Raw genomic sequence first — 57,671 nt, 5'->3', positions numbered from 1 at the left:
CGCCACTGGGTGCCTACCGCAAGCTCGCCGGGGACCGACCCGGGACGTTCCTGCTCGAATCAGCGGAGAACGGTCGGTCCTGGTCGCGCTGGTCGTTCATCGGAGCAGGTTCGCCTGCCGCGTTGACCTCGGTGGACGGCGAAGCACAGTGGTGGGGCACCCAGCCCGCGGGCGCCCCGTCCGGCGGAGACCCGCTGGCTGCCCTGGCCGAGTCCTTGAAGATCCTCGCGACCGATCGCTTCCCCGGCCTGCCGCCGCTGACCGGTGGGTTCGTGGGTTTCCTTGCCTACGACGCGGTGCGGCGTCTCGAACGCCTCCCCGACACCACCGACAACGACCTGAAGTTGCCCGAGATGCTGATGCTCCTGGCAACCGACATCGCAGCGGTCGACCACCACGAGGGCACGATCACGCTGATCGCCAACGCCGTCAACTGGGACGGGACCGACGACCGGGCGGAGAACGCCTATGCCGATGCGGTCGCCCGGCTCGACACGATGACTGCGGCCCTCGCCGCGCCTGCGCCGTCGACGGTCTCGACGTACCGCAGTGCCGTCCCCGAGTTCGAGGCCCAGCGCACCCGCGAGGAGTACGGGACGATCGTGACGAGTCTGGTGTCGGAGATCGAGGCGGGCGAGGCGTTCCAGGTGGTGCCCTCGATGCGCTTCGAGATGAAGACCGACGCCGACCCGATCGACGTGTATCGGGTGTTGCGCACGACCAACCCCAGTCCTTACATGTATTTGCTCCGGGTTCCCGGCAATGGTGGACCGGACTTCACCATCGTGGGTTCGAGTCCGGAAGCTCTTGTGACCGTCAAGGATTCGGTGGCCACCACCCATCCCATCGCAGGTACCCGCTGGCGGGGCGCCGACGAATCCGAGGACGTCCTGCTCGAGAAAGACCTGCTCGCGGACGAGAAGGAGAACTCCGAGCACCTGATGCTCGTGGATCTCGGACGCAACGACCTCGGCAGGGTCTGCGAACCGGGCACGGTCGAGGTCCGCGACTATCGGCACATCGAGCGCTACAGCCATGTCATGCATCTTGTGTCGACGGTGACCGGCCATCTGCGGTCCGGCAAGACCGCGCTCGATGCGGTCAACGCCTGTTTCCCGGCGGGCACTCTCACCGGCGCACCCAAGGTGCGGGCCATGGAGTTGATCGACGAACACGAGAAGACCAGGCGCGGGCTGTACGGCGGCATCGTGGGGTACCTCGACTTCGCGGGCGACGCCGACACCGCGATCGCGATCCGCACCGCAGTCCTCAAGGAGGGTCGCGCGTACGTGCAGGCGGGCGGGGGAGTGGTCGCGGACAGTGAGCCGGACTACGAGTACAACGAGGCCAGCAACAAGGCAAGTGCCGTCTTGCGGGCCATCGCAGCGGCCGGGACCATGACCAGGGTGAGTGGGTCCGGCGATGAGTGAGCCCACAGACCCGACACCTGCCGGACAGGGCCCGGCGACGCCGGATCCCGCGACACCGGCAACGGCGACCGCCAGGGCCGGGCGGGGCAGGCGACTCGGAATCATCGCGTTGTTGCTCGGGCTCGCCGCCGTGGCTTTCTGGAGCGCGTCACGAATGACCTGGGCCGAGCTCATCGGAGCCGACGGTCTGGCCCCGCCCCGCACCTTCACGGTGAAGGGGTCGGACTGGACGCCGCTCCTGACACCACTCGCACTGGTGCTTCTCGCGGGGATCGCGGCGGCGGCGTCGCTGCGTGGGTGGGCGCTGCGCCTGACGGCGATCGTCGTGGCCGCCGTCGCCGTACTTGGCTTGCTGCCCGCCCTGACCCTGCTGACCGGCGACGATCACACCTCGTACGCCGCGGACGTCATCGATCTGCCCAACCGCTACCAGGCTGTTCAGGTCGACACCTCGATCCTGCCCGGGCTGATCGTCTGCCTCGGTACCGCCTTCGCGGTTCTGGGCGCAGTTGTCATGCTGCAGATCGCATCTCGTGATGCGCCCATGTCGTCGAAGTACAAGTCGCCTGCGGCTCGGCGCGCCGAACTCGAGGAGCAGGTCTTCGCCCAGCGGGCAGCCGAGAAGAAGGCCGCGACCACCGCGAACGAGGACGGCGCGAACGAATCCGGGCCGGCATCGAAGTCGGTGCCCTCTGCCGAGATGGACTCCGGAAACAACGAACGTTTGCTGTGGGATGCGCTCGATACCGGCGACGATCCGACCATCGGCCCGGCGGACCGATGAAAAGTGACGGGACTCACGTGGGCTGGTGGTACCCCGAATCCGGTCGCAGTGGGGTCGCAGCTACCCTTTGTGTACTGAAAACACGAGCAGCCGTGTCCATGACCAAGCAGGGCGCAACCTCGTCAGTCGCGTCAGAAAGGGGTTGATCATGAGCACGCAAACCGTCCTCGACTCAATACTCGCCGGTGTCAAGGCCGATGTGGCTGCCCGCGAATCAGTGATCGACTTCACTGCGATCAAGGCAGCCTCCGCAGCTGCACCGGACCCCATCGACGCCGCAGCGGCTCTGCGTGAGCCGGGCATCGGGGTCATCGCCGAGGTGAAGCGGGCAAGCCCTTCCAAAGGGGATCTCGCCGATATCGTCGATCCGGCTGCACTGGCATCGGCCTATGAGGCCGGTGGCGCCCGGATCATCAGCGTCCTGACCGAGGAGCGCCGGTTCCGCGGATCGCTCGCTGATCTGGATGCCGTTCGCGCCGCGGTCCAGATCCCGGTCCTGCGCAAGGACTTCATCGTCGGCCCTTACCAGATCCACGAGGCGCGCGCCCATGGCGCCGACGTCATCCTGCTGATCGTGGCCGCGCTGGAGCAGAACGTGCTCTCGGCCCTGCTCGATCGCACCGAGTCGCTCGGGATGACAGCGCTGGTCGAGGTGCACACCGAGGAAGAGGCGGATCGCGCCTTACAGGCCGGTGCGTCCGTCGTCGGTGTCAATGCCCGCAATCTCAAGACCCTCGAAGTCGATCGTGACAGTTTCTCCCGGATCGCTCCCGGACTGCCTTCCCAGGTGATCCGGATCGCTGAGTCCGGAGTCCGCGGTACCGCCGATCTACTGGCCTATGCCGGTGCCGGTGCCGACGCGGTCCTGGTCGGAGAAGGCCTGGTCACCTCCGGTGATCCACGTGCGGCCGTCTCCGAACTCGTCACCGCCGGAACACACCCGTCCTGCCCCAAACCAGTCCGATAGGCCCTGAGTCTCTCTTATGACGTCGTCGTCTCCCGCACCCCTTTCCGATCTACCTTCAGCCAGCGCCGGCCTTGTCAGTCGTACCTCGCTGGAACCCGACCGCGGTGGCCACTTCGGTGTCTACGGGGGACGGCACGTACCCGAAGCTCTGATGGCGGTGATCGAAGAGGTCACCGCCGCGTACGAGAAGGTCCGCTCCGATGATGAGTTCCTCGGCGAGCTCGACCGGCTCCAGCGCGATTACACCGGCAGGCCCTCGCCGTTGTACGAGGCCACCAGACTCTCCGAGCTCGCTGGTGGTGCACGGATCTTCCTCAAGCGAGAAGACCTGAACCACACCGGATCCCACAAGATCAACAACGTGCTCGGGCAGGCGCTGCTCGCGAAGAAGATGGGCAAGAACCGGGTCATTGCGGAGACCGGTGCCGGTCAGCACGGGGTCGCCACGGCGACGGCGTGCGCAATGCTCGGCCAGGAATGCATCATCTACATGGGCCGGGTGGACACCGAGCGGCAGGCGCTCAACGTCGCGCGGATGAGGTTGCTGGGCGCGTCGGTCGTGTCGGTCGAAACGGGTTCGGCAACGCTGAAGGACGCCATCAACGAGGCGATGCGTGACTGGGTCACCAACGCCCACGACACGTATTACTGCTTCGGTACCGCGGCCGGACCTCATCCCTTCCCGATGATGGTGCGCGACCTGCAACGAGTGGTCGGACTCGAAGCCCGTCAGCAGATACAGCAGGCCGCGGGCCGGTTGCCCGATGCCGTTGTGGCGTGTGTCGGCGGCGGTTCCAATGCGATCGGCATCTTCCATCCGTTCCTCGACGACACCGATGTTCGGCTGATCGGCTACGAGGCGGCCGGAGACGGTGTCGAAACGGGCAGACACGCCGCAACCTTCGCCGGCGGAACCCCCGGTGCCTTCCAGGGCGCCTACTCGTATCTCCTGCAGGACATCGACGGGCAGACCACCGAATCGCACTCGATCTCGGCGGGTCTGGACTACCCGGGCGTCGGACCGGAGCATGCCTACCTCAAGGACATCGGCAGGGCCGAATACCGGCCGATCACCGACACCGAGGCAATGGACGCCCTGGCTCTGCTCAGCCGCAAAGAGGGCATCATCCCGGCCATCGAATCGGCGCACGCCGTCGCCGGTGCCCTCAAACTGGGTCCCGAGCTCGGCGCCGACTCGATCATCGTGGTCAATCTGTCCGGGCGTGGCGACAAGGACGTCGACACCGCCGCCAAATGGTTCGGACTCTTCGAAGTGGATGGTCATGCCTGAATCCCACTCGGCCGATTCTCGGCTGGGACCGCTGTTCGCCCGGTGTCGTGACGAAAAACGAAGCGCCCTCATCGGTTACCTGCCGGTCGGGTACCCCGACCTGCCGGGCTCGCTCGACGCGATGCGCACGATGGTCGAGGCCGGCTGCGACATCATCGAGGTCGGCGTCCCGTACTCCGACCCGGTGATGGACGGGCCCACCATCCAGGAAGCCGCCGAACAGGCACTGCGCCAAGGGATTCGTGTCAAGGACGTCTTCAAGGCCGTCGAGGCGATCTCCGAAGCCGGTGGCAGCGCGGTGGTCATGACCTACTGGAACCCGGTGCTGGCGTACGGCATCGATGCGTTTGCCCGCGATCTCGCCGGGGCCGGAGGACTCGGTTTGATCACCCCCAACCTGATCCCTGAAGAGGCCGACCAGTGGATCGCCGCCTCGCACGAGCATGACCTCGACCGGATTTTTCTCGTCGCCCCGTCGTCGACGGAGGAGCGGCTCGCGATGACACTCGAGGCGAGCAGTGGATTCGTCTATGCGGCCTCCACCATGGGTGTCACCGGCGCCCGCGACAGCGTGTCGACGATGGCCCCCGAGCTCTGTGCCCGGGTCCGGCTGCACTCCGACATACCGATCGGTGTGGGTCTCGGCGTTCGGAACAAGAAGCAGGCCGCGGAGATCGCGGGTTACGCCGATGGCGTGATCGTCGGCTCCGCATTGGTCAGCGCCGTCTCCGAGAGTTCCGAGGCGCTCCGAGCGCTCACCGCCGAATTGGCAGAAGGTGTCCGGGCCGGCCACACCGAAGGCGCCGAGGTTCATTCGTGAGCACCGAGGTCCTGGCCTACATCCCCAGTCCGTCGCAGGGAGTGTGGAACATCGGGCCGTTTCCACTACGGGCCTACGCGCTGTGCATCATCGTCGGGATCATCGTTGCCATCTTCTGGGGCAACCGACGCTGGGTGGCCCGCGGTGGACGCGACGGTGAAGTTCTCGATGTCGCGATCTGGGCGGTGCCCTTCGGCCTGATCGGTGGGCGGATCTACCACGTCTTGACCGACTGGAACACCTACTTCGGGGACGGACCGAAGAGCCCGATCGACGCCCTCAAGATCTGGGATGGTGGGCTCGGTATCTGGGGTGCGGTGGCCTTCGGTGCACTCGGAGCCTGGATCGGTGCCCGCCGGGCCGGAATCAAACTGCCTCCGTTCGGTGACGCCATCGCGCCCGGAATTCTGCTGGCGCAGGCGATCGGCCGACTCGGAAACTACTTCAACCAAGAGTTGTACGGCGATCGCACCGACCTGCCGTGGGGCCTGGAGATCTTCGAACGCTCCGACTCGTCAGGCTTCACCAGCCCTGGTTTGATCGACGGTAAATCCACGGGTGTGGTCTACGCGGTCGTGCAGCCGACGTTCCTCTATGAGCTGCTGTGGAACGTGCTGGTCGTGTTGGCGCTCGTCTTCATCGACCGTCGGTTCCGGATCGGACACGGGCGGTTGTTCGCCCTGTACGTGGCCGGTTACTGCCTGGGGCGTTTTGTCATCGAGACGCTGCGCACCGACGCCGCCACCGAACTCTGGGGCATTCGCATCAATCTGTTCACCGCGGCCATCGTGTTCGCATGTGCGGCCATCTACGTGGTGCTCGCGCCCAAAGGCCGCGAGACCCCGGCCGAGGTCTACCACCCGGGCAGTGGTCCGGATCCCGAGCTCAGCGAGGATCCGGTGGACGGCTTCGTCGAGGATGACGCTCCTGTCGCGACAAAGACCGGACCGGTCGCCACCAAGACCAAGACTGCTGAGCCCGAGACCAAGACCAAGACTGCCGAGCCGGAGTCCAAGACTGCCGAGCCCAAGACTGCCGAGCCCGAGACCAAAACTGCTGAGCCTGCAAAGCTCGAGACCGAGCCTGTCGAGACCGCGCCGAAGCCCCCTGCGTACCCCGAGGACGCCGATCCCGCCGATCCCGCCGACTCCAAATTGGACTCGGCGGCGCAGCCGTACCGGAAGGCCAACCCGGACACCGCAACCGGTGACGGCGACGAGTCCGCTTAGGGTCGGCTCACCCGATACTTGCCTGATATCATCGGCATTCGCTCACTTGTGATTTTCGCAGGTGCGCATATTCACCCCACGGGCCAGTGACGTCCTGAGGATTACTGGCTGGTTCCTCGCGATGTCGAGGGCCTAGGCGTGGAGGTCGGATTTGCTGTTCTCTCAGCTCCCGGAAGCCCAGGGTCTGTACGACCCCGACTTGGAAGTCGATTCGTGCGGTGTCGCGATGGTCGCGGACATCCACGGCCGACGCAGTCACGAGATCGTCGCCGACGGGTTGCTGGCTCTCGAGAACCTAGATCACCGTGGTGCCGCCGGAGCCGAGACCAACAGCGGCGACGGCGCGGGCATCTTGATGCAGGTCCCACACGCGTTCCTGCGTGAGGTCGTCGACTTCGACCTGCCCCCGGTGAACCTGAACGGCGAGAACACCTTCGCCGTCGGCAACTGTTTCCTGCCCGCGGATCCGGCGGCCAGGGAGCGAGCGGTCGCGCGGGTCGAGGAGATCGCTGCCGAGGAGAACATCACGATTCTCGGGTGGCGCGAACTCCCGGTCGAGGTGGATGCCGCCGACATAGGTCACACCGCCCGGGGTTGTATGCCGTACATGAGTCAGCTGTTCGTCAGCGGACCGCTGAACGCCGACGGCACCGCGCCGTCGGGACTCGACCTCGACCGCCTGGTCTTTCCGCTGCGCAAGCGTTCCGAACGCGTCACCCCGGAGTTGGAGGCCGACGGCAGCGGGCTGTATTTCGCCTCGTTGTCGAGCCGCACCATCGTCTACAAGGGCATGCTCACCACGATGCAGCTGCCGCTGTTCTACACCGATCTGCGCGACGATCGCACCGAGAGCGCGATCGCGATCGTGCACTCCCGGTTCTCGACCAATACCTTCCCGTCCTGGCCGCTGGCCCACCCGTTCCGGTTCGTCGCCCACAACGGTGAGATCAACACGGTCCGCGGCAACCGCAACCGTATGCGTGCCCGCGAGGCGCTGCTCGAGACCGACCTGATCCCCGGCGACCTGACCCGGTTGTTCCCCATCTGTACCCCCGAAGCGTCCGACTCCGCGTCCCTCGACGAGGTTCTCGAACTGCTGCACCTCGGTGGTCGCAGCGTCCCGCACTGCGTGATGATGATGGTCCCCGAGGCGTGGGAGAACGTCCCCGACATGGACCCACGCCGTCGTGCCTTCCTGCAGTTCCATTCGTCGTTGATGGAGGCGTGGGACGGGCCGGCGTGTGTCACCTTCACCGACGGCACGCTCGTCGGGGCCGTTCTCGACCGCAACGGCCTGCGTCCCGGGCGCTGGTGGCAGACCCGTGACGGCAAGGTGGTGCTCGCGTCCGAAGCCGGTGTCCTCGACATCAAGAGCGAAGACATCGTCGCCAAGGGCCGGCTGGAACCGGGCAAGATGTTCCTGATCGACACCGCTGCCGGACGAAGGATCCCGGATGCCGAGATCAAGGGTCAACTGATCGACGAACGACCGTACGAGGAGTGGCTGCATGCCGGCCTGCTCGAACTGGCTCGGCTGCCGCAACGCCCGCGGTTCATCCCGACCCACGACTCGGTGGTGCGGCGGCAGGTCTCTTTCGGGTACACCGAGGAAGATTTGCGGGTGCTGATCGCACCCATGGCCGCCTCGGGTTACGAAGCTCTGGGTTCCATGGGCACCGACACCCCGATCGCTGTGCTCTCGCAGCGTTCGAGGTTGCTCTACGACTATTTCGTCGAGCTGTTCGCGCAGGTGACCAACCCGCCGCTCGACGCGATCCGGGAAGAGATCGTCACCTCGATGGCCCGCGTCATGGGGCCTGAACAGAACCTGCTGGAGCCGACTGCGGCGTCGTGTAGGCAGATCCTGCTGCCGTGGCCGGTCCTGGACAACGACGAGCTCGCCAAGATCGTGCACATCAACGACGAGGGCAACCACCGTGGACTGTCCGCGAAGGTGTTGCGGGCGCACTACCCGGTCGCCGAAGGTGGACCAGGACTCGAACGCGCGCTGGCGGACCTGCGGACGCGGGCCAGCGAGGCCATTGCGAGCGGCTTCCACACCCTGGTCATCAGCGACCGGGAAACCGATCGCGACAACGCTCCCATCCCGTCTCTGTTGGCCACCTCGGCCGTACACCACCATCTGGTGCGGACAAAAGAGCGGACGCGGGTGGCGCTCGTCGTGGAGAGCGCCGATGCGCGTGAGGTCCACCACGTGGCGCTGCTGATCGGTTTCGGCGCGGCAGCGGTGAACCCTTACCTGGCGTTCGAGACCATCGAGGATCTCGTCCGGGAGGGCGAGCTCACCGGTGTGGCGGCATCGAAGGCGGTGCGGAACTACCTGCAGGGGCTGGGCAAAGGTGTGCTCAAGGTGATGAGCAAGATGGGTATCTCGACTGTCGGGTCGTACACGGCGGCACAGTGTTTCGAAGCTGTCGGGCTCTCAGGCGATCTCGTCCGGGAGTACTTCACCCGCACCGTGTCGCGGATCGGTGGTGTGGGTCTCGACGAGATCGCGGAGGAGGTACGCCTGCGCCACCACCGGGCGTACCCGCCCAATCCCACCGAGCAGGTCTATCGACGTCTCGAGATCGGCGGCGAATACCAGTACCGGCGTGAAGGCGAACTCCACCTGTTCAGCCCCGAGACGGTCTTCCTCCTGCAGCATGCCTCGAAGTCGGGAAGAACCGACGTGTATCGCAAGTACACCGACGAGGTGAACCGGCTCTCGCGCGAGGGCGGAACGTTGCGCGGATTGTTCGAGTTCGACACGCAGGGAAGAGAACCCGTACCCCTCGAGGAGGTCGAGTCGGTCGAATCGATCATGAAGCGGTTCAACACCGGTGCGATGAGCTACGGCTCGATCTCGGCCGAAGCCCACGAGACGATCGCGATCGCGATGAACACCATCGGGGGCCGGTCGAACTCGGGAGAGGGAGGGGAGGACACCGACCGGCTCTACGACCCGATGCGGCGCAGCGCGGTCAAACAGGTCGCCTCCGGGCGGTTCGGCGTGACCAGCGACTACCTCATCAACGGGACCGACATCCAGATCAAGATGGCCCAGGGTGCCAAACCTGGTGAGGGCGGCCAACTCCCGGCCTACAAGGTGTATCCGTGGATCGCCAAGACCAGGCACTCCACGCCCGGAGTCGCGCTGATCTCGCCGCCGCCGCATCACGACATCTACTCCATCGAGGATCTGGCCCAGTTGATCCACGACCTCAAGAATGCCAACTCACAGGCGCGGATCCACGTGAAGCTGGTCAGCGCGATGGGTGTGGGCACGGTGGCGACAGGCGTGTCGAAGGCGCACGCCGACGTGGTACTCATCTCCGGGCACGACGGCGGCACCGGTGCGTCGCCGCTGACCTCGCTCAAGCATGCCGGTACACCGTGGGAGATCGGGCTGGCCGACGCGCAACAGACCTTGATGCTCAACGGTTTACGCGATCGCATCACGGTGCAGTGCGACGGTGCCTTGCGCACCGGACGCGACGTGATGGTGGCAGCGCTGCTCGGTGCGGAGGAGTACGGATTCTCCACCGCACCGTTGATCGTCGCCGGGTGCATCATGATGCGTGTCTGCCATCTCGACACCTGCCCGGTCGGCGTCGCGACCCAGAATCCGAAGTTGCGCGCGCGGTTCACAGGCCAGGCCGAGCACATCGTGAACTTCTTCAAGTTCATCGCCGAAGACGTGCGGGAGCATCTCGCGATGCTCGGCTTCCGCACCCTGGACGAGGCGATCGGGCGCTCCGACGCGCTGCACACCGCCCCCGGGGTGGCGCACTGGAAGTCGAAGGGACTGGACCTGTCTCCGATTTTCCAGATGCCGGTGAGCGACTCACCGCGTCGCCGGATGCGGGGACAGGATCACGCCCTGGACAAGGCGCTCGATCAGACCCTGATCCAGTTGTCCGAGGGAGCACTCGAGGACGCACACCCGGTGCACCTCGATCTCCCGGTGCGCAACGTCAACCGCACGGTGGGGACTCTGCTCGGCTCTGAGGTCACCCGCAGATACGGTGCCGATGGATTGGCCGAGGACACGATCACGGTGTCGCTGACCGGTTCTGCCGGTCAGTCGCTCGGCGCGTTCTTGCCGCCCGGGGTCACGCTGTCGCTCACCGGTGACGCCAACGACTACGTAGGAAAAGGTCTGTGCGGCGGCAAGATCGTGGTCAAACCGCATGCCGACGCCACGTTCGTCGCCGAGGATCAGGTGATCGCCGGCAACACCATCCTCTACGGCGCCACCAGCGGTCAGGTGTATCTACGGGGACGGGTGGGGGAGCGATTCTCCGTCCGCAACTCAGGCGCCGTCGCCGTGGTCGAAGGTGTCGGCGACCACGCGTGCGAGTACATGACCGGCGGCCGCGTGATCATCCTCGGGCCCACGGGCCGCAACCTCGCTGCCGGTATGTCCGGTGGGATCGCGTTCGTCTACCACCTGGATTCGTCGAAGGTGAATCAGGCGATGGTGGATTTGCAGAGCCCTGACCCTGACGATCTGCTCTTCCTGCACGATCAGGTGAGTCGGCATGTGGAGCTGACGGGATCGGCGGTGGGGGCCTCGATGCTCGCCGACTGGCCCCGGCGCAGCCGGAAGTTCACCAAGGTGATGCCCACCGATTATCAGCGTGTGCTCGACGCCGCGCGTATGGCCGAAGCGGAAGGACGAGACGTGGATTCAGCGATCATGGAGGCGGCTCGTGGCTGACCCGCGCGGATTTCTCGAGGTCGGCAAGGCCGAAGCGGTCACCCGGCCGGTGTACGAGCGGGTCAACGACTGGCGGGATGTGTACGCCGACAACGACCCCCTCAAAGAAAACGAGAACGTTGCCGAACAAGCGCGTCGTTGTATGGACTGCGGGATCCCGTTCTGTCATTCCGGGACGGCGGGTTGCCCGCTCGGGAACCTGATCCCGGAATGGAACGACCTGGTGCGCCGTGGCCGGTGGGACGCCGCCAGCGATCGTCTGCATGCGACGAACAACTTCCCGGAGTTCACCGGAAAGATCTGCCCGGCCCCGTGCGAGTCCGCGTGCGTGCTGTCGATCTCGCAGGCGACCACGGGCGGCAGTGTCACCATCAAGCGAATCGAGAAGACGATCGCCGAAGAGGCCTGGCGCGAGGGCCTGGTCGGTCCGCAGACATCGATGATGCATTCGGGGAAGACCGTCGCCGTGGTCGGTTCAGGTCCGGCCGGGCTCGCCGCTGCGCAACAGCTCACCCGCGCCGGCCACACCGTGACCGTCTTCGAGCGTGACGATCGGCTCGGTGGCTTGCTGCGATACGGCATCCCCGAATACAAGCTGCAGAAATCGGACGTCGATCGTCGGCTGGGGCAGATGCGGGCCGAGGGCACCGAGTTCGTCACCGGGTGCAACGTAGGCGTCGATCTGACCGTCGATGACCTCCGGGAGCGATTCGACGCGGTCGTGCTCGCGGTGGGCGCACTGGCGGCCCGGGACAACACCGGGGTGCCCGGGAGAGACCTCCGCGGCGTTCATCTGGCCATGGAGCATCTGGTGCCCGCCAATCGGGAGTGTGAGGGCGACGGACCGTCGCCGATCACCGCGAAGGGCAAGCACGTCGTGATCATCGGCGGCGGTGACACCGGTGCCGACTGTCTCGGGACCGCGCATCGTCAGGGCGCGGCGTCGGTCACCCAACTCGACTACAACCCGGAACTGCCGTCGGACCGCGACGACGACAGATCGCCGTGGCCGACCTGGCCGCTCGTCCTGCGTAGTTCGTCCGCGCACGCCGAGGGCGGCTCCCGTCGCTATGAGGTCGCGGTGCAGCGCTTCGTCGGCGACGAGGACGGCAACGTCATCGCGATGGTGCTGGCAGAGGTGACGGTCCAGCGCGACGACCACGGGAACCGTACCGTCGTCCCTATCGGTGACGAGTTCGAATTGCCCTGCGGCCTGGCGCTTTTCGCGATCGGTTTCGAGGGTGTGGAACGCACCGAACTGCTGTCAGAGCTCGACTTGGCCCCGAACGGTCGCGGTGCGCTTGCCTGTGGCAGCGACTGGCAGACCGACGTTCCGGGCGTCTTCGTATGCGGCGACGCGCACCGGGGTGCCTCGCTGGTGGTCTGGGCGATCGCAGAGGGTCGCGCCGCCGCGCGAGGCGTGGACGAGTTCCTGATGGGCGAATCGGACCTGCCCTCACCGGTGCACCCGGCGGCGCTGCCGCTGTCAGTCCGCTGAGAACGTATTTCCGCAGGAAGCCCATCTGCTTAACACAGCGAATTATGGGTGACGTCTTGGCTACTTACCTGGAGAGGATCGTCTGTGCGGACTAGGCTCGGCGAGGTGAATCGACGTACCAAAATCGTGTGCACCCTCGGACCGGCCACCGCAACCGACGATCGGGTGCGTGAACTGGTCGAGAGTGGAATGGACGTGGCGCGGCTGAACTTCAGCCACGGCAAACACCAAGACCACAAGGAGATGTACGACCGGGTCAGAAAAGCGTCCGACGTGACGGGACACGCGGTCGGCATCCTCGCCGATCTGCAGGGCCCGAAGATCCGACTCGGGACCTTTGCCGACGGTCCGGTTCAGTGGACCGCGGGCGACGAGGTCAGGATCACCGTCGACGACTGCGCAGGCAGCGCCACCCGCGTCTCCACCACCTACAAAGAACTGGCCAATGACGCACAACCCGGTGACCGGCTGCTCGTCGACGACGGCAAGGTCGGGCTGACCGTCGTCGAGGTCGACAAGAACGACGTGATCTGCACCGTCACCGAAGGCGGCCCGGTCAGCAACAACAAGGGTGTCTCCCTTCCCGGCATGAACGTCTCGGTGCCGGCCATGTCGGAGAAGGACATCGCAGACCTCGAGTTCGCGCTTGCCCTCGGTGTCGACCTGATCGCGCTGTCGTTTGTCCGTTCACCCGCAGACATCGAACTGGTCCACGAGATCATGGATCGGGTCGGCCGACGGGTGCCCGTCATCGCCAAACTGGAGAAGCCGGAGGCCATCGACAACCTGGAAGCCGTCGTCCTGGCTTTCGACGCCGTCATGGTCGCCCGCGGCGATCTCGGCGTCGAGTTGCCGCTCGAAGAGGTCCCACTCGTCCAGAAACGCGCCATCCAGATGGCTCGCGAGAACGCCAAACCGGTCATCGTCGCGACCCAGATGCTCGAATCGATGATCGAGAACTCACGGCCCACCCGTGCCGAGGCCTCCGACGTCGCCAACGCCGTCCTCGATGGTGCCGACGCCGTGATGCTCTCCGGAGAGACCTCTGTCGGCAAGTACGTGATGGAGACCGTCCAGACCATGGCCCGGATCGTCAAGGCCGTGGAGAACGGGACCCGCGACGTGCCGCCGCTCAGTCACGTCCCGCGCACCAAGCGCGGAATCATCTCCTACGCTGCCCGCGACATCGGCGAGCGTCTCGACGCGAAGGCCCTGGTGGCGTTCACCCAGTCCGGAGACACCGTGCGCCGCCTGGCCCGTCTCCACACGCGGCTACCGCTGCTGGCGTTCACGCCGTTGCCGGAGGTGCGCAGTCAGCTTGCCATGAGCTGGGGAACCGAGACGTTCATTGTTCCGCGCGTCGAATCCACCGACGAGATGATCAAGCAGGTCGACGCCTCGCTCCTCGAGATCGGTCGCCTCAAGGTCGGCGACCAGGTCGTCATCGTCGCCGGTGCACCTCCCGGAACCGTCGGAACGACCAACCTGATCCACGTCCACAGGATCGGTGAGGACGACCATTGATTTTTGCTCGCTCCGCTCGCTTTGTCGGTGTGGCCATCAGGCGGTAGTTCTTCCCTTCTCCTCACCTCGCTAGCGCTCGCTCGTCGGCAGTCCAGAACCACCGCGGCCACACCTCCGCCGTGTGTCCGTTGAGCGTGCCGTTCCAGCCGTCGAGCGGGCCGTTACTGCCGTCGAGCGGGCCGATAACGCCGCCGACCGTGCCGTTACTGCCGTCGAGTGGGCCGTTGCTGCCGTCGAGCGGGCCTTTCGGTCAACGCCCGGGTATGTGGGCGTGCGCTTCGGCGGCGGTCCTCTAGAGTCTTGCTGTGACTGAAGCCCCCGGTACGACGTCTGATCTGAGCAAGTTGCTCGCGCTCTTCGATCTGGAGGAGCCCGAACCCGACCTCTTCATCGGGCTACACCCGACCGAGGTCGGGGCTCGAACCTTCGGTGGGCAACTGCTGAGCCAGGGAGTGGTGGCTGCCGGACGCAGTGTGCCCCGCCCTACGCCCGTACACGCGCTCAATGCTCACTTCATCCGCGGCGGTGACGTCAGCAAACCGATCGAGTACCACGTCACCCGGCTGCGCGACGGCAAGCCGTTCGCCAATCGTCTCGTGACCGCCATGCAGGACGGCGAAGACATCTTCTCCATGCTCGTCGCGTTCCAGGACAACAAGGCGGGCCTGGAGCATTCGGTGCAGAGCCCGGACGTTGCCTACCCCGAAGATCTGCCACCGCTCGGTGAGCACTTCAAAGGCTTCGAGGATCGCATCGCACTGTTCGTCAATGCCATGCACCCGATCGACATTCGATTCGCCAACGACCCCACGTGGAAAGCGCGCGAAAGCGGGGAGCGGCTCGAGCACAACAGGGTCTGGATGCGGACCGACGGCCAGATGCCCGATGATCCGCTTCTGCACATCGCCGCCCTCTGCTACGCCTCCGACACCACGGTCCTTGACTCGATCATCACAACGCACGGCTTGTCCTGGGGTATCGACCGCCTGTTCGCCGCGACCGTGAACCACTCGATGTGGTTCCACCGCGACTTCAGATTCGACGACTGGTTGCTGTACGCGACGGAGTCACCCGTCGCCGCGGGGTCGCGGGGACTGGGCACCGGCCGGTTCTTCACCCGTGACGGTCTGCTGGCAACGACGGTCGTGCAAGAAGCGCTGATCAAATACTTCCCGCCGAAGAAGTGACCGGATAAGGCAGACTCAGGCTCATGCAGCCCGTCCAGCAGACGCCGCAGTACTGGCTTGATCCCGGCCCCGATCTGCCTGCGCGGACATGGCAACGCCGGACCCGCAAGCCGATCATCGTGATCAGTTCGATCGCCGCGACCGTCCTCGCGGTGATCGCGCTCGGTGCCCTGGTCCTCGGTGTGCAGGAACGCGACTTCACAGCCGACGGCTCCGTCGTCCTCACCGACCAGCAGTACGAGGTGTCCGCCACCGACATCTGCGGCGGCATCGGCGAGTTCGAAGACGTCAGGCAAGGCACCCGGGTGCGGGTGCTGGACGAGGACTTGTCGATCCTCGGGCAATCCGAGCTGTCTGCACCTGAACTGTCGGACAACCGATGTGTCCTGCCGTTTTCGATATCCGGGATTCCCGAGGGCCGGGCCGACTACGTGGTCGAAGTCGGCACGACCCTGCGCTATGAAGCCAGTGAGTCCAAACTGGCGGGCGGGATCACGATCGAACCCTGAGGTTCAGATTCAGATTCAGGTTCAGATCTCGCGATCCCGGAACACCGGTGTGGAGCGAGTCATGCCCGCCTTGCGCGCGATCGCATGGTTCTTGGTGCGCAGCAGCCTGAGCTGTAGAACCTGCTCGACGGGGAATGAGAATCGCGGGGACCGCGACCACGTCTTCTCGAACAGCTTCTTGGTCGACGCCACCGAGTCCGGTGAGCGGGCAGCGATCTTCTCGATCAACGCCAGCGCCTCGACATGCGGGTCGTCGGCGACACCGGTCACCACACCGATCTCTTTGGCGTAGTCGGCCGAGAACATCTCGCCGGTCATCGTCAGACGCTTCGCAGTGTCGATTCCGGTGAGCTGCGACAGCGCCGCCGACGCCGACATGTCAGGTATCAGGCCCCACTTCGCCTCGAGGATGGAGAAGTCGGCGTCCGGGGTGGCGAACCGGAAGTCGGCGCCGAGGGCGATCTGCAGGCCGCCGCCGTAGCAATGGCCGTGGACGACAGCGATCACCGGCACGGGCACCCGGCGCCAGTGCCAGGCAGGATTCTGGAAACCGTTGGAGCCCTGCAGCAGGTTCGGCACGAACGTACGCAGGACGCTTTTCTGCTTGCCCGCCAGACTGCCGAAATCGAGCCCGGCGCTGAATGATCGGCCGGCACCACTGATGATCACCGCGCGCAACGTACGGTCTTTCGCAGCCTGTTTCGCCGCCTGGGTGAGACCCGCCAACAGGGGCAGGGTGAGGGCGTTGTGCTTGTCGGGTCGATTGAGCTGGACATGTGCGATCGGTCCGGCAGACGTGTGCTCCACGCGGTACGTCACCGAGTCGTCGGCGGCGGGGCTGCCGTCCGGATCAGCGGCGAGCGTCAGCGGTGCAGGTGCGGATACGCCATCGGTCGCTGGCATGTTGGGGCTCCTTCAGGTGGGAATCTTCGGTCCTACGGTACGCGGGCCGGCACCGTATTGATCCGCGGCGGGCACCGATTCTGTTATCTTCAGATCACACGTGTGGTCAGAAATGGGCCGGAGAAGCGATGGTCTCAGAAGTTGCTGTCGCACAGTCAGTTTGATCCACCCCGAGCAATCGATGGAGAAGTTCGATGTCAGTCGTAACCGAGATCGCCTTTCCGCACGCATCCGGAGTCGGGGTGCGCACGCTGCCCGAGGGTTTCACGCACACCGCCCGTATGCGTCCTGACGCCATCGCGTTGCGCACGCCGGGTGGCACGGTCGAGATCACCTGGGCCGAGTATGCGCGGCGGGTCGAGCGCATCGCAGCCGGGTTGTCGGCGTTGGGCGTTCGCCGCGGCGAACCCGTGGCACTGATGCTCGGCAACCGTCCGGAGTTCCACTTGGTCGACACCGCACTCCTGCATCTGGGTGCCATCCCGTTCTCCATCTACAACACGAGTGCTCCCGAGCAGATCGACTACTTGTTCACCGACGCCGGCAATTCGGTGGTCATCACCGAGCAGGCCTTTCTTGCGGCGATCGAAGGTGCCGGGACGGCGCTCGATCACGTGGTCAGTGTCGACAGCGGCGGCACCATCACGCTCGCAGAGGTCGAGGACACCGACCTCGGCGACTTCGATCTGCAGGCGGCGGCCGATGCGGTCCAGCCTTCCGATATCGCGACCCTGATCTATACCTCGGGCACCACGGGCCCGCCGAAAGGTGTCGAGATCACCCATGCGAACATCGTTGCCGAGTTGTCTGCGCTGGCAGAGCACCTGACCATCGGTTTCGGCGATCGCATCATCTCGTATCTGCCCGCGGCGCACATCGCCGATCGGGTGTCCGCGCACGCGGCGAGCCTGGTGCGCGGCATCCAGATCACGTCGGTATCGGACCCTCGCGAGATCGCCGCCGCGCTCGCCGAGGTGCATCCGTCCGTGTTCTTCGGGGTGCCCCGGGTCTGGCAGAAGATCAAGGCGGGGATCGAAGGAAAACTCGAGGCGGAAACCAATCCGGTGAAGTCGAAGCTGGCGGCGTGGGCCCTCGGTGTCGGATCCGCGGCGGCCCGCGCCGATCTCGCCGGTACGAGCCGCGGACGCATCCTCGAGACCCAGTACATGATTGCGGACAAGCTGATCCTCTCCGCCGTACGTGGTGCGCTAGGTCTGGACAACATCAAGTTGGCGGCCTCGGGCGCGGCGTCGATCCCCGCGGAGGTCCTCGAGTTCTTCGCCGGTCTCGGCATCCCGGTCGTAGAGGTGTGGGGCATGTCCGAGACCACGGCGGTCTCGACAATGACCACCGCCGACGATCTCAGGATCGGCACCGTCGGTAAACCGCTGACCGGGGTCGAGATCAAACTCGCCGACGACGGGGAGTTGCTGGTTCGTGGCCCGATGGTCATGCGTGGCTATCGCAACCAGCCGGAGAAGACCGCAGACACCATCGACTCCGACGGCTGGCTGGCCAGCGGTGACATCGCAACCGTCGACGCCGACGGTAACTACAAGATCGTCGATCGCAAAAAAGAACTGCTCATCAACGAATCGGGGAAGAATCTCTCGCCGACCAACATCGAGAATGCGCTCAAGGCGTCGTCATCGTTGATCAGCCAGGTCGTCGCCCTCGGCGACGGTAAACCATATGTGAGCGCGCTCGTGGTCCTGGACCCCGATGTCGCCGCGGCACGCGCCGGCGCACTCGGACTCGACGCTGCCGATCTCGCCGCACTGGCCGAGCACCCCGACATCAGGGAGGAGGTCCGGTCGGCGGTCACGACGGGCAACGGCAAGCTGTCGCGGGTGGAGCAGATCAAGCGGTTCGTGATCCTGCCGCACGCGTGGGAGCCCGGCGGGGACGAACTCACGCCGACGATGAAACTGCGGCGCACACCGATCTCGACGAAGTACGCGGAGCTGATCGTCGACCTCTACGCGACTGATCCCGGTGGCGCGGTGATCGACCTACGGTGAGTCGGCCTCATGCTCTGCTCGGCGCTGGTCGACGACGAAGAACACAAGCGTGACGGCGAGGAGGCCTGCGGCCAGCCAGACTGCGTGGGCGTCGAACAGCTGCGTCGCGACGGCACCGATGAGCGCACCCGCGGCGAAGGTTCCGGCGACCTTGGCGTAGGTCGAAAAGGCCGACAAGGCCTCCGCGCGCTTGTCGATCGAAGCGGCGTAACCGTACTCGATCATGTGCATCAGATTGCCGGTCGTCGCGACGGCAAAGTATCCGAGGTCACCGATGCTGCGAAACATCGTGATCGTCATGGCCGTACAGAAGGCGATGGGCACGGTCACGTAGGTGTGGGGGACCGAGGTGGGCACGAAGCCGACGGCTGCGAGTACGAGAGCCTGGAATCCGACGGTCCAGCGGATCGGATGATTCAGCAGATGGTCGACTCGGCCGGACTTGATGTGGACGGCCAAGGTCACCCCGAGCAGGAATGCCAGGATCGGCCACAGATGCAGCAGTGCCGCAGACCAGTGGCGGTCGGACAACCCGATCCCCATCAGGATCACATTGGCGGTCTGGACGTTGGCAAACACCCCTCCGCGGACAAGAAACGTATACGAGTCGAGGAAGCCGCTGGCCAAGGTGATGAGCAGGGCGAACCGAAGTGTCGAGCTCGTACTCTGCACAGGGCCACTTTCGACGGAAATCGTTGGTCTGAAAGATATCAGGACCCACCGAGCAACCCCGTCGAATCTGCTCCGCGAGGGGCGTCCTCGGGGATAGGTTCTCGGGTACCGGCATGTCCGATTTCTCGTCGCCGGGCGTGCCCTATCGAGACTTGTCGCCATCATTCGTCAGGAGTCCACCGATGAGCCCGAATACCGCAGACACCGTCTTTCACCACGCTTCCGGAGCAGCTGTCCACACCACGGCAGAAGCGTTCCAGCACACCGCGAAGATGCATCCGGATCGCGTCGCGTTGCGGACCCCAGGAGGCATTCAGGAGATCACCTGGCGCGAGTACGCCACACGAGTGGAGTCGATTGCGCTGGGGCTGGTCACCCTGGGCGTGAAACGCGGCGACACCGTCGGCCTGATGTTGACGAACCGGCCCGAGTTCCACCTTGTCGACACCGCGATCGTGCATCTGGGCGCCATCCCGTTCTCGGTGTACAACACCAGTGCACCGGAGCAGCTCGCGTATCTCTTCGGTGACGCCGCCAACCGGGTCGTGGTGACCGAACAGGTCTTCATGCCCGCGATCAGGAAATCCGGTGCCGCTCTCGAGCACATCGTCACCGTGGACGGTCCCGCCGAGGGCGCCATCGAATTACGTGACGTCGAGGCCGATCCAGACACCGAGTTCGACTTCCAGGCCTCGTGGCGGGCAGTGGAACCCGACGACCTCGTCACCCTGATCTACACGTCCGGGACAACGGGGCCGCCCAAAGGGGTGGAGATCACCCACCGCAACGTGATCGCAGCTGCCGAGTCGGTGTCCGCCGAACTCGACACCGGCTTCGACGATCGGATCATCTCCTATCTCCCCGCCGCACACATCGCGGACCGGGTGTCCTCGCACGGCGCAAATCAATTGCGGGGCATACAGATCACGTCGGTTGCCGATCCTCGAGAGTTCGCCGCGGCCCTGCCCGACGTGCGTCCGACGGTGTTCTTCGGCGTTCCCAGGGTGTGGCAGAAGATCAAGTCCGGCATCGAGGCGAAGGTCGGCGAGGAGACGAGCCCGGTCAAGTCGAAGCTCGCAGCGTGGGCGCTCGACGTGGCCGCGCGTGCTGCACGGGCAGACCTGTCGGGCCGGCCACGGGGCCGGGCTCTGCAGGTGCAGTATCAGTTGGCGGACTCGCTCGTGCTGTCGAAGGTGCGTGCCGCGCTGGGCCTCGACGAGCTGAAGCTGGCGATCTCGGGCGCCGCGTCGATTCCGTCGGAGGTGATCGAGTTCTTTGTCGGACTCGGCATTCCGGTCATCGAGGTGTGGGGCCTGAGTGAGACCACGGGCGCGGCGACGAAGACCACGGTGGACAACCTGAAGGTGGGCACGGTCGGCAAACCCGTGGACGGCGTCGAGATCAAGCTGGCCGAGGACGGGGAAGTGCTTGTGCGGGCGCCGATCATCATGCGCGGATACCGCAACAAACCGGAGAAGACTGCCGAGGCGATTGATTCCGAGGGCTGGTTTGCGACCGGCGACGTCGGCACCATCGATGCCGAGGGCAACCTGACGATCGTTGATCGGAAGAAAGAGCTGATCATCAACGAGTCGGGAAAGAACATGGCCCCGAGCACCATCGAGAACGCGATGAAGGCGAACTCGTCGCTGGTCAATCAGGTGGTGGCGATCGGTGACGACAAGCCGTACATCACCGCGCTGATCGTGCTCGACCCCGACGTCGCCGCGCTTCGCGCCAAGACGCTTGGTGTCCCGGAGGCCCAGATCGCCGACCTCGCACGTAACCCGGCGATCGTCGACGAGGTGACGCAGTCTGTGAAGGCGGGCAACGCGAAGCTGTCCCGGGTCGAGCAGGTCAAGCGATTCGTCATCGTGCCGGCAGCGTGGGACCCCGGAGGTGACGAGTTGACCCCGACGATGAAGCTGCGACGCAAGCCGATCGCGAACAAGTACGAGCAGACCATCGTCGATCTGTATTCGAGGCCGGCAGGCCCGGGTGTCGTCGATCTCGCACCATGACCGCCCGGCAGGCGACGTCGAGCCCGCGCGGGAGATGATGGCAGGGTGATTGAAGCACTGGTTTTCGACATGGATGGCGTGCTGGTCGATTCGGAGCCGATCTGGGAAGAGGTGCGACGCGGCGTCGTCGCCGAATACGGCGGCACGTGGCTGCCGCAGGCGCAGACGGCGCTGATGGGGATGAGCACCCCCGAGTGGGCGGCTTATCTGAGTGACGACCTCGGCGTCGGGAGGGCTCCGGAGGAGGTCGCGACCATCGTCATCGATCAGATGGTGGCTCGTTACCGAGGACACCTACCGGTGCTGCCGGGTGCGGATGACGCCGTACGGCGCTGCGCAGCGCAATGGCCACTCGGCCTCGCCAGTTCGTCGCCGCGCAGACTCATCGACGCGGTACTCGACGCGGCCGGCTGGACCGACCTGTTCGAGGTCACCGTCTCGACCGAAGAACTCGACCGCGGCAAACCCGCACCGGACGTGTATGAGCAGGCCGTACGGCAACTGGGCCGGGAACCAGCCGCATGCGCGGCCATCGAGGATTCGTCGAACGGCATGCGATCGGCGACGGCGGCAGGTTTGATTCTCATCGCGGCGCCGCGGCCCGACTACCCGCCTGCTGAAGATGCCCTCGCGCGGGCGGCCCTGGTGATCGACGGAATCGACGCGCTGACCACGGACGCGATCGAGTCGCTGGGCGAAGATCAGGCAAGCACGCGGTAGGTGACTGTGGCGGTCTGACCGCGCTGACCGTTGTCGACTGATATGAGATCGGCGAAGTCTTCGCCCCGTTCCTCCGCCGCGTCGGCCGCGACGTTCTCGAAGTAGAACAGGCGCTCGTGCTCGGAGCGCCACAGATCTCGTGTCGACGGGACCTGGTGAACGATCGTCCGGTTACGCATTGATGGGCGGTCCTTTCGCTTGCAGTACCCCGTCGCCCGGCAACGACGCCGTGGTTCGCCCGAGGTGCGTGTCGAGGTGTGCGGCGATCCGCGCTGCGGCGTGCACCCGGGCGCCCTCGAAGGTGAGTGGGTCGTGTCCCGTGAGATCTGCGACCTTGAGTAATCGGTAAGCAATCGTGTTGCGATGCAGGTGCAGGGCCCGTGCTGCCGCCTGCGCATTGCAGGAGTGATCGAGAAATGTCCACAACGTCGCTCGGAGCAGGTCATGACCATCGAGGGCTGCACAGATCTGCCGGTACCGGTCGTGTACCTCTGCAGAGGTGGTCGCGACGCTGTAGGCGAAGACGACGTCGTCGAGGCACGCCAGTGAATGCGTTGATTCACCGATCTGATTGAGGGTGCAGATGAGGTGTGCGTGCTCGACGGCTGACGGGATCTCCGCATGTGAGGCCGCGGAGAAGGCACCGCCGGCATACGCGGGAGGGGAGCCGAGCAGTCCACCACCCGCTTCGTCGAGCAGTTGCCGCACCGATTCGAGTGTGTGTCGGCCGTCGTTGTCGGTGGTCTGTTGGGGGACCAGCGCGGTCCAACTGCTGCGTTCCGGCGCGACGAGCGCTCCCGAGATGTCCACCAGGCGTTCGTAAAGACCTCGGGTCGCGCCCGAATCACCGTCCAGCGGGCAGATGGTGATCACCAGATATCGGGAGGCGAGTGGAGGAAGATGCGCCAGCGACCAACTCTGCGGAGCCTGACCGCGCAGGAGGGCCACTGCCACCGTGCGCGCGGTGTCGTTCCTGTCGGGGAGGTCGCTCGCCGGTGCCTGGGTGCAGGCCACGGCGATCCGCGCCGTGATCCGGGTCATGTAGCGCATGAGTTGACCTGCACCCGCGATCAGGATCTCCTGCTCGTCCGGGGTCGAGCCCTCGGACAGTCGGGACCAGATCAGTGAGGCTGCGGAACGATATGCGTCGAGAATGCTCTCGAGTGGTACCCCGTCGTGATGGCGCGTGAGCGCGAGCGCCACCACGGGTTCGAGCTCGGTATCGCTGGGCTCGACGCCGGTGACCATCGACCTGATGAAGAGATCGATGTTTCGGTGGACACCGAGGACGAAGTCCCCTTCGACCAACGCTGCAGGCGTCTGTTGGTACGGCGGCAGTTGTTCAGAGAACCCGGTTATCACCCCGACGGCCCGCCGGTGCAGATTCTCGAGCGCCGCCTTGCGGTTCGCGGTCATCTCCGTTGACAAAGCATTCTGGTATAGATCCCCCTGGCGAGAGTGGTGTGTCGTGGTAAGGACACCTCACTCAAGTGTGGACCCGCCATGACTGAAAGAGAGAATTTCGAAGCAAATTTTTGTGCATTCGCACAAGGTTTCGTCACCCACCAGGGAAGTTCTCCGGAAGGGGAGCGAGGTCCGCCATGAATTTGGGTCCCGGTGGGAGTCCGCGCAGGATGGCCGTGGTCCACGCCACGGCGGGCGGCCATCCGACCACAGCATTGACGACGTGTTCAGGTAGTGGCATCGAGTAGAAGCGCATGTCTGCGCCGCGATCCCAATACGACTGCACGGTGGGCAGCACCACGTCCGCAGGCGGGATGAGTTCGTCCCACACGCCGTGCCACCAGAAGATCGGGGTGTCCGGGATGTGTTTGCCGAGGCTGTTGTCTTCGAGCACTTCTGCGATCGCCGGCTCGGTGGCCAGCGACTTGCCGGGCTGAAAGTAGGAGCTGATCGGGCGGTAGAAACCACCCAGGGCAAGTGTGGCGTAGCAACGACGGTGTGCGTCTGCGACCAGTTGTTGACCTTCTGCATCGAGGAGGTCTGCCGGTTTGAACTGGTCGGGATAGTTTCGCGACAGTGCGGCCCAGCCCAGCCACATCGTGAAATTGCTCAGTCCGGTGAGCCCCGGTTGTGGTTCGCTCGCGTACTCGACCTGCGCCGCGAGGTCCGCCGGGAAGCCACCGAACGCGCTACCGAGCAGATGGACATCCGGCGCATAGGATTCTCGCAATTCGGCGGCGCGAATCGATCCGGATCCCCCGCCCGAGTATCCGTAGAGGGCGATACCCGAGTTGCTGAGGCCTTGCGTCTTGTCGTTCTTGACGGCGCGCAGGCTGTCGAGCACCATCTTTCCTTCGTCGTACGTGTTGAATGTGTTGAACTTTCCATCGAAGTCGGGGATGTTGATCGCGAAACCCTGCCCGAGCCAATAGATCAGGAGTGCCGACTCCTTCATCGTTCCGGTCTGCAGGGTGTGCGATGGATTGCAGGACGAGTCGGTGGAGTCGATGGCCTCCTGGAACGACAGCACCGGTCGGGGGCTGCCCTCCCACGGTATGCCGGGCACGATCAGCGACGTGGCAGTGACGATCGGCCGGTCGTGCACGTCGTTCGACCGAAAGAGTAGTTGCTTGGTGTACACGGGAAACGGGATGCCGAGAATCCGCGTCTGGACTTCCCGGCTGCGTACGATCTGCCCCGCAGCATACGAAGCGAGGTCCGCTGGATCGGCGTACCAGGGGTCGTCCTCCGGAGTGGGGATCGGTAGCTGATCGTAGATGTCAGGTTCGGCAGGCAACTGCGGCAACTGGTTCTGGTCCGACGGGAAAGCGGGCGGGAATGACGGATCGGCCGACGCAGTACCGACAGCACTCATTCCCGCGATGCCCACGCACAACGCAACAACCAACGGCACCATCGATCGAAGTCGAGATCTGACCATGAATGAACGCCCCCTGGATCGGACCGGACCCACGATGGGCCCTGTCGTGACTGAGATCACTGTGCGTGGGGCGGGGGAGTGCGCGCTACTGACGGAGCGACGGAGTTGATGGTGCCGCACACGAGCACGTGCACTATGTCTTGGGACGAACAACTAGGCCGGTCGTTCGACCGGTTTCTTGAGCCGCACGTAGACGAGGACCGAACACAGCGCCAGCACGGCGGCCGTCGCGATCGACGCAGCGTGCATGCCGGACACGAACGCGTCGTTGGCCGAGTTCGTCAGCGCCGCAGCGGCCTCGGGACCGAGCTGCGCTGCGACGGATGAGGCGCCGCCGAGCGTCTCCTGAGCCGCCGCAGCCATCGAAGGGTCCAGAACTCCGGTGTCGAGACCCCTGCGGAAGATCGACATGACCACACTTCCCAGGACGGCCACGCCGAGTGCCACACCCAGTTCATAGGCGGTCTCGGAGACCGCCGACGCTGCACCGGCTCGTTCTGGCTCGACCGCGCTGACCACGAGGTCGGATGTGAGGGTCAGTGCGATCCCGACTCCGATTCCCACCAGCACGAAACCTGCGATGAACAGCCCGACGCCGCTCTCGCCACCCAATCCGATGAGCAGGAGTGCGCCGATGGCCGATATGGCGAGTCCACATGCCAAGACGGTGCCGGTGGCCCACACGCGGACGAGGTAGGCCGCACCCAGGGAGGCGACCGCACTGGCTGCGGTCCCCGGCAGCAACACGAGACCGGCTTCCAGTGGGCTGCAGCCCAACACCTGCTGCAGGTACTGCGACCCGAAGAACAACACCCCCGACAGCGCGAAGATCGACAGGAAGTTGGTGAACACGGCAGTCGAGAAGTCGGCTTTGCCGAACAGTTTCAGGTCGATCATCGGGGTGTCGAGGGTTCGTTGTCGGCGAACGAAGATGACGCCGGCCACGATTCCGACGAGTGCCGCGAACACGTCCGTCGGGCTCGGCCCGTGTGCCGCAGTCTCCTTCACGGCGTACACGATCGGCACCAGCGCCAGCATCGACAGCCCGGAGCTCAGCAGATCGAACCTTCCTGGACTCGGATCCTTCGATTCCGGGATGACCAAGGGGCCCAGAATGATCAGGGCGGCCATCAGGGGGAGGTTGATGAGGAACACCGAACCCCACCAGAAGTGCTCGAGCAGCCATCCACCGACGAGGGGGCCGCCCGCAGCGCCGCCGCCTGCCATGGCGCTCCACACCCCGATGGCGGTGACGCGCTGGCGGGGATCTTTGAAGATGGTCCGGATCAGACCGAGCGTGGCAGGCATCAGGGTCGCACCGGAAACACCCTGCAACACCCGCGCGGCGATGAGCATCTCCGGGCTGACCGCAAACGCCGCGAGCACCGATGCGATCCCGAATCCGGCCGCACCGATCAGGAGCAGGCGGCGCCGACCGATGCGATCGCCGAGGGTGCCCATGGTGATGAGCAGGCCGGCGAGGACGAACGAGTAGACGTCGATGATCCAGAGGAGTTGTGTGCTGGTCGGTTCGAGGTCGGCACTCAAGAACGGTAGGGCGATATCCAGCACGGTCGCATCGATCGCGATCAGGAGTACGGCAAACGCGAGTACGACGAGCCCCAGCCACTCCTTGGCTCCTGCGGTGTGGTGGGTGCCGTGCTGCGTTCCAGCGATGCGCGAGCGGCTCACGACGCGTACTCCCTTGTGTTCGGCCCGAAGAAAACCGTCCGGACGGTACAGTAACCGTAGCAGTGAACCGTCCAGCCGGTAAAGTACGGGCCATGGCCGCTGACACCCGTGATCGGATCCTCGATGCCCTCGAAGAGATGTTGCTGGACGAGGGCCTCTCGAGGGTCACGCTGGAGAGCGTCGCGAAGTCGGCCGGGGTGTCGAAAGGTGGTCTGCTGTACCACTTCGGCAACAAAGACGCACTGATCGCCGCGATGGTTCGGCGACTGGGAGAACGCTCGGACGGTCAGCGAACCGACGCCGCCCGCGGCGGAACCACGGTCGCCACCTGGTATCTCCAACCCCCGGAGTCGACGTCCGACAAAGAACTCGCGCTCTTTCGTTCGACCCTGGCGGCGTTGCGTAGCGTCGACGGCAACCCCGGTGAGATCCAGGCGGCGGTCACCGAGGTGATGCAACTCTGGGACGAGGGTCTACGCGCCGAGATCGACGATCCCGTGAACGCCGAGATCATCCGTCTCGTGGGCGACGGCCTGTACCTCGGCGGATTGCTCGGCCTGCCGTCGATCGATCCGGCACTCCATCAGCAGGTCGTCGATCGATTGCTCGGGGTCGGTGCAGGACGTCGCGGCGCGGAAGACTCTCGGGCCGGGGTCACCGAGGAGTGATCGGGGGCTCGGTGGACCACGGAAAGTTGATCCAGAGGTCGGTGTACTTCCACGTGTAGTCGGCGCGGATCACCGATGCCGGCTTCTCGTAGAGCACCGCGGTCCGGACCTCCGACGCGTGATCGCGGCAGAACGAGTGGACGAGTTCGAGGGTCTTCCCACTGTCGGCGACATCATCGACCACGAGAACGCTCAGGCCGTCGAGTTCGGTCGCGTCGAGGATCGGCGGCAGGATGACCGGACTGTCCAAGGTCGTCCCGACGCCGGTGTAGAACTCGACGTTCATCGTGAACAACGCCTTGCAGTCGAGCGCGTAGGCCAGCGCTCCGGCGGGTACGAGACCACCGCGGGCGATGCCGAGTACGACGTCGGGAGCGAAACCCGAGTCGGCGACGACCTGCGCCAGCTCGCGGCTTGCGCGTCCGAAGATCTCCCACGTCAACACTTCTCGATCGCTCATCAAGCAATGGTCGCATGTCCCGGACTCGTGGCATACGGATCACCACCCGGACCCCGGGGCTAGTGCTTGAAGCGGCCCGCGAATCCTCGCAGCGGGAGGTCGGCGCTGGTGATGATGCCTGGCCGCGCCGCGACGACGCTACGGATCGAGTTGAGCGCGGGTAAACCGGTGACCGTCATGCCGATGGAGGCGAAGTTGGCGGGATCGGACAGATCAACACCACGCTTGGGAAAGATCATGTGCTTGTTGTAGATGCACGGGTCGCCTTGGATCTGAGTGATGTAGCAGCCCTTGATATCCCAATTCGGTGTGGTGTGTGGAGTCATCTGCCATTCGAGATGGGTCTCGATCCTGGGGACGCCGTCGACCATGCCCTGGTACTTGATGTAGTTGCCGCCGAGAGATCCCTTGGGCAGTTGATACCAGCCCAGATCGACGTCCTTGGTGCATGCGCCGAGTTCGTAGCTGAACGTCACCTCGTCGAGTTCGAGGCCGAAGCAGTCAGCCATCAGGAGCACGCTGTCGCCGAAGACACGCGTGTACTTCTCGAGTTTGTCCGGAATGCTCGGATCGTCGACGGGCAATCCGTAGCCGACCTCGATCCAGGTGTCCTTCGAGTGGTGGCAGGACACGTCGACCGATTCGAGGGTGATGATGTTCTCGATCTCCGCGACATCGGCCGAGCACACCACGCCGAGGATCTGGTTGACACCCGGATTCATGCCGGTGCCGTAGAACGTCGACCCGCCCCGCTGACACGCTGCTTCGAGCACCTCGGTGACCTTCTTGCCCGAGGAGTGCGGATGATTCTCGTCGCGGTGGTGACCGGTGATGAAGTCGGCGGTGGTGACGATGTTGATTCCCGCTTCGAGCACTTTCTCGTAGAGGTCTTCGTCGGGAAAGACTCCGTGGAATGTCACGACGTCGGGGTGTGCGGCGATGATCTCCTCGACGGTGCCGGTGGCCGTCACGCCGATGGGGTCGAGTCCGGCGATCTCACCTGCGTCGCGCCCGATCTTTTCCGCTGTGTAGCAGTGCAATCCGATGAGTTCGAGGTCGCGGTGGGTGCCGATTCGCTTGATCATCTCGGTTCCCACGTTGCCGGTCGCGACCTGGAAGATCCGAATCGGGGTGTGCGCAGGCGTGCTCATGAGGTGGCCTTTCAGGCGGGGGGACTGGTGGATGCTCAGCGAGCAGTTGCTGCCTTCGGGTCGAAGTCAGCGGGATAGAACTGGGTGGCCCACTCTCTGATGGCGGTGAAGCCCTCGAACTCCGAGGGCGAGAGAGCAGGTGGGTCGGAGTAGCGCTGGTGCTTCCAGATTGCGATGTCGTTCTGGAACTGCTCGATCACTCCGCGGGCATTGCGCAGCGCACGAGAAGGGGGACCGTCGCTCTCGTCACCGGGGGCGCGTCCGATCCAGACGGTGAACCGGACGTCCGAGGTCGCGTCGTCGATCGGGGTGACGGAGGTCAGCGTGCGATTGTCGATCATTCCCCAGCTCTTGGTGCCCGCCACCCCGATTCCGCTGTTGATGGCCTGCACTCCACTGTTGATCTCGTCGGCAGGCACGTCGTCGAACGCGATGGTGAAATCGACGTAGGACACCGGGGCGTCGAAGTCGTGACGGGTGAATTCGGGCACCAGCGGGGTGTTGTGCACGTACTTGAAGTGGGCAAAGTCCACCCCGTTCTCCATCACGTATTGCGGATGGATCTCCAACCCGGTCTCGTACAGCGTGCTGTGGCCGAAAGCGGGGTAGTAGTCGGCGGAGCTCCTGCCATCGTCGAAGCCGGACAAGACATCAGCGACGTCGAAGTACGGTGCACGACGGTTCTCGTCGAACCAGATGAACACCGACTCACTGTGTTCGGTGACCGGGTAGGTGCGGATCCGCCTGCCCTTGTTGGGGCGTTTTTCGTAGGGAATGCACACGTTTCGTCCCTCGCCGTCCCACTCCCAGCCGTGGAACGGGCACCGGAGGATCTCTCCGTCGACGGTGCCTCCATGGCCGAGATGGGCACCGAGATGTTCGCAGTAGGCGTCCATCACCGTGACCTGACCGGATGCTGATCGCCAGGCGATCATCTCGGTGCCGAAGTACGTCATCCGATGAACGTCGCCGGCCTGGATCTCCGCGGACCACGCCACCTGAAACCAGCCCGTCGGTTTCATGGGCAGCGGTGTTTTCGCCATCGAGGCCTCCTGTACGCGTCATTGGACCCGAAACGAATGATAGACCCCTCTGCGAATGTTTGGAAGAGGTTTCTATGAATCTGGCCCTGGGTGATGAGGGGTCGATAGTATGGGACAGATGACCGACACTGAGGTTGCCGGCAGGCGCAGCAACAAACGGGGTATGGCGACTCGCGACAGCATGCTCGACGCGGCGTTGCGGTCCCTGGCCTCAGGTGAGCCCGGCGCGGTCTCGGGCAACCGTATCGCCAAAGAGATCGGCGCCACCTGGGGAACGATCAAGTATCAGTTCGGCGACATCGATGGTTTGTGGGCAGCGGTGCTGCACTACACCGCCGAGCGTCGAGGCGATCTGCCGGCGAGCGCGCCCGCGAGTGCGTCGCTGCGTGACCGGGTCAGCGCCATCGTCGACAATCTGTATGAAGGTTTGAGCGGCAAAGACTCTCGCGCCATCGAGACCTTGCGAGCCGCGATGCCGCGAGACCGCGCGGAGTTCGAACGGCTGTACCCGCTGACCGCAGCCGAGTTCGAATCATGGCGGCAGGCGTGGCTCGACACCTGCCGCCGCGCGTTCAGTGGTCTGGATGTCGACCCGGAACGAGTCGCCGAGGTCGCCGCGTTCATACCCGGCGCCATGCGGGGTATGGTCTCGGAGCGCCAACTCGGTACGTACACGGACCTGGACCTGGCCAGGCGTGGATTCACCAACGCGATAGTGAACTATCTCGAGCCGCCGCTTCCGGCAACCGGACCCGCCTGATCAGCTCAGGTGGTGGGGCTGGGGATGAGACTTGTGATCCCAGTCAGATCCTGTCGAATCCTGATCGGACGAGCCGGAGTCCGGATCTCCTTGTCCTGCAGGAACCACGGACACGATGATCGATTTCGATGTCGGGCAGTTGCTGTCGAGGGCGGTGGAGTCCAGCGGAACCAGCGGGTTGGTCTCGGGGTAGTACGCGGCAGCGCACCCACGCGGCGTGGCGTACTCGACGATACGGAATGTCGGTGCGCACCTGACGTTGTCGTCGTCGTCCCACCGCGAGACGATGTCGACGATGTCGCCGTCGCGATAACCGAGTGCCGAGATGTCCTCCCGGTGCATGAAGATCACCCGTCTGCCGCCCTCGATGCCCCGGTACCGATCGCTCAGTCCGTAGATCGTCGTGTTGAACTGATCGTGACTGCGGAGTGTCTGCAGGATCAGGTGGCCTGCGGGGACCTGCAACACCTCGATCGGTGAGACGGCGAATTCGCCTCGGCCGGACTCTGTCTCGAAGCTTCGGGTGTCGCGGGGTGGGTGGGGGAGTATGAAGCCTCCCGGTCTGCGGACGTTGACCTCGTAGCCTTCGCACCCGGGAACGACTCGGGAGATGTGGGCGCGGATGGTGCGGTAGTCCTCGCGCATGGAAGCCCAGTCGATGCCATGGCGGTCACCGAGGGTCGCCTGCGCGATGCCGGTGACGATCGCGACTTCCGATCGCAGGTGAGGACTCGCCGGTGCGAGCGGTCCCCGGGAGGCGTGGACCGAACAGGTCGAATCCTCGACCGTGATGAATTGCGGCCCGCCGGCCTGTACGTCCTTCTCCGTACGTCCGAGGGTGGGCAGGATGAGTGCGGTCTCCCCGCACACGAGATGGCCGCGGTTGATCTTCGTAGAGATCTGCACTGTCATCCGGGCGCTGCGTAGGGCTTTGAACGTGACGTCGCTGTCGGGTGTGGCTTGCGCGAAGTTCCCGCCGAGACCCAGGAAGAAGTGGGCCTTCCCATCGCGCAACGCGCGGATCGAGTCGACGGTGTCGAGGCCGTGTTCACGCGGCGGATCGAAGTCGAACTCGCGTTGCACCGAGTCCAGGAAATGCTGGGGCGGTCTTTCCCAGATACCCATGGTGCGGTCTCCCTGGACGTTGGAGTGTCCGCGGATGGGGAAGAGTCCGGCGCCGGGCTTGCCGATATTACCTTGTGCGAAGGCAAGATTGGTGACTTCTTTGATTGTGGCGACCGCATTGCGGTGTTGGGTCAATCCCATCGCCCAACAGAAGACCGTGGCTTTCGAACGGCGTAGGAGCTCGGCCGCTTCCGTGATCTGCTGACGGGTCAGGCCGGTTGTCGTTGTCACGACTTCCCAGTCCACCGCCTTCACGTGCTCGCGCCAGGCCTCGAAACCGGTGGTGTGCGACTCGATGAAGTCGTGGTCCAGGGCGTCCCATTCGACGAGCAAAGACCCGAGAGCCTGAAACAGGGCGAGGTCACCGTTGAGCGCGATCGGCAGGAACATGTCGGTCAGGTCGGTGCCCGGCCCGACCATGCCACGCGGGGTCTGCGGATTCTTGAAGTTGACCAACCCGGCTTCACGCAGGGGGTTGATGGCCATGATCTTCGCGCCGTTCTGCTTTGCCTTCTCGAGGGCCGAGAGCATCCGGGGATGATTGGTGCCCGGATTCTGCCCCGCGATGATGATCAGTTCGGCGTTGTAGACGTCGTCGAGGGTCACGCTCGCCTTGCCGATCCCGATCGATTCCTGGAGGGCGATCGAGGTGGATTCGTGGCACATGTTGGAGCAGTCGGGCATGTTGTTGGTGCCGAACGCACGGGCGAACAGCTGGTAGACGAACGCGGACTCGTTCGACGCCCGTCCCGAGGTGTAGAAGATCGCCTCGTCGGGCGTCGCAAGACCGTTCAGTTCGTCGGCGATGAGTGCGTACGCGTCATCCCATGCGATGGGCTCGTAGTGGGTCCCGCCGGGACGTTTGATCATCGGGTGGGTGATGCGACCCTGTTGACCGAGCCAGTGCTCGGTGTGACTGTCCAGCTCGGCGATGCTGTGAGCAGCGAAGAACTCTGGTGTGGCCCGGGTAGTCGTGGCCTCCTCGGCCACCGCTTTCGCGCCGTTTTCGCAGAACTCCGCGGTGTGCCGGTGACCTGGGTCGGGGTCGGGCCAGGCGCAGCTCATACAGTCGAATCCTTCGGCCTGATTGAGCGAGAGCAACGTCTTCGCGGTGCGGACCGGCCCCATGTGGCCCAGGGCGCGTTTCATCGAGACGGCGACCGCTGTGGCGCCCGCCGCGTGATCCTTGGGCGGTTCGATGTCGAGGTGGTCCACATCGTTCTCGTTGTTGTCGTTCTGTGCCGGCATGGTGCCCCTTCGTCTGTCGCGCGCTCACGGCAAGGCGTCGTTCGATGGCCTGCGTGAATCATGGTTACCCCGTCGGGCCGGTCCTCACGCCTGGTGCTCCGGCGGTCATCGCGATGACAATTCCCGGATGATGTGGCGTGCCGGGGCGGTGATGGTCACCAGTCTTGCCACTGAACTGATGGTCACCGAATCCGTCGACTCGAGAATCTGTTCCACCGAGTCGAGCCTTCGGCCCGCGTCGGCCGCCGACTGCTCGACATCGGTCGCGGTCGCCGTATCGTCGGAACACCGCCGAACCAGATCCGCCAGCTGGGCGAACATGTCCGCCAGACACTGTCGCGTCCGCTCCTCGAACGGACCCGATTCTTGCCGGGTGGTCTGCAGGGTTTTACCGAGTTCTTCCACGTGTGACCAGGCGTGTCGCAGCGCAGACAATATGTTTTCGTGATCGGATCCCACTCCACCAGTTCGCAGTCTCGGGTTGAGGCGCCGACTCTCACGATCGAGTGCAACGGCTTGCTCGGCGTCGCGCATGAGCACGACGGCCGCACGCGCCCGCATACCGGAATCGAAACGCTGCCGGTCGTCGCTGATAGCCGCCTCACCCATGTGCTCCAGCACGTCGGCGAGGTCTTCGGCAACTCGCGCGATGGCGTCCGCAGCTTTGAGTTGATAGACCGGCGGGGCTATGGCGGCATTGACGGCGATGCCGATGGCCGCACCGATCGCGGTCTCGATGAGCCTGTCGACCAACGCGGATTCCTCCATCGATCCCGACGTCATGATCAGCAGAGCGGTGATACCGATCCAGGTCCCGCTGTCACCGAAGAAGCGCCACTGTCCGATCAGCAGGCCGACAAGCACTGCGACGAACAGAGCGAGCAGGTCCCACCGGATGAGCCCGGTCGCCACGCTCGCCAAGATGACCGCGATGAAAGCCGCCGCCAACTGTTGGGCCGCGGAATGGATGGACCGATAGACGGTCGCGGCGACGATGAAGATGGCGGACCACGGAGCCAGGAACGGCTGCGAGAAGTGGAGTACGTCGGCTGCGATCACCCACGCGATCACAGCAGCGACGCTCGCCTTGATCGCTTGTAGCAGCGCTGCACGCTCCATGCCGGACTGCGTGACCGCTCGCCGCAACCACGTCCCCGGCGCGGCCAGTACGCCGCCGCGGCGAGCCCACCTCCTGGTAGCCGCGAAGAGTGACACGCCGTACACAGATCCTTCCGAGATGTGGGCCTGGGTTCCAGCGGTACCCGTCTGACCGGTGAGCAAACCGGGGTGGGGTGGTGTTTCCCGGACCTTGCCAGTGGATATCCGACAGGTATGCCGGTCCCGCCACCGTCAGGCAGGGGCCCCGCGGACACAGGAAAGAGGGTCGCAGGACTCATGGAATCGTCGCATTCGTCGTGATCGCCATCGTTGTGATCGTTGTGGTCATCCTCTTACCGCGCAGGAAGAAGTCGCAGCAACCGCATGACAACCAGCCGCACCTGCAGCACGAGCACCGCACGGGACGGGCGCGGGCCCTTCGCGATCGGCTTCGCTCCAAAACGCCTCGAGACTGAAGGCGACGCGGGCAGATAGGTTCCACCGGGGGTCGTCCAGAGTGACGAACTCGATGATTGCGTCTGGCGCGGATCGGATACCCCGGGGACGGAGGGCAGAAGCGGAAGGTGTGAGGTGGACGGGCGGACGTTGCACTACGGCGAGTTCTACGGCGTCTCGGACGAACCTGATGCCGACGGCCGGGATCTTCTGCTCGTGTGGGGCAATTGCCAGGCAGAAGCCCTGCGCATCGCGATCTCGTCCTCTGTCGACATTCCGTACCGGACCGTGCGGGTGCCGCCCGTCCATGAACTCGAGGCCGGCGACATGCCGTCGGTCGAACGGCTGGTCCGGCGCGCTGCAGTGATCGTCACGCAACCGGTGCGCGCGGGATACCGGGGATTGCCGATCGGCGGGCAGGATCTGATCGAGATTGCACCCTCGGCGACTCGGATTGTGTGGCCGGTGATCCGGTACGGCGGGTTGTACCCATTCCAGGTGATCGTCAGGCATCCGGAGAGTCCTGCCGCGACGCCCGCGGCAGTCCCGTACCACGACTTGAGAACCGTTGTGGCTGCGCGAGATCGACGGACGTCGTTCGGGGATTGGGACATCGAACTCGAACCTGATCGTGTTCGCGCTGCGGCGCAGTGGAGTGTCGAGCAACTCGCGGCTCGCGAGCGTCGGCAGTGCGATATCCCGATTTCTGATGTTCTGCTCGGGCTCGGAGCTGACGCGGCCCACACGATCAACCATCCGGGCAACCGCGTGCTGCTCACCTTGGCAGGTCGCATCCTCGACGAGCTCGGCGCCGGCGGGCCGTCTTCGCCGGATCGCGAGTTGCTGGGCAATGTTCGGGCACCGTTGAATCAGGGAGTCGTTGATGCGCTCGGTCTCACCGCGAGCGCGCGAGAGGATTGGCTGGTCGGCGGCCTGCCGATGAGCGACGAGTACGTCCACGAGCGGCAGTTGGCCTGGTACGCGGAACATCCGGAGTTCATCGAGGCTGCGCTGGACCGGTATGTCGAGTTGATCGACATCCTGGGACTTTCATGACCCGACCCATCGGGCACTTTGTCCTCGGCCCCCGTTCTCACGGCGTCGTCCGTTACGCACGTTCGGTTCTCGACGCCGCGATGGTGATCGGCGCGGATCACCGGCTGCTTCTCGATGGCGCGCCGCATCTCGGCTGCCGTGCCGCTGCGCTCGAGTGCGGCATCGTGCACATTCATGTCACCGACAAGCTGTTCGGCCGTAGCCCCGCGGCAGCACAACGGAGTCTGCTCTCGACGATGGCGAACCTTCGGCGGCCCGTCTCGGTGACGTTGCACGATGTGCCGCAACCGTCCGATGGTCCGGGCATGCGCCCCCGCGCGGCCTTCTACGCTGCGGTGGCGCGGCAGGCGGCGGGGGTGATCGTCTCGAGTCACCACGAGGCTGCACTGTTTGCGCAGTTCGTCGATGCGTCCATCGAGGTGCAGGTTGTGCCCCTCATGTTCGAGGGTGTTCGGGTCGAGAAGCCGTCGCTCACGCGAGAGGTGACTGTCGGGGTCCTCGGATTTCTGTATCCGGGAAAAGGGCATCTGGAAACGTTGCAGGCGATGGCCGATCTCGACCCGTCGGTCGGCTTTCTCGCACTCGGAACTCCTTCTCCGGGTCATGACCATCTTGTCGACGACTTGGGGAAGATCGCAGCGGACTCCGGGCGCACCTGCGAGATCACCGGTTTCCTCACCGACGACGAACTGCGTCGACGTATGGCCGAAGTCACCGTCCCGGTGGCGTACCACCGGCACATGTCTGCGTCTGGTTCGATCAATGCCTGGATCTCGGCGGGACGCAGGCCGCTGGTTCCCAGGACGGCTTACACCCTGGAACTGGCGGCGCGGTCACCCGACGTGGTGGCGATGCATCCGAACAACAACGACGCGTTGCGGTCTGCGGTCGCGGACGCGGTTGCGAGCCCTGAACACACCTGGACCGACTCAGCGGTGACGACGTCACCGACCGCGGTCGAGGTCGCCCAGGAATACGACCGGCTGCTACGACGGTGGAGCGCGTGAACGTCATCCGGCTACAGGGCGGGCGGGTTGTCCTACCGGACAATCGGTGGGACCTCGCCGATGAACGCTCGACAACACCTCTGGTCAGCGTGGTCATCCCGTACTACAACCAGCCTCGGCAACTGTCGCTGGTCCTCGAGGCGCTCACGGCCCAGACGTATCCGGCAGACCGCATGGAGGTCGTGGTCGCCGACGACGGCTCGACCGATCCGCCGGACGTCGAGCACTGGTCGTCCTCTCTGTCCGTGGTGGTGGTGCGACAGGAGGACAAGGGATTTCGGGCAGCTGCCGCCCGCAATCTCGGGGCGGCCGCGTCGGCGGGGTCGATTCTCTGCTTTCTCGATGCGGATACCGTCCCCACCCCCGATTATGTCCGCCAGGCCATCAGACTGCCGGCGGTGGCGCCGGACTCGATCGTGGTCGGGCGCAGGTTGCATGCGGATCTGGGAGGTGTCGTCCCGGGACGGGTCGGCGAGTGGTTCGCCGAGAATCTCGTGGCCGCACGATCTTACGACGAACGCGAACCCCGATGGCTGAAGGACGCCTACCGACGCACGTCGGATCTCCTCAGGCCGGGATGGGACGGGTACAAGTATGTGATCAGCGCCGTGTTCACCTGCAGCCGTGAGCTCTTCGACGACATAGGCGGTTTCGACTCCACCTTTGTGCACTACGGGGGAGAGGACTGGGAGCTGGCCAATCGTGCATTCATGATGGGCGCAGTGTTCGCCCACGAACCCGCTGCGGTCGCGTGGCACGACGGTCCCGATTGGGCCGAGCGACCGGTCCCGGACCGGCTCGCAGCCAAGAACGCCGAAGCTCTGGCGCTTGCCCCGCTGATCACCGATCCTGCCGCCAGGACCGCGGGCCTGGGGTATCCGGTTCCTGACCTGACTGTCGTCGTCGACACCGAGGGTCATACCGCGCCGTCGTTGCTGCAGACGGTCGCGAGCGTACTGCGCGGCGTCGACGGTCGGGTGTGGCTGCGTGGGCCCGCGGCGAACACTCTTCACGATGCTCTGGGAATCGAGGACTCGCGCGTCTGCGTAGGGTATCCGGGCCCGGCGATACTCGGCCGCTGTCGCTTCTATGCCGAGGTGAGCGGACGAGTGATGTTCTCCGAGAACAGTCTTCCGCTTCTCGTAGAAGAACTCGCGCCGGGAGAGGCAGGTCAGGTGGTTGTCGATTTCGACCGATCACAGGCGGCGGCGGTGATCGTGTGGTCGTCGCGTGCGCGTCATCGATCGCGTCGGTGGTCGAAGGATGCACAGATCACGGAGGACGAACTGCTTAGAGCCCTGTTCGACGTTCGACGTGTGGCGTCGACCGCAGTCGGGGTCGACGTCGCGGAGGCCGAACCGGCGCTGGCCTGGTGACCGGGGGCGACGACGTCACCGTCTTCGCCCCCGGGTGACCGCTACTTACCAGGGTCGTTCGCTGCGGCGATCTCCACCTCGGCCGTTGCCTGGATGAGCGCCAGCAGATCCTTGTCCAGGCCCGGCGCGAACTCCTCGCGTCGCTCCGGCGCGATGGTCATCGGAAAACCCTCGGGCTTGATCGCAGTGGACAGTTCGGTCCCGTCACCCGACGGCGACGCCCCGCGATAGAGCTTCGCCGCCTGACTCTTGTCGTCTGCGCTGAACGTGTACTGAATGCTCTGCAGTCCCTTGTCGACCAGCTTCTTCACCTCGGGAAAGCGTTCGGCATTCGTCTTGGGAATGGGAAGTACCGAACCCCAGTTCACCCCGAGGCTCTCCAGTGCCTTGGCGAAGGCGTTCTCGTGGGCCTGGTCACGCACGATCAGGTACGAGATCGTCGACCGCGCAGCCTTGTTGTCGGTCATCTCGTAGATTCGGCACTTCTGGAGTCGCCCGGTCGACTCGAGCATCAGGTTGTAGAGCAGGTCCAGGACCAGATTGCCGCTGTTGTACACATAGGAACCGGACCACGGGTTGCCGGCGGCGTCTACCGGGAGCGCTCCCTGTGCGCCGACGAGATAATGGTGAATGTTGCTGGTATCGAGGGCGATGTTGAGCGGCGTAGCCCCCTTTGCGCCCGGTTTGTCGACAGGGTCGGTCTTCTTACCCTTGTACTCTGGGGAGCCATCCAGCAGGCGGGAGATGGTCGTGCCGATGAGTTCGACGTGACTGATCTCCTCGGTTCCGACACCCTGGAGCAGATCCTTGTAAGCCTTGGAGGCCGGGTCGCCGCGAAAGTTCATGGACTGGAACAGATATTGCATCATGGTTCGCATCTCACCGAACTGTCCACCAAGACCCTCTTGGAGAGCATTCGCGGCGGCGGGATCGGGCTCGTCGACGATTATTTCGTTGATCAATTCTTGAGTGTGCAGATACATGAGTCTCCTCAGATCACGTCGAACCGATTTCGGGTGTACCGAAACGTGGCCATGCCTCGATCGCCGAACGATAGGTCCGGCGAAGACATTGTGCAGGTATGTTTTTGACGAAAGACGAGCACAGAACCGCTCGAAAGAGGTGTGCAGGCAGTGCTCGTAGACAGACCACCGCATTCTGGAGCAACCAGTCGAGATCGGAATACCCACGACCTTCGGGAACAAACACCGCAACATCAATTGACGCGATGTGCTCAGCGTGGAGCCGGACGTCTGGACGACCTGAACAACTGGACGACGTGGCGAGCCACCCCCCCCCGCGAACCTTGCTACCGTCCGAGGAGTTCGTCGGAGATGATGCGCATCTGTATTTCGCTGGTGCCTTCGAAAATCTTGGTCAAACGCGCATCGCGCCAATATCGTTCGACCTGGAAGTCGGTGGTGTAGCCCGCGCCGCCGTGGATCTGGACGGCTTCACTGGTTACCTGTTCCGCCATCTCGGTGGCGACGAGTTTGCACATCGATGCCTCCAGCGAGCAGCGTCGGCCGGTGTCGATGTCGGTCGCAACGGAGTACATCAATTGACGAGCTGCCTCGATGTCCGCCGCCATCTTGGCGATCTTGAACCGCAGGTACTGGAAGTCGGCGAGGGGGTGTCCAAATTGCCGTCGAGCATGCATGTACGCGATGGAATCCTCCAGTGCGCCGCGAGCCAGCCCGATCGCACGGGCGGCGGTGTGGGCGCGGCCGACCTCGAGCCCGGACACTGCGAGGTAAAAGCCCTTGCCCTCTTCTCCCAGCAACCGGTCTTTCGGAATCCGGAAATTGTCGAAGGCCAACTCCCAGGTATCCCAACCGAAGTAACCGATCTTGCGGATCTTGGTGCCCGAGATGCCCTCGGGAAAGTCGTTGCGCTGCTTGTCGATCAAGAATGCGCTGATGCCTCGGTGGGGTTTGGCGGGATCCTTGACCGGATCTGTTCTGGCGAAGAGGACCATGTAGTCGGCCTCGTAGGCATACGTGCACCACATCTTCGTGCCGGTGACGACCCAGTCGTCACCGTCGCGGATGGCCCTGCAGGCGATGTTGGCGACGTCGGACCCGGCGTCGGCCTCCGACAGAGCATAGGCGCCGAGGTACTCGCCGCGTGCAACGCGGGGAAGTAGGTCTGCCTCCTGCGCGGGTGTGAAACCGCCGCCCATGCCGTTACCGCGAGCGAGCAGACCGCTCACGCTCATCCAGGCCCGGGACAATTCTTCGGCCACCAGACAGTATTCGAAGACTCCCAGACCCAGGCCACCGAACTCCTCGGGGATCATGATTCCGAAGAACCCGATCTCCGCCATCGACTGCTTGAGCGTTTCTGGAATGGTGCCTTTGACCGGGTCGAGTTCATTCGCTGTCGGAAGTACCTCCTTCATCGCGAAATCACGGGCCAGGTCGCGGATTGCCAGTCGATCTTCGGTCAGATGGCGAGGCGAATCGGTGCGAGGCTGGGATGGCCTGTGAGTCATGGCGCTCCTCGGTCGAGTGGGGTGGTGTACATCGGTGCCGCCTGCGACTCTTGTGCGGCGCGCGAGAGCAGCCTATTCTGGTTTCGCGGTTGACACCCAGCCGCCGCGGAGGACATGAGCCGGGCGCCGCGGGTTGTGCAGAACCAATCGCGACGCCGTCACGATCTCGGATACACCATGCTGTCAACGCATGAGCTTTCCGCTACTCGTCGACGTAAGATATTGCCACGCATTGTGATCGAGACGTTCCTGCACATCTGTCCGGAGGGACGGATGCGGGATACGAGGTCCGGGGACACCACATGCATTCTCGTGAAGATGATTCGGTAGACCCGCGCACGGTGGAGCCGTCAGCGCCACCTGACATGTGGACGTCGCAGCCGAGCGCATTCAACGGCCGGGACGAACCAGATGTGACTGCGACCATCGCGCTCGCAGCCTCCTTCACCCTTGCCATCGGGTCGGTGGTCTTTGTTGCGGGCGTCGTCCTCGGCGGGTTGCTGCTGGCGCTGTTGAGCCTGTTGGTCGTGATCGCGGTGATCGGTCTGGCGTTCCTGCTTCGGTGGCTCGATTAGCTCACCTCGCGGCGTCGTCTACACTGACTTCGGTTAATCAAGACTAACTGAAGAGAGTGGCGGCTGATGCCTTATTTCGAACGGCTCGACGCCGATACCTTTCGTCCCACCACCCACGTCGGTGGTGCTTGGCACCACGAGGAGCAGCACATCGCGCCTGCGCTGGGGCTGCTGGTTCATGCCGTCGAAACCGATCGCGACGCCCGGCGAGACGACGGGCTCGTCATCGGCCGACTGTCCTACGACATCCTCGGGACGGTGCCGCTCGCGCCCTGTGACGTAACGGTCGCCGTCATTCGGGGAGGGCGAACGATCGAGTTGGTGGAGGCTGTACTCGGTCATGACGGACGTGCCATAGTCCGACTGCGCGCATGGTTGATGCGACCGGGGGATACGGACGCGCACGCCGGTACGCCGCTCGTGTCCATTGAGCCCCCTGAGGCGTTGGAGGCCTGGGATCCTTCAAGCGTATGGCCGGGCGGTTTCATCGCCTCGGTCGAGGTCCGGCGCAAACAGGTCGATACCGGTCGGGCTGTCTATTGGGTTCGGACCACGCACCCGCTGGTCGTCGATGAGCAGGTCAGCGCGCTGGCCTCCGTCGCGGGACTGCTCGACATCGCGAACGGAATGGCGGTACGCGCTGATCCTCGTGAAGTCGCTTACCCCAACCTCGATCTCACGGCGCACTTCTTCCGGCAACCCACGAGTCGATGGATCGGCTTCGACACGTCGGTGTCATTCGGGCCGGACGGGGTCGGCGTGACCAGTAGTATCCTGCATGACGTGGTCGGTCCGATCGGGACCCAGTCGCAGATATTGACCATTCGGCCTTTCTGATCACGCGTCGCGTTCATCGACAGGTGCACGCAGTGTGGCCGCCACAGGACTTTGTGACGGCCACCCTGCGCTGAACTACGCGTCGCTGCCGGTGACGATGGCCTCGGCGATGTCCCAGAGGGCATTGTCTATGGACTCGATGAAGTAGGAAATCGCAGATAGCATTGTGGTCCTTCCTCGACCATTGATGTGGAATTGATGCGGACAAGTCACCTATTACGCTTCGGGACAGATGTATTCGTCCAGCTTCTCCGGCGGACCCGCTGACGCTGATGGGCCCGGAGGACAATGGAGAGTGGCGCTGAGATCCCGGTTCAGCGCCCGCCGAATGCCGTGTGTTTCGATGAAACATCCTGCGTTTCTCTGTATCAGAGATACCACGAATGAGGCAGCATTCACAATGTAATAGGCAATTTCGAACGATTCTCGAATAAATATCAAAGGCAAGAGTATTTTCGCGTGAGGCTCATTCGTGGAGATGATGTTGTGGCGGTTACGCCGACTACGAGCACACCGCCATGGCCGCAACTGTCGCGAAGTTGGCCGCGACTGCGATAGGTATCGATGCCGACAGATCCTAGGTTGTGTGGACCACGATCTAGTCACGTCGAGAGGCGATGTACATGCCATTGGATGAGGTCAGCCAGGGATTCCTCGCTGAGATGGCGGCGACGCGAACGCCGCCGGTACATGAAGGCACACCTGCGATCGCGCGGATGTCCGGAATGGTCTTCGCCGGTATGAGCGGACGTGGCCCCGATGTCGACGAGGTCCGGAACGCGCGCCTCGACACGCCGGACGGCGACACGATCCGAGTGCGCGCGATCATCCCCGAGGGCGCTTCGCGGTCGCTCATCGTCTACTTCCACGGGGGAGGGTGGGTGATCGGCGATATCGACCTGCAGTACGACCATCTGGCGCGTGACCTGGCGAACCGGACCCAGTCGACCGTGGTGCTGGTCAATTACCGCAAGGCACCCGAGCATCCGTTTCCGACTGCCATCGAAGACAGTTGGCTCGGCCTGTCCTGGGTCGCGGACAATGCCGGCGACCTCGCCTCCGCCGACGTGCCGTTGATCGTCTGCGGTGACAGTGCCGGCGGCAACATAGCCGCAGTGTTGACTCGGTGGGCCCGCGACCGCGGAGGTCCCACCATCGGATATCAGGTCTTGGTGTACCCGGTCACGGACTGCGACCTTGATCGCGCCTCCTACCACGCGCCCGAGAATCAACTACTGCTCAGCAGGGACACCATGGCTTGGTTCTGGGGTCACTACCTCGAAGACCCGGACCAGCGTACGAATCCCGATGCCTCGCCCATACGGGCCGACAGTCTGGCCGGGCTGCCCCCGGCGTTGGTTTACGTCGCCGAGTTCGATCCGCTTCACGACGAGGGTGTCGCCTATGCCGAAGCGTTGAAAGCGGCCGGGGTTCCGGTGACGCTCGAGGAGGCCTCCGGACAGATGCACGCCTACTTCCAGATGGCCAACATGTTCCCCGGCTACACCACGGGCATCGAACTCGTTGCCGAGCACATCGGAAAGTTTCTCGTCGACAACGGAAGCGGTGGATAGACATGGTCGATCACGACGTCGTCATCATCGGCGCGGGGTTCTCAGGGCTGTATCAGCTGCACAAACTCCGCGAACTGGGCTTCGACGCCACCATCCTCGAAGCAGGTCCTGAGGTGGGAGGCACCTGGTATTGGAACCGTTACCCGGGCGCCCGCTGCGACATCGAGTCGATCGAGTACTCGTACTCGTTCGACCCGGAGCTGGAGCAGGAGTGGAACTGGTCCGAACGCTACGCGGCTCAACCCGAACTCCTCGCCTATATCCGGCATGTTGCAGCGAAGCACGACCTGAGGAAGGACATCGTCTTCGGGACGCGCGTGACCGGACTCGATTTCGACGAAAACTCTTGTCGTTGGACCGTTCGTGCCGACGACGGTGTCGATCGCACTGCACGATTCGTCATCGCCGCGACCGGATGCCTGTCCGTACCGACCCAACCCGACATCGATGGAGTCGAGGACTTCGACGGCGACATCTATTGGACATGGGACTGGCCCGAGGGCGGCGTCGACCTGGCGGGCAAAAGAGTAGCTGTTGTCGGTACGGGGTCGTCGGGGTTGCAGACCATCACCGCCATTGCTCCGGATGTCGCGCAGCTCACGGTTTTTCAGCGAACCCCGGTGTTTGCGATCCCGGCTTTCAACCGCGAGATCGATGACGAGCTGGCCGAGGTGAAGTCGCGGTATCGCGAGTTCCGTGCCGAGAGCAAGGTCACGCGTGGGGGTGCGCACTGCGCCGAGCCGGAACCGAAGTTCTTCGACGAGTACAGCCCCGACGAGGTGATCACGGAACTGTCCCGTCGGTGGACTGATGGCGGACTGTGCTATCAGCAGTCGTTTCTGGATCTGGTGCAGGACCCGGCGGTGAATAAGGCGGCGGCTGACTTCGTCGCTGACCGGATCCGTGACAAGGTGAACGATCCGGTTCTCGCCGAGAAGTTGATACCCACCACGTATCCCATTGCAACAAAACGTATGTGCGTCGACACCGGATACTTCGAGGTGTACAACCAAGACTACGTCACGCTGGTCGACTTGCGGGAGGATCCCCTCCACAGGGTCACGGCCCACGGCATTCTCGCCGGGAACACCGAGCGCGAGTTCGACGTGATCATCTTCGCCACCGGCTTCGACGCGATGACCGGCGCCCTGCAGGCAATCGACATCCGGAATGGTGAGGTGACGCTGAGGGAGAAGTGGTCGGAAGGGCCCCGAACGTACCTCGGGCTGATGGTGGCAGGACTACCCAATCTGTTCACCATCACCGGTCCGCAGAGTCCGTCCGTGCTGTCGAACATGCTCACCTCCATCGAGCAGCATGTCGATTGGATCGCCGACGTGCTCGAGGTGATGCGTGCTCGAGGTCAGCGTCGCATCGAGCCTGACGTGCAGGCAGAGAACGGTTGGGTCGACATCACCAACGACACCGCGGACATGACCCTGTTCCCGCAGGCTGCATCCTGGTACATGGGCGCCAACGTGCCCGGGAAGCGACAGGTCTTTCTACCGTTCGTGGCCGGCGTCGATGTGTACAAGCAAATCTGCGACGGTGTCGCCGTCGCGGATTACCACGGCTTCGAGATCACCGCCTGACGTCAGCTCGGCCGCTGCGGATCACCCCAACGCCGCATCGCCCGGGTGAAGCTGGACCAGTCGCGGTAGCCCAGCCGCTCTGCGATCTGGGTGCGGGGAAGCGATGTGTCCCGCAGGAGGTCGTGCGCGACGCTGCGGCGCGTGTCGTCGTGTATCTCCCGGTAGGAGGTCCCCTCGCGGGTCAGGCACCGCCGGAGAGTTCGACTGGAGTACTGCAGTTCGGCCGCGCATTCGTCGAGCGTGTGGTCGAGGGTGGGCAGGGTCATCAGATGCGAGCGCACCCGGCTCGCGATCCCACCGGCGCGGATGCGTTCGGCGCGGATTCGTTCGCAATGGTCCACCATCACGGCTTCGGTGTGTTCGTTCGCCATCGGCAGCTGCCAATCGAGGTAGTCCTCGTCGAAGATCAGCTCCGTGCGATCCTGATCGAACAGAACCGGGACTCCGAACACTCTCTCGTGCCGGGCGAGCGCGTCAGGCGGTGGTGCTTCGTGCTCGAAATGAACCTCCTGCAGCGGGTTTTCGGTGGTGTGCGCAAAGAGTTCGCGCTGCATCTGCAGGCTGGCGCTGATGTCACGTTCCACCACGAAACAGGCGATGTCGTCGGGAACGTTGTCTGTTCGCAACGTGAGCGCCCACCGGTCACCGGGTCGGAACTCGCCATGGATCGTCGAGAATGCAAAGGTCAGTGGAGAGTACCGAAGACCCAGGCGGACCATGTCGGACACGACCGAGCACGTCATGAGTAGGTAGCCGTAGTATCCGTATGCCGTCAGGTGATAATCCCGGCCGACCTCGACGCCCAAGCCCGGCAGGTTGTCGAAGGTGGTCAGGAAGTTGCGGATGACGGCCATCTCTTGCTGGGCCTCGATCAGGTACTCGGCATCGGCCAATGCCTCGGCGCTGATCCCGGTACCAACCAGCAACGCGGTCGGGCCGGCGCCGCGGCGGGCAGCCCAATCGCAGATCAGAGACACCCCGACCGTCGTCCGCGGGTGATCCCACGGGTCGGTCGTCGCCGCGAAGACGCGGTGAGCATGGCCGTCGACACGCGAATGACCGATGACAGCTTCGCTCATCTAGCAGGTCCCCGGTGTATGTGACCAGTATCACGATGCGGGGTGTGCGAAGCAACCGTCAGCGTCCACGCCGGTGATCGGTCTCGCGGTCAGGATGAGACGATCGACACTGCGGAACCGGAGACGAGCACTGCCTGGTCATCGGCGATCAGACGCAGAGCAAATCGCTTGCCGTAGAGGCGAACGACCTCATCGACGACCGCGGGCCCGGAAACAATGCCGTCGGCGTGCGGCACGATGACCTCGTCGATCCAGCCGAGCCCGATCGTGGAGTCCAGTCCACGTGCCTCTGTCGGGTCGTCGAGCAGGCCGAGTGGTTCGATGTCGGCACCGATCACGCAGGCACCGGCACTGGCGCCGATGTAGGGGAGACCTGCCTGCACATGTGTTGTCAGCATGTCGGCGAATCCGGTGCGCCGCATCGCCGCGAGCAGGTGGAACACATTGCCCCCGGAAACAAAGACCGCGTCAACGGTTGTCAGAGCCCTCTCCATGTCGGCCGATGTCATTGCTTCGATGTCCAGTTCGACCGTCGACCAGCCCTGCTCGTGAAGGGTTGTCCGGTCGAGATCGACCCAGGCGCGATCGTCGTAGATCGACGACGCGGTCGGGACGAATCCGACCCGGGCGCCAGGCCCGACCTTGGGTGTCAGGAAACCCGGAACCGCGGACAACCATCGGCTCACCAACAAGAGTTCGGCCACGGCAACAGCCTGTCACGCGCGTGGTGGGTCATAGGCCGACGGTCTGTCCGCCGTCGATGACGAGGGCGTGGCCGGTGGTGAATGCGCCGAGGTCTGAGGCGAGCCATTGGACGGCGGAGGCGATTTCTTCTGGTCGTCCCATCCGGCCGACGGGTTCTTGGGCGGTGACACGTGCCCGTCCCTCGGCGGTACCGCCGGAGAACCGGTCCATCATGGGGGTTTCGATGATGCCTGGGCAGATGGCGTTGACGCGAATCCCGGCCGCGGCATAATCGAGGGCGGCGGACTTCGTCATGCCGATCACGCCGTGTTTGACTGCAGTATAAGCGCTTTGGCCTCGGATTCCGATGACGCCGGCACCGGACGAGGTGTTGATGATCGCGCCTCCTCCCGTCTGCAGCAGCAGTGGTATCTGGTGCAGCATGCACAGAAAGACGCTGGTGAGGTTGACGGCGACGACGCGGTTCCAGCTGTCTTCGCTGATGTCGGCAAGAGGCGCGACGGGTTGCTCGATGCCGGCGTTGTTGAACGCGATGTCGAGACGCCCGAACGTGTCGACCGTCGCGGTCAGTGCCGCCGTGATGTCATCGCTGCGGGTCACGTCGCAGCACAGTCCCAGTGCTCGACCGCCCTCGTGCTCGACGAGGTCGGCGGTGGCTTGTGCACTGTCGCTGTTGATGTCGGTGGCCACGACGTGGGCTCCGGCGGCGCCGAATGCCAGCGCGGTGGCGCGACCGATCCCGCTGCCTGCGCCGGTGATGAACGCGACCTTTCCGACGAATTCGTTGCTGTTCATGGGTTGTCCTCTCTGCGAGTCGAATCGAGCCGGGTCAGATGGTCAGCAGAACTTTCGTGGCGCGGCGCTCGTCCATCGCCTTGTAGCCCTCGGCCGCCTGCTCGAGAGGGAGGGTGAGGTCGAAGACTTTGCCGGGATCGATGGTGCGGTTCCAGATGAGCTCGATGAGTTCGGGGAGGAACCGGCGCACGGGGGCAGGCCCACCGTGCAGGTGGATGCCGGAGAAGAACAGCTCGAGTCCCGCGAGTTGTACGTCGTGGGAGACCCCGACGTACCCCAGGTGGCCTCCCGGGCGGGTCGAGCGAATGGCCTGCATCATCGATTCCTGGGTGCCGACGGCTTCGATGACCGAGTGGGCGCCCAGACCGTCGGTGAGTTCCTTGATCTTCGCAACGCCGTCGTCACCACGTTCTTCCACGATGTCGGTGGCTCCGAAGTCGAGGGCCAACTGCTGGCGGTCGGCGTGGCGGCTCATGGCGATGATGCGTTGCGCGCCGAGCTGCTCGGCAGCAAGCACTCCGAGCAGCCCCACGGCGCCGTCGCCGACAACGGCGACCGTCTTGCCCGGTCCCGCCTCGGCCGCCACAGCGGCAAACCAGCCGGTGCCCAGGACGTCGGACGCCGCGAGCAGCGACGGGATCAAGTCCGCATCGGGCTGTCCCGGGGTGGCTACGAGGGTCCCGTCGGCCAGCGGTATGCGGGCGTATTCGGCTTGGGTCCCGATCTCGCCCATGATCTGGGCGTGGACGCACCGCGATTGGTAGCCGGCCCGGCAGATCTCACAGGTGTTGTCGGAGGCAAAGAATGATCCGACAACGAAGTCGCCTATTGCCACGTTTTTCACCGCGTCGCCGATCGCTGTCACAGTACCGACGTACTCGTGACCCATCGGAACGTGCTCGGCCGGATCGTCACCTCGGTAGGGCCACAGATCGGACCCGCATACACAGGTCGCGGCGATCTTGATGATTGCGTCGGTCGGTTCGATGATCACCGGATCGTCTCGGTCGCTGACCTGCACGACACCGGGCTTGCTCAGAATTACTCCACGCACGTAGTTCTCCTTCATCGAGTGCTGTTCCTTCACGAAACCAGTTCCCTCTGGGCTGGGGGAGTCACTGCCAAGGGGTGTATTGCCAGGGCATCCCTCGATTGCGCGGGCGGACCTACGCTGGGATGCATGGACAACAAGGCCGAGGTACGTGAGTTCTTGATGTCGCGCCGCGCCAATGTGACACCGGAGGCGGCCGGATTGCAGACGGGACCCAATCGCCGGGTCCCAGGCCTGCGGCGAAGTGAGGTCGCCAACCTGGCCGGGGTCAGTGTGGAGTACTACGCCCGGCTCGAGCGGGGCACCATCGCGGGCGCGTCGGCGTCAGTGCTGGATTCGATTGCCCGTGCTCTGCAGCTCGACGACACCGAACGGGCGCATCTGCTCGATTTGGCTCGTGCTGCCGACGGCATCCCGACGTCGGGCCGGCCGCGGCGGCGCACTTCCAAATCCGCTGCGCCGCGGCTGAGTTTGCAGTGGGCACTTGATTCCATCACTGATGGCGTCGCGTTTGTCCGCAACCAGCGCCAGGATCTGTTGGCAACGAACGAACTCGGGAAAGCCTTCTATTCGCCCGTCCTCGGCGATGGCGGGCGCACGCCCAACCTCGCCCGGTTCCAGTTCCTCGACCCGGCCTCGCGCGACTTTTATCCGAAGTGGGACCTGTTCGCCGAGATGTGTGTCTCGATCATGCGGGCCGAAGCAGGCCGCGACCCCTTCGACAAGGGGTTGCAGGATCTGGTCGGTGAATTATCGACGCGCAGTGATGTTTTCCGTACGTTGTGGGGCGCCCACAATGTGCGGACGCACGGTTCGGGCATCAAACGCTTCAACCATCCCGTTGTCGGTGAGGTGAGTCTGGCGTACGAGGAACTCGTCATCACCGCAGACCCGGGCTCGATTCTCATGGTGTACACCGCAGAACCCGGATCGCCGAGCGCCGAGCAACTCCGACTGCTCGGCTCATGGGCCGCAGACCACGTCGGGATTCAACGCCGATCGGAGTCGCACCGCGCCACGGAGTGAATACCGACAACGTACGCAGCCCGCATCGAGAGCGGCACGCGCTTTCGGAATGAGTTGGTCGGGGCGACGGCCCCTGCAGCGATCAGGTCGCGCGGTGACGCACCCAGGTGGAAGCGACGTGCAACACCACGCCGATGGCGACGAGAAGACCACCGAACATCCACACCTGGGCACTCTGCTGCGTGAGCAGCAGCACGCACGAGGCGACCCCGAGAATCGGTACGACTGTCGGGATGCGGAAGTGTTTGTGCTGCACCGGATCGCGCCGCAGGACCAGAACAGCGATGTTGGTCGAGATGAAGACGAACAGTAGGAGCAACACCACCGTCTCGGCCAGCGTCGACAAGTCTCCGGTGATCGTGAGCAGCATGGCCACGACCGTCGTCGCGACAATCGCAGCCCACGGGGTGCCTCGGTGGGGCAACACCTTGCCCAGTGCGCTCGGCAACAGCTTGTTCTCGGTCATACCGAAGGCCAGTCGGCTCGCCATGATCATGGTCAGCAGAGCGCCGTTGGCGACTGCTACGAGGGCGATTGCACTGAAGACCCAGTCAGGTATCCCGACGCCGGACGCGCCGACCACCGCGAGCAGAGGTCCCGACGACTCGGACAATTCAGCCGACGGCAGTGCGACGGAGCTCGCCAGACCGACCAAGACGTAGACAACTCCGGCCGCGATCAGGGACCCGAAGAGCGCCAGGGGATACACCCGGCTCGGGTTGCGGATCTCCTCGGCGACATTCGCCGAGGTCTCGAACCCGACGAACGAGTAGTAGGCGATGATCGCCCCGCTCAGGATCGCGAGCGCAGGGGTGGACCCGTCCGGGAAGTCGCCCACCCTGGAGACGTCCCCGTTACCGTCGCCGAGCATGACCGCGACGACGACGATGACGACGACCAACCCGCTCAGCTCGATGACCGTCATCGCGACATTGCTTCGTACCGACTCGCTGATACCTCTCGCGTTGAGACACGCGACCAGTACGAGGAACACCATCGCGGCCGGGACGGCGGGTACGTCGATGAAAGTCGTCAGGTACTCGCCGGAGAATGCGAGCGCGAGTCCGGCCGCGCTGGTCACCCCGGCGGCGAGCATGCAGAACCCCACGAGGAACGACACGATCGGCCACTTGTAGGCGCGAGCGGCAAAGACGGCCGCGCCACCGGCCTGTGGATACTTCGTCACCAACTCGGCGTAAGAACCTGCAGTGAGCAGAGCGAGCAGAAGCGCAACGATGAGTGGTGCCCACAGTGCGCCACCGACTTCTTCGGAGAGAACGCCCATCAGCGCGTAGATGCCGGCTCCGAGTACGTCGCCCAGAATGAAGAAGAAGAGCAGGGGACCGGTGATCTTCCGCTTCAGTTTCGAGGGAGGTTCTGCGCCACTCGCCTGGGTATCCGAAGAATTGGCTGCGGCCGTCATTGGCGTCTCCCGGTGGTGCAGGCCCGTTGGGCGTGGGGCTGATCGGTGTCGGACAGGATCAGCTGTGTCCTCAGCGATCGTCGCCGGTAGGTGTAGCCGCTGCGCCGGGAACGAAACCTACCCGTGTCGTCCACCGGGTTTGAGAGTTGGGTGGCTGGTTACTATCACGCCGGCACTGACGGTCTGGATGAACGATGATGGCTGGGAGGCTTGATGTCTGGTGTGGGTGAACTCGACCGAGATGCGCCAGGTGATTCTGGATGGAGCGCAACTCAGGTGCGGACGGGCCACGACGAGGCTGGTGACTCGGCCCCATCGGTCGAGCAGGACCTGTTGTGGGCTGACTGGGGTGGGGTCGTCGCCATTGCCGCGATCCTGGCGACTGTGGTCGTCGTGTTGACGCTCACAGTCGGGTCGTTACCGCTCTGACGTTTCCACTGCAGCACCGCAGATGCCGCACTGTTCGAAGTGACGACGCTTCCAGCGCGCGATGGGGACAAAGAACACCGTGAACTGCTTGAACTCGCGCATCCGCGCCCATTGAGTGGTGTTGTGGCAGCGAGCGCATGCTCGAACGCCGCCGGAGCCGATGTGTTGCCGCTTGACGCCATAACCGAAGAACAGGAGCACACAGCCAGCATAGGGATCCGGTCCGTCTTTGATCGGAATGCGTGACAACGTTGGGTGCACCGATGACTTTCGGGTGGTTGCGTCGTCGATACCTGTGGATGTGGCAACAGGCAGGAGCCCGAGCATGAGCAGACGGTATGGAGCGGCGACGACCTCGGTACGAGCAAATGGTGTGGATCTCGGTATCGAGACCTTCGGCCGCGACGACGATCAGTTGGTGCTGCTGGTCGGCGGCACCACGATGATGTCTTGGCCTGACACGTTGTGCGAACGGCTCGCGGACGGCGGTCGGCGCGTGGTCCGATATGACCTGCGCGATTCCGGTACGTCGACCACACTCGACCCGGAGAACCCGCCGTACAACCTGCGAGATCTGGCCGCCGACGCAGCCGCGCTCGTCAAGGAACTCGGCGCTCAGACCGCGCTGCTCGGTGGGGTCGGGGTGGGTGGAATGGTTGCGCAGGTCGCGGCCCTGGATCACCCGGAGGTGTTCTCGGCTTTGACACTTGTCGGCACCCGGCTGGTCGCTCCCGCACCTGTCGACGAAGACTTGCCCGACCACGACCCGACGCTCATGGCCGCGATGTTCTCCCGGCCGATGCCGGATTGGACGGACCGAGATGCCGTTGCGGTCTTCGCGGCCGAGGGTGCCGAAGAGGTGGGCGGCGACCCGGAAGAGGCGCGGGCCACAGCCCTCCGCATCTGGGATCGGACGACGTCGACGGATCCTGCGGTGCACCGGGCGAACCAGCTCGGCATGGTGTTCTCCCGAATCGATTGCGCTCCGCGCTGGCGAGAGCGTCTTGGTGAGCTCCACCTACCCACGCTTGTCGTGCACGGTCGCGCCGATCCGTTCTTCCCACTCGGCAACGGCGAGGCACTTGCCGCCGAGATACCCGCGGCGCGACTGCTTGTCCTCGACGAGATGGGTACCGCCCTGCGGCACGCCCACGCTGACCAAGTCGCTGCCGCCATGCTTGCCCTGTCGCCTGAGCATCCCGCGTGGGCGGGGTAGGCGAGATACACGGGCGCGGTCCGTGACCGCGCGACTGGTGCAGGCACACATCTCATCCCGCGGGGTCTCAAGTCGCGTACTGCACGCTTAACTTGGGGTGGTGGCGACTGCGCGGTTGCAGAGCGCCGATCCACCGCCCGTCGAGGACCGTGGCGGCGAACATGCTGCTGTCGACCTGGATCGTGGTGGCCAGGTACAACCGGCCGTTGATGACTGCTCGGCCGCGGCCGAGCACGGGTAAGTAGTCATCGGGCGGGCCGGGGTTGGACACCACCTCCCCGATGTCCCAGCCGAACGGATCGTGTCCGGTGGCGTCTCTGACCGTGCGTACCGCATTCTCCAGAAGTAGTGCGGGATACACCCTGCGTTCGGCGGGATCACTGTCGGGTTGTGCGGTGGAATGTGTCGACACGGTGGTCAACCAGATACGGTGCTCGTCGTCCCACGCCCACTTGGTCACATCGTCTACACCAGACGTGTGGGTGGGCAGCCACCGCGCGAGTTCCTCGGTGAACCACACGTCGGCAACGTCGTCGACTGTCTTCATCGGAGAACTCCCAGATCCCGCGAAGCCGTTGTGACGTCATGGAATGTCTCGCGGGAGTCGGCCGAGTGCTTTGTGGTCCCCAGTTCGGCCGCTGCGAAGACGGTTTCGGGGTCGGCGAGTCGGCCCAGGGCACGGAATGCACCGGCCATCAATGCGACCATCATCAGTGTGGTCACAGCGATGGTGCCGACCGAACTGTCGAGAATGATCTGAACGCCAACCATCAGCAGCAGAGCGTTGGCAACAGCGGCGGCCTTCACCGCCGCGGCTTCAGCTCGCGTCGTATCGGTTGGCTTGTGGGATGACTTGCGCATGCTCCTCGCGCTTTCGGTGGAACCCACACGATCGAACCGAAGCACAGCGACCCACCTCCTCTAACTCTGGGCCCGCTGCGGTTGGCGGGCTACCAATCACTGTGCAGAAGACGTTTTAGCACTTGTACCCGCGCCCCGCAAGACCTCGGGCAAGAGAATATTTTCCTTGAAAATGCTGCCGCACATCATGACTGGGCGCACTGAGGTATTCGACGAGCGCTCCTTCCGTCGCGACAAGAGGTGGGGACTGGCGGGCGCCAGTCGTGCGGGTCCGTGAGGCCCGGCGGGAGGACGAAGTTCGGAGGGGTTTGAACGAATACCCTCCGGGCATTCTTCGCGCACGCGCACACGGGACGGAACCGGAGAACATGACAACACCACCACCGAAGAGAGCAAACGGGTCTATTGACGACGGCGCCACCGAACGCGACCCCGCCGCCGCTGGGGAGCTGCCGACCAACGACATGGCACGGCTTCCGGCCCGCACCCTGCTGTTGGCCGAAAAGCTGTCGATCGTCGACGCACCCGCGGGCACGTTGGCCGTCCTGCTCGAGAGGGCAGTACCGAGACCGGCGTCGCGATTCTTGCGCGGCCGATGGCTGGGGCATCCGCTGCACCCCATCATGGTGACGGTCCCGATCGGGGCCTGGATGGCAGTCCCGGTTCTCGACCTCACCGGCCAGAGCACCGCCGCTCGACGTCTGTTGGCGTTCGGCATCGCGGCAGCAGTTCCTGCGTCGATGACCGGGCTGGTGGAGTACACCACTTTGGACGTCCCCCAGAGACGCGTCGCGCTCGTGCACGTCGCCGCCAACTCGGTAGGGATCAGTTGCTTTGCGCAGTCGTGGTGGCGACGACGCAGTTCAGGCGGCGCAGGCCTGGCATGGACCGTGGTCGGATTGATGACCGCGGGCCTCGGTGGTGCGCTCGGCGGGCATTTGTCCTATGCCCAGGGCGCCGGTGTCCTCCGTGAGCGGTGAGAAGAAGAACCCGGCCACCCTGGTCCGGGCCGATCACCCGAGCAGACCCACCCAGTAGCCTCAGTTCGCGCGAACTAGTCATACAAGACATTGCCGCCTCGCCTGGCCAGCGCCTCCAGCCCTGCACGGAATTGTCGAAGGTATTCCGGAGAATGCCCCACCCAGTCGGATACCTCCCCGACAACTCTTACCGGCATGCCACTCCGATAAGAATGCGTAGGATTGCCAGGAAATTTCTTGTCGGTCACATTGGGATCGTCTTCCACGTCGTCCTGCGGCTCCACGACGTAGACCCGGCATGGACCGTCTCCAACCGCCATCTCGGCGGCCAGTACCGCACCGTCCAAGACTTTCGTCATGTAGACGTAGTTCGACATGTGCTCCGGCCGGTAATTCGACCGATGGCCGGGCACCAGAAACTCGCCTACCCGGAGGTCGGCTTTGGTTCCGTGAAAGAACGCTCCCGATTCGTGCACCTTGAAACGTTCCGGCGTTTCAGCCATATCTGCCATCAAGCCCCCCAATCGGATGTTCGTCGGACGAGTATGGACGAGAGTTGGGGGCTTGCCGCAAGCCCCTACCCCCGCGGTAATATGAAGGGGGAGCAGGAGCGACAAGCTGATCTCGCGCTTTCATTCGACGACGAGAACAGTCCGAAGCTGTTGGCCGAGATAGCCTTCCACGTGGAGACTGGCCATGCGACAGCGAATTCAACTGTCGCACCGCATACTCGATCCTGCGGAGTTGCTATTTTCCGGGATCCTCGGCAGCGGCGCCCGCTTTTGCGTTCTGTCCGGTGAATTCGCGCCAGCTACGTGCGTACGCGCCAGTTGCAACTGGCGCGTACGCACGTACGTGGCGCGAACTACGGCAGGGCGCGCGCCGGCGGGCCCGCACGCATCCACACCTCACGGAGCGCTATCGCGACCATGACCATCAGCATCGAGACAATTGTGTCTGGTTCGACCCCCTCGATGGCGTCCGGCGTAGCCAGCACGAATGGACCCAGCGCCGCGAAGGGCACCACCGCGGTGATGATTCCGGGGAGAATGCGTCCGCCGACACAGGCGTCGATCACCGCTGCGATCACGACGACGACGAACGCGATGAAGCCGTAGATGCCAGGCGACTGCCACCAGTGGTCGTACGTCGGCTCCCATTGGACGTCGACATAGCCCGACCCGGTCAGGGGCGTGTACATCGTCCATCCCACGTCGTCCGCGAATGATGCGGCAATGGTTGAATGCCTTGCCCACCAGTTGATCCCGCCGGCGAAGGGGGTGGCAACCACGAACACCCACCAACTGATGTGGCCGCCAACGCGCGCAAACCGCTCTACTCTTGATCGCGACATACCGACAACTATGACGTGAGCCAGGGATTGTGGGGGGGAGTGTTTCTTAATCGGTGTTTCGGCCCGACACGCTGGGTGAATGCCCGGCGAGAAGGGTGCCGTCATGACGACACTGGATGATGTGACGAACAAGAAATCGACACCACCGTCGGCCGAGGAGGCGGCGGCAGCGGAGCTCGTGCGCTTGGCGAAAGAGCAGGGCCTGTCGCTGACGGGCCCGGATGGGCTGCTCAAGCAGTTCACCAAGACGGTCCTGGAAACGGCATTGAACGAGGAGATGACCGAGCATCTCGGGCACGACAAGAACCAGGCCAACCCGGATCGGGCATCAACAAATATCCGCAACGGCACTCGGTCGAAGACGGTGCTGACCGAGTCGACCGGGCAGGTCCCGATCGAAGTCCCCCGAGACCGCGAAGGTACGTTCGAACCGCAGATCGTCAAGAAGCGGCAGCGTCGGCTCAACGGCGTTGATGAGATCGTTTTATCGTTGTACGCCAGAGGGTTAACGACTGGGGAGATCAGCGCGCACTTCGCTGAAATCTACGGTGCATCGGTCTCGAAGGAGACGATTTCTCGGATCACCGACAAGGTGATCGAGGAGATGCAGGATTGGTCTGCACGTCCGCTCGATGAGGTGTTACGCGGCGATCTTCATCGATGCCATCGTGGTCAAGATCCGCGACGGGCAGGTCGCGAACAGGCCGATCTACGCGGCCATCGGGGTGAGCCTGGACGGGCGCCGCGACGTGCTTGGTTTGTGGGCCGGCACGGGCGGTGAGGGTGCCAAGTTCTGGATGAGCGTGCTCACTGACATCCGCAATCGTGGCACCAGAGACGTGTTCTTCCTCGTCTGCGACGGTCTCAAGGGCCTGCCGGAGGTTGTCGAGCATGTGTGGCCGGCCACCACCGTCCAAACCTGTGTCGTGCATCTGATCCGCAACACTTTTCGGCTCTCGGCTCGACAGCACTGGGACGCACTCAAGCGCGATGTCAAACCGATCTACACCGCGCCGAGCGAGCCTGCGGCCAGAGCTGCTTTCGACGAACTGGCCGAACACTGGGGCAAACGGTACCCGGCGATCATCCGGCTGTGGGACAACGCTTGGGAGGAGTTCATCCCCTTCCTTGACTACGACACGGAGATACGTCGAGTCATATGCTCTACCAATGCAATTGAGTCGCTCAACGCGCGCTACCGGCGGGCCGTGAAAGCCCGCGGCCATTTCCCCAGCGAGCAGGCCGCGCTCAAATGTTTGTACCTGGTGACCCGTTCGCTGGACCCGACCGGCAAAGGTCAGGCACGATGGATCACACGGTGGAAACCCGCTCTCAA

General features: G+C 64.3%; 49 protein-coding genes and 2 pseudogenes (1 of these 51 running past the window's edge). 28 read left to right on the top strand and 23 right to left on the bottom strand.

Annotation, left to right across the window (positions count from 1 at the left end):
• From BH683_RS14695 to BH683_RS14645, 11 genes and pseudogenes are all read left to right on the top strand, one after another.
• Nucleotides 1–1,430: the 3' portion of an anthranilate synthase component I gene (locus BH683_RS14695; RefSeq protein WP_094647499.1), read on the top strand. It extends 130 nt beyond the left edge of the window; 1,430 of the gene's 1,560 nt are visible here — the last part of the coding sequence; its start codon lies beyond the left edge, outside the window; it ends in the stop codon at nucleotides 1,428–1,430.
• Complete coding sequence (locus tag BH683_RS14690) at nucleotides 1,423–2,214, top strand: Trp biosynthesis-associated membrane protein (RefSeq protein WP_084837128.1); 792 nt, start codon at nucleotides 1,423–1,425, stop codon at nucleotides 2,212–2,214. The genes BH683_RS14695 and BH683_RS14690 overlap by 8 nt, the downstream gene beginning before the upstream one ends.
• A gap of 148 nt (nucleotides 2,215–2,362) precedes the next feature.
• Complete coding sequence (gene trpC / locus BH683_RS14685) at nucleotides 2,363–3,181, top strand: indole-3-glycerol phosphate synthase TrpC (RefSeq protein ID WP_084837011.1); 819 nt, start codon at nucleotides 2,363–2,365, stop codon at nucleotides 3,179–3,181.
• 16 nt (nucleotides 3,182–3,197) lie between these two features.
• Nucleotides 3,198–4,472, top strand: a complete 1,275-nt coding sequence (gene trpB, locus BH683_RS14680) for a tryptophan synthase subunit beta (RefSeq protein WP_084837010.1) — start codon at nucleotides 3,198–3,200, stop codon at nucleotides 4,470–4,472.
• Nucleotides 4,465–5,292: a tryptophan synthase subunit alpha gene (gene trpA, locus BH683_RS14675; protein WP_084837127.1), complete on the top strand. Its 828-nt coding sequence runs from the start codon at nucleotides 4,465–4,467 to the stop codon at nucleotides 5,290–5,292. Before trpB ends, trpA begins: the two co-directional genes overlap by 8 nt.
• Nucleotides 5,289–6,155: pseudogene (gene lgt / locus BH683_RS14670) on the top strand (prolipoprotein diacylglyceryl transferase); the annotation flags it as partial. The gene trpA and the pseudogene lgt, both read left to right, overlap by 4 nt.
• A gap of 517 nt (nucleotides 6,156–6,672) precedes the next feature.
• Nucleotides 6,673–11,244 carry a glutamate synthase large subunit gene (gene gltB / locus BH683_RS14665; RefSeq protein ID WP_084837008.1) on the top strand — a complete coding sequence of 1,524 codons (4,572 nt, stop codon included), beginning with the start codon at nucleotides 6,673–6,675 and terminating at the stop codon, nucleotides 11,242–11,244.
• A complete protein-coding gene (locus BH683_RS14660; RefSeq protein WP_084837007.1) occupies nucleotides 11,237–12,742 on the top strand; it encodes a glutamate synthase subunit beta in 1,506 nt (501 codons plus the stop codon). The genes gltB and BH683_RS14660 overlap by 8 nt, the downstream gene beginning before the upstream one ends.
• Before the next feature lie 105 nt (nucleotides 12,743–12,847).
• Nucleotides 12,848–14,266 (top strand): pyruvate kinase, encoded by a 1,419-nt coding sequence (gene pyk / locus BH683_RS14655; RefSeq protein WP_084837006.1) that lies wholly within the window; start codon nucleotides 12,848–12,850, stop codon nucleotides 14,264–14,266.
• Between the two features lie 305 nt (nucleotides 14,267–14,571).
• Nucleotides 14,572–15,453: an acyl-CoA thioesterase II gene (locus BH683_RS14650; protein WP_084837005.1), complete on the top strand. Its 882-nt coding sequence runs from the start codon at nucleotides 14,572–14,574 to the stop codon at nucleotides 15,451–15,453.
• A 23-nt stretch (nucleotides 15,454–15,476) separates the two neighbouring features.
• Nucleotides 15,477–15,962: a hypothetical protein gene (locus BH683_RS14645; protein WP_084837004.1), complete on the top strand. Its 486-nt coding sequence runs from the start codon at nucleotides 15,477–15,479 to the stop codon at nucleotides 15,960–15,962.
• A 21-nt stretch (nucleotides 15,963–15,983) separates the two neighbouring features.
• Here BH683_RS14645 and BH683_RS14640 read toward each other — a convergent pair whose 3' ends face one another.
• Nucleotides 15,984–16,781, bottom strand: coding sequence for a crotonase/enoyl-CoA hydratase family protein (locus tag BH683_RS14640; RefSeq protein WP_168187055.1), 798 nt, complete (start codon nucleotides 16,779–16,781; stop codon nucleotides 15,984–15,986).
• A 278-nt stretch (nucleotides 16,782–17,059) separates the two neighbouring features.
• Between BH683_RS14640 and BH683_RS14635 the strand changes: the two genes are divergently transcribed.
• Complete coding sequence (locus BH683_RS14635; RefSeq protein WP_084837002.1) at nucleotides 17,060–18,886, top strand: long-chain fatty acid--CoA ligase; 1,827 nt, start codon at nucleotides 17,060–17,062, stop codon at nucleotides 18,884–18,886.
• On the opposite strand, the gene BH683_RS14630 is transcribed toward BH683_RS14635, so the two are convergent.
• Nucleotides 18,878–19,558 carry a YoaK family protein gene (locus tag BH683_RS14630; protein ID WP_246833383.1) on the bottom strand — a complete coding sequence of 227 codons (681 nt, stop codon included), beginning with the start codon at nucleotides 19,556–19,558 and terminating at the stop codon, nucleotides 18,878–18,880. The genes BH683_RS14635 and BH683_RS14630 overlap by 9 nt on opposite strands.
• 182 nt (nucleotides 19,559–19,740) lie before the next feature.
• On the opposite strand from BH683_RS14630, the gene BH683_RS14625 reads away from it, so the two are divergent.
• Nucleotides 19,741–21,579 (top strand): long-chain fatty acid--CoA ligase, encoded by a 1,839-nt coding sequence (locus BH683_RS14625; RefSeq protein WP_094647497.1) that lies wholly within the window; start codon nucleotides 19,741–19,743, stop codon nucleotides 21,577–21,579.
• Between the two features lie 45 nt (nucleotides 21,580–21,624).
• Nucleotides 21,625–22,299, top strand: a complete 675-nt coding sequence (locus tag BH683_RS14620; RefSeq protein WP_210405216.1) for an HAD family phosphatase — start codon at nucleotides 21,625–21,627, stop codon at nucleotides 22,297–22,299.
• Here BH683_RS14620 and BH683_RS14615 read toward each other — a convergent pair.
• The 4 genes from BH683_RS14615 to BH683_RS14600 form a co-directional block, all read right to left on the bottom strand.
• Complete coding sequence (locus tag BH683_RS14615; RefSeq protein ID WP_084836998.1) at nucleotides 22,281–22,478, bottom strand: hypothetical protein; 198 nt, start codon at nucleotides 22,476–22,478, stop codon at nucleotides 22,281–22,283. The two genes, BH683_RS14620 and BH683_RS14615, sit on opposite strands and share 19 nt — an antisense overlap.
• A complete protein-coding gene (locus BH683_RS14610; protein ID WP_084836997.1) occupies nucleotides 22,471–23,715 on the bottom strand; it encodes a helix-turn-helix domain-containing protein in 1,245 nt (414 codons plus the stop codon). The genes BH683_RS14615 and BH683_RS14610 overlap by 8 nt, the downstream gene beginning before the upstream one ends.
• A gap of 142 nt (nucleotides 23,716–23,857) precedes the next feature.
• The gene (locus tag BH683_RS14605; RefSeq protein WP_246833382.1) at nucleotides 23,858–25,180 is read right to left on the bottom strand and encodes a lipase family protein; all 1,323 of its coding nucleotides are present in this window, start codon (nucleotides 25,178–25,180) and stop codon (nucleotides 23,858–23,860) included.
• A gap of 177 nt (nucleotides 25,181–25,357) precedes the next feature.
• Nucleotides 25,358–26,896: an MFS transporter gene (locus tag BH683_RS14600; protein ID WP_084836995.1), complete on the bottom strand. Its 1,539-nt coding sequence runs from the start codon at nucleotides 26,894–26,896 to the stop codon at nucleotides 25,358–25,360.
• A gap of 92 nt (nucleotides 26,897–26,988) precedes the next feature.
• Between BH683_RS14600 and BH683_RS14595 the strand changes: the two genes are divergently transcribed.
• A complete protein-coding gene (locus BH683_RS14595; RefSeq protein WP_084836994.1) occupies nucleotides 26,989–27,564 on the top strand; it encodes a TetR/AcrR family transcriptional regulator in 576 nt (191 codons plus the stop codon).
• Here BH683_RS14595 and BH683_RS14590 read toward each other — a convergent pair.
• The 3 genes from BH683_RS14590 to BH683_RS14580 are packed head-to-tail and all read right to left on the bottom strand — an operon-like array spanning nucleotide 27,551 to nucleotide 30,218.
• Nucleotides 27,551–28,024 (bottom strand): phosphoribosyltransferase, encoded by a 474-nt coding sequence (locus tag BH683_RS14590; RefSeq protein ID WP_084836993.1) that lies wholly within the window; start codon nucleotides 28,022–28,024, stop codon nucleotides 27,551–27,553. The two genes, BH683_RS14595 and BH683_RS14590, sit on opposite strands and share 14 nt — an antisense overlap.
• Nucleotides 28,025–28,083: 59 nt before the next feature.
• Entirely contained in the window at nucleotides 28,084–29,175 is a 1,092-nt protein-coding gene (locus BH683_RS14585; protein WP_084836992.1) for a dihydrodipicolinate reductase, read from the bottom strand.
• 35 nt (nucleotides 29,176–29,210) lie between these two features.
• Complete coding sequence (locus BH683_RS14580; RefSeq protein WP_084836991.1) at nucleotides 29,211–30,218, bottom strand: Rieske 2Fe-2S domain-containing protein; 1,008 nt, start codon at nucleotides 30,216–30,218, stop codon at nucleotides 29,211–29,213.
• 118 nt (nucleotides 30,219–30,336) lie between these two features.
• Between BH683_RS14580 and BH683_RS14575 the strand changes: the two genes are divergently transcribed.
• Complete coding sequence (locus BH683_RS14575) at nucleotides 30,337–30,978, top strand: TetR/AcrR family transcriptional regulator (protein WP_084837126.1); 642 nt, start codon at nucleotides 30,337–30,339, stop codon at nucleotides 30,976–30,978.
• Here the strand turns inward: BH683_RS14575 and BH683_RS14570 are convergent, their stop codons facing one another.
• Both BH683_RS14570 and BH683_RS14565 read right to left on the bottom strand, forming a co-directional pair.
• The gene (locus BH683_RS14570; RefSeq protein WP_084836990.1) at nucleotides 30,979–33,351 is read right to left on the bottom strand and encodes an FdhF/YdeP family oxidoreductase; all 2,373 of its coding nucleotides are present in this window, start codon (nucleotides 33,349–33,351) and stop codon (nucleotides 30,979–30,981) included.
• Between the two features lie 105 nt (nucleotides 33,352–33,456).
• Complete coding sequence (locus BH683_RS14565) at nucleotides 33,457–34,566, bottom strand: aromatic acid exporter family protein (RefSeq protein ID WP_143696060.1); 1,110 nt, start codon at nucleotides 34,564–34,566, stop codon at nucleotides 33,457–33,459.
• 474 nt (nucleotides 34,567–35,040) lie between these two features.
• On the opposite strand from BH683_RS14565, the gene BH683_RS14560 reads away from it, so the two are divergent.
• The 3 genes from BH683_RS14560 to BH683_RS14550 are packed head-to-tail and all read left to right on the top strand — an operon-like array spanning nucleotide 35,041 to nucleotide 38,344.
• Complete coding sequence (locus tag BH683_RS14560; RefSeq protein WP_084836988.1) at nucleotides 35,041–35,961, top strand: WcbI family polysaccharide biosynthesis putative acetyltransferase; 921 nt, start codon at nucleotides 35,041–35,043, stop codon at nucleotides 35,959–35,961.
• On the top strand, nucleotides 35,958–36,968 hold the full coding sequence (locus tag BH683_RS14555; protein WP_084836987.1) for a hypothetical protein: 1,011 nt from the start codon (nucleotides 35,958–35,960) through the stop codon (nucleotides 36,966–36,968). Before BH683_RS14560 ends, BH683_RS14555 begins: the two co-directional genes overlap by 4 nt.
• Nucleotides 36,965–38,344, top strand: coding sequence for a glycosyltransferase (locus BH683_RS14550; protein WP_084837125.1), 1,380 nt, complete (start codon nucleotides 36,965–36,967; stop codon nucleotides 38,342–38,344). The genes BH683_RS14555 and BH683_RS14550 overlap by 4 nt, the downstream gene beginning before the upstream one ends.
• 41 nt (nucleotides 38,345–38,385) lie before the next feature.
• Here the strand turns inward: BH683_RS14550 and BH683_RS14545 are convergent, their stop codons facing one another.
• Together BH683_RS14545 and BH683_RS14540 are read right to left on the bottom strand one after the other, a co-directional pair.
• Nucleotides 38,386–39,327, bottom strand: a complete 942-nt coding sequence (locus BH683_RS14545) for a manganese catalase family protein (RefSeq protein ID WP_084836986.1) — start codon at nucleotides 39,325–39,327, stop codon at nucleotides 38,386–38,388.
• A gap of 326 nt (nucleotides 39,328–39,653) precedes the next feature.
• Nucleotides 39,654–40,838, bottom strand: coding sequence for an acyl-CoA dehydrogenase family protein (locus BH683_RS14540; protein WP_084836985.1), 1,185 nt, complete (start codon nucleotides 40,836–40,838; stop codon nucleotides 39,654–39,656).
• 302 nt (nucleotides 40,839–41,140) lie between these two features.
• On the opposite strand from BH683_RS14540, the gene BH683_RS14535 reads away from it, so the two are divergent.
• The 4 genes from BH683_RS14535 to BH683_RS14520 all read left to right on the top strand — a co-directional run bounded on the left by BH683_RS14535 (nucleotide 41,141) and on the right by BH683_RS14520 (nucleotide 45,416).
• Entirely contained in the window at nucleotides 41,141–41,413 is a 273-nt protein-coding gene (locus BH683_RS14535) for a hypothetical protein (RefSeq protein ID WP_143696059.1), read from the top strand.
• Nucleotides 41,414–41,479: 66 nt separating this feature from the next.
• Nucleotides 41,480–42,250 (top strand): thioesterase family protein, encoded by a 771-nt coding sequence (locus tag BH683_RS14530; protein ID WP_084836983.1) that lies wholly within the window; start codon nucleotides 41,480–41,482, stop codon nucleotides 42,248–42,250.
• A 623-nt stretch (nucleotides 42,251–42,873) separates the two neighbouring features.
• On the top strand, nucleotides 42,874–43,824 hold the full coding sequence (locus BH683_RS14525) for an alpha/beta hydrolase (protein ID WP_084837124.1): 951 nt from the start codon (nucleotides 42,874–42,876) through the stop codon (nucleotides 43,822–43,824).
• A 2-nt stretch (nucleotides 43,825–43,826) separates the two neighbouring features.
• Nucleotides 43,827–45,416 carry an NAD(P)/FAD-dependent oxidoreductase gene (locus BH683_RS14520; RefSeq protein ID WP_084836982.1) on the top strand — a complete coding sequence of 530 codons (1,590 nt, stop codon included), beginning with the start codon at nucleotides 43,827–43,829 and terminating at the stop codon, nucleotides 45,414–45,416.
• A 2-nt stretch (nucleotides 45,417–45,418) separates the two neighbouring features.
• Here BH683_RS14520 and BH683_RS14515 read toward each other — a convergent pair whose 3' ends face one another.
• The 4 genes from BH683_RS14515 to BH683_RS14500 form a co-directional block, all read right to left on the bottom strand.
• On the bottom strand, nucleotides 45,419–46,495 hold the full coding sequence (locus BH683_RS14515) for an AraC family transcriptional regulator (protein WP_084836981.1): 1,077 nt from the start codon (nucleotides 46,493–46,495) through the stop codon (nucleotides 45,419–45,421).
• An 89-nt stretch (nucleotides 46,496–46,584) separates the two neighbouring features.
• A complete protein-coding gene (locus tag BH683_RS14510; protein WP_084836980.1) occupies nucleotides 46,585–47,199 on the bottom strand; it encodes a Type 1 glutamine amidotransferase-like domain-containing protein in 615 nt (204 codons plus the stop codon).
• A gap of 28 nt (nucleotides 47,200–47,227) precedes the next feature.
• Nucleotides 47,228–47,995, bottom strand: coding sequence for a glucose 1-dehydrogenase (locus BH683_RS14505; RefSeq protein ID WP_084836979.1), 768 nt, complete (start codon nucleotides 47,993–47,995; stop codon nucleotides 47,228–47,230).
• 34 nt (nucleotides 47,996–48,029) lie between these two features.
• The gene (locus BH683_RS14500) at nucleotides 48,030–49,049 is read right to left on the bottom strand and encodes a zinc-dependent alcohol dehydrogenase family protein (RefSeq protein WP_084837123.1); all 1,020 of its coding nucleotides are present in this window, start codon (nucleotides 49,047–49,049) and stop codon (nucleotides 48,030–48,032) included.
• A gap of 126 nt (nucleotides 49,050–49,175) precedes the next feature.
• Here BH683_RS14500 and BH683_RS14495 point away from each other — a divergent pair, with 126 nt between their 5' ends.
• Nucleotides 49,176–50,072: a helix-turn-helix transcriptional regulator gene (locus tag BH683_RS14495; protein ID WP_084836978.1), complete on the top strand. Its 897-nt coding sequence runs from the start codon at nucleotides 49,176–49,178 to the stop codon at nucleotides 50,070–50,072.
• A gap of 82 nt (nucleotides 50,073–50,154) precedes the next feature.
• Here the strand turns inward: BH683_RS14495 and BH683_RS14490 are convergent, their stop codons facing one another.
• Complete coding sequence (locus tag BH683_RS14490) at nucleotides 50,155–51,495, bottom strand: APC family permease (RefSeq protein WP_084836977.1); 1,341 nt, start codon at nucleotides 51,493–51,495, stop codon at nucleotides 50,155–50,157.
• 213 nt (nucleotides 51,496–51,708) lie between these two features.
• Between BH683_RS14490 and BH683_RS14485 the strand changes: the two genes are divergently transcribed.
• Nucleotides 51,709–51,924, top strand: coding sequence for a hypothetical protein (locus BH683_RS14485; protein WP_143696058.1), 216 nt, complete (start codon nucleotides 51,709–51,711; stop codon nucleotides 51,922–51,924).
• Here the strand turns inward: BH683_RS14485 and BH683_RS14480 are convergent.
• Nucleotides 51,913–52,125 carry a zinc-ribbon domain-containing protein gene (locus BH683_RS14480; protein WP_084837122.1) on the bottom strand — a complete coding sequence of 71 codons (213 nt, stop codon included), beginning with the start codon at nucleotides 52,123–52,125 and terminating at the stop codon, nucleotides 51,913–51,915. The genes BH683_RS14485 and BH683_RS14480 overlap by 12 nt on opposite strands.
• Nucleotides 52,126–52,249: 124 nt before the next feature.
• On the opposite strand from BH683_RS14480, the gene BH683_RS14475 reads away from it, so the two are divergent.
• A complete protein-coding gene (locus BH683_RS14475) occupies nucleotides 52,250–53,140 on the top strand; it encodes an alpha/beta hydrolase (RefSeq protein WP_084836975.1) in 891 nt (296 codons plus the stop codon).
• Nucleotides 53,141–53,207: 67 nt separating this feature from the next.
• On the opposite strand, the gene BH683_RS14470 is transcribed toward BH683_RS14475, so the two are convergent.
• The gene (locus tag BH683_RS14470) at nucleotides 53,208–53,687 is read right to left on the bottom strand and encodes a hypothetical protein (protein ID WP_084836974.1); all 480 of its coding nucleotides are present in this window, start codon (nucleotides 53,685–53,687) and stop codon (nucleotides 53,208–53,210) included.
• A complete protein-coding gene (locus BH683_RS14465) occupies nucleotides 53,684–54,001 on the bottom strand; it encodes a hypothetical protein (protein WP_084836973.1) in 318 nt (105 codons plus the stop codon). The genes BH683_RS14470 and BH683_RS14465 overlap by 4 nt, the downstream gene beginning before the upstream one ends.
• 368 nt (nucleotides 54,002–54,369) lie before the next feature.
• Here BH683_RS14465 and BH683_RS14460 point away from each other — a divergent pair, with 368 nt between their 5' ends.
• A complete protein-coding gene (locus tag BH683_RS14460) occupies nucleotides 54,370–54,981 on the top strand; it encodes a DUF2231 domain-containing protein (protein WP_143696057.1) in 612 nt (203 codons plus the stop codon).
• 74 nt (nucleotides 54,982–55,055) lie between these two features.
• On the opposite strand, the gene arr is transcribed toward BH683_RS14460, so the two are convergent.
• Nucleotides 55,056–55,484, bottom strand: coding sequence for an NAD(+)--rifampin ADP-ribosyltransferase (arr, locus tag BH683_RS14455; RefSeq protein ID WP_084836971.1), 429 nt, complete (start codon nucleotides 55,482–55,484; stop codon nucleotides 55,056–55,058).
• Nucleotides 55,485–55,846: 362 nt separating this feature from the next.
• On the bottom strand, nucleotides 55,847–56,272 hold the full coding sequence (locus BH683_RS14450; protein WP_143696056.1) for a hypothetical protein: 426 nt from the start codon (nucleotides 56,270–56,272) through the stop codon (nucleotides 55,847–55,849).
• 166 nt (nucleotides 56,273–56,438) lie between these two features.
• Here BH683_RS14450 and BH683_RS14445 point away from each other — a divergent pair.
• A pseudogene (locus BH683_RS14445) lies at nucleotides 56,439–57,671 on the top strand (IS256 family transposase); the annotation flags it as partial.

The organism is Williamsia sp. 1138 (assembly GCF_002095435.2).
GTDB lineage: Bacteria > Actinomycetota > Actinomycetes > Mycobacteriales > Mycobacteriaceae > Williamsia.
The sequence above is the reverse complement of the archived record's forward strand: the minus strand, read 5'-3'. Positions and strand labels throughout refer to the sequence as shown.

Coding starts and splice junctions, on each gene's coding strand:
- BH683_RS14690 (WP_084837128.1), top strand. CDS start 1,423: ATGAGTGAGCCCACAGACCCGACACCTGCCGGACAGGGCCCGGCGACG.
- trpC (WP_084837011.1), top strand. CDS start 2,363: ATGAGCACGCAAACCGTCCTCGACTCAATACTCGCCGGTGTCAAGGCC.
- trpB (WP_084837010.1), top strand. CDS start 3,198: ATGACGTCGTCGTCTCCCGCACCCCTTTCCGATCTACCTTCAGCCAGC.
- trpA (WP_084837127.1), top strand. CDS start 4,465: ATGCCTGAATCCCACTCGGCCGATTCTCGGCTGGGACCGCTGTTCGCC.
- BH683_RS14645 (WP_084837004.1), top strand. CDS start 15,477: ATGCAGCCCGTCCAGCAGACGCCGCAGTACTGGCTTGATCCCGGCCCC.
- BH683_RS14635 (WP_084837002.1), top strand. CDS start 17,060: ATGTCAGTCGTAACCGAGATCGCCTTTCCGCACGCATCCGGAGTCGGG.
- BH683_RS14625 (WP_094647497.1), top strand. CDS start 19,741: ATGAGCCCGAATACCGCAGACACCGTCTTTCACCACGCTTCCGGAGCA.
- BH683_RS14615 (WP_084836998.1), bottom strand. CDS start 22,478: ATGCGTAACCGGACGATCGTTCACCAGGTCCCGTCGACACGAGATCTG.
- BH683_RS14610 (WP_084836997.1), bottom strand. CDS start 23,715: ATGACCGCGAACCGCAAGGCGGCGCTCGAGAATCTGCACCGGCGGGCC.
- BH683_RS14605 (WP_246833382.1), bottom strand. CDS start 25,180: ATGGTGCCGTTGGTTGTTGCGTTGTGCGTGGGCATCGCGGGAATGAGT.
- BH683_RS14595 (WP_084836994.1), top strand. CDS start 26,989: ATGGCCGCTGACACCCGTGATCGGATCCTCGATGCCCTCGAAGAGATG.
- BH683_RS14590 (WP_084836993.1), bottom strand. CDS start 28,024: ATGAGCGATCGAGAAGTGTTGACGTGGGAGATCTTCGGACGCGCAAGC.
- BH683_RS14585 (WP_084836992.1), bottom strand. CDS start 29,175: ATGAGCACGCCTGCGCACACCCCGATTCGGATCTTCCAGGTCGCGACC.
- BH683_RS14580 (WP_084836991.1), bottom strand. CDS start 30,218: ATGGCGAAAACACCGCTGCCCATGAAACCGACGGGCTGGTTTCAGGTG.
- BH683_RS14575 (WP_084837126.1), top strand. CDS start 30,337: ATGACCGACACTGAGGTTGCCGGCAGGCGCAGCAACAAACGGGGTATG.
- BH683_RS14570 (WP_084836990.1), bottom strand. CDS start 33,351: ATGCCGGCACAGAACGACAACAACGAGAACGATGTGGACCACCTCGAC.
- BH683_RS14555 (WP_084836987.1), top strand. CDS start 35,958: ATGACCCGACCCATCGGGCACTTTGTCCTCGGCCCCCGTTCTCACGGC.
- BH683_RS14545 (WP_084836986.1), bottom strand. CDS start 39,327: ATGTATCTGCACACTCAAGAATTGATCAACGAAATAATCGTCGACGAG.
- BH683_RS14540 (WP_084836985.1), bottom strand. CDS start 40,838: ATGACTCACAGGCCATCCCAGCCTCGCACCGATTCGCCTCGCCATCTG.
- BH683_RS14535 (WP_143696059.1), top strand. CDS start 41,141: ATGCATTCTCGTGAAGATGATTCGGTAGACCCGCGCACGGTGGAGCCG.
- BH683_RS14530 (WP_084836983.1), top strand. CDS start 41,480: ATGCCTTATTTCGAACGGCTCGACGCCGATACCTTTCGTCCCACCACC.
- BH683_RS14525 (WP_084837124.1), top strand. CDS start 42,874: ATGCCATTGGATGAGGTCAGCCAGGGATTCCTCGCTGAGATGGCGGCG.
- BH683_RS14520 (WP_084836982.1), top strand. CDS start 43,827: ATGGTCGATCACGACGTCGTCATCATCGGCGCGGGGTTCTCAGGGCTG.
- BH683_RS14515 (WP_084836981.1), bottom strand. CDS start 46,495: ATGAGCGAAGCTGTCATCGGTCATTCGCGTGTCGACGGCCATGCTCAC.
- BH683_RS14505 (WP_084836979.1), bottom strand. CDS start 47,995: ATGAACAGCAACGAATTCGTCGGAAAGGTCGCGTTCATCACCGGCGCA.
- BH683_RS14495 (WP_084836978.1), top strand. CDS start 49,176: ATGGACAACAAGGCCGAGGTACGTGAGTTCTTGATGTCGCGCCGCGCC.
- BH683_RS14490 (WP_084836977.1), bottom strand. CDS start 51,495: ATGACGGCCGCAGCCAATTCTTCGGATACCCAGGCGAGTGGCGCAGAA.
- BH683_RS14485 (WP_143696058.1), top strand. CDS start 51,709: ATGTCTGGTGTGGGTGAACTCGACCGAGATGCGCCAGGTGATTCTGGA.
- BH683_RS14475 (WP_084836975.1), top strand. CDS start 52,250: ATGAGCAGACGGTATGGAGCGGCGACGACCTCGGTACGAGCAAATGGT.
- BH683_RS14470 (WP_084836974.1), bottom strand. CDS start 53,687: ATGAAGACAGTCGACGACGTTGCCGACGTGTGGTTCACCGAGGAACTC.
- BH683_RS14465 (WP_084836973.1), bottom strand. CDS start 54,001: ATGCGCAAGTCATCCCACAAGCCAACCGATACGACGCGAGCTGAAGCC.
- BH683_RS14460 (WP_143696057.1), top strand. CDS start 54,370: ATGACAACACCACCACCGAAGAGAGCAAACGGGTCTATTGACGACGGC.
- arr (WP_084836971.1), bottom strand. CDS start 55,484: ATGGCTGAAACGCCGGAACGTTTCAAGGTGCACGAATCGGGAGCGTTC.